A 57,671-nucleotide genomic window follows, 5' to 3' on the forward strand; every position below is an offset into this window, starting at 1 on the left:
GCGGCGAGCCGCCGCCGCGCCTCGGCCAGATGGTCGTAGGCCTCGGCCGAGCCCGCCGCCTCCAGGGCCCTGCCGTACGCGAACCGGGCCCGGGCCGCGTGGTGCGGCTGGCCGGACGCGGACGCGTCCTGCCAGGCACGACGCGCCTCCTGGACCGCCGCCTCGTGCCGTCCGCCGGCCGTCAGTGCCCCGGCGAGGCGGTAGCGGACGGGAATGGAGAGGGACAGCATGCCGCGCTCCCCGGCGCGTTCGAGCACCCCGCCGTAGGCGGCGATCCCCGCCGGGAGGTCGCCGCTCCGGCACAGCAGGTCCGCCTCGGTCATCGCCGCGATGGCCGACAGGCGCGGGTCGGCGGTCCGGAAGACTCCGGCGAAGTGCCGGGCCCGTTCGATCAGCCGCTCGGACGGGACGGACCGCGCGGGGTCCGCCGCGTCCACGACCAGCTCGTGCAGGTGCCCGCCCAGCGCCAGCAGCGAGTCGGGACGGGCCTCGCCGTCCAGTTCGCCGACGAGGGCGACGGCGCGGCGGAACATCGCCCGGGCGCCCGCGTGGTCGCCGGTCTCCCTGCGCGTCAGCGCGCCGTAGTGGAGGCAGAACAGGCTGAGGACGTGCCGATGCCCGCCCGCGTCCCCGTCGAAGTCGGTGGGACGGTCGCCATCGGGGTCCAGGCCGTACAGTGCGAGCGACTCGTCCAGGAGGGCGCGGGCGCGGCCGAACTCCCCGGAGGACAGGTGCGTCACCCCGGCGATGTAGGCGGCCTGCGCGGCGCACCCGGCCATGCCGACGCCGTCCACGCCGACGCCGTCCACGACCGTGTCGCCGTGCCGGTGGAACAGGTCCACGGACGTCCGGTGGAGCGCGTCGGTGGCCTCGGCGAACGGCCTGAGGCTCAGATGGTCGTCCAGGGTCGGCAGGAGCACCAGGAAGTCCAGCGCGAGGCGGATCACGCGGAGGTCGCCGGTCGCCGCGGCCCGCCGCGCCAACGAGATCACCACCCCCTGATGCCGCTGGACCCAGGCCGCCGCGGCCTCGTCGTCCGAACCCAGCGTCACGCCCGGACGTGCGGCGCAGCGCAGGACGGGCGCGACCACCCGCACGATGTCCGGCCGCACCGACACCAGGGCCCCGAGCATCATCGCGCCCAGCAGGTCCAGGGCATTGGTGACCGCCGCGGTCAGCTCGGCCTCGCTCAGCAGCTCCCGCGCCTTGTCCCGCGCGTGGACGGCGACTAGCTCGTGAATGCCGTAGCGGCCCGACTCGCGGGGCTGCATCAGGGCGGCGTCCACCAGCTCCCCGAGCAGCCGTCCGGCGTCGGCCTCCGGCAGGCCGAGGACGGCCGCCGCCGACGGGACGCGCCAGCCGGTGGGGTCGACCGCCGCCAGCGTCACCAGCGCCTTGGCCTGGTGGACGGTCAGCTGCGCGAACGACGCCTCCAGCGCGCCGGTGACGGCGAGGTCGCCCGCCTTCAGCTCGCCCATGAGCCGGGTGGTGTCGGCGAGCCGGTCCACCATCGAGGAGACCGGCCAGGCGGGCCTGCCGGCGAGCCGGGCGGCCGCGATCCGCAGCGCGAGGGGCAGGTGGCCGCACAGCGAGGCCAGCGCCGCCACCTGGTCGGGCTGCTCCTCGGCGCGGCCCCGTCCGATGATCGTCGTCACCAGCTCCGCGGACTCGTCCGCGGAGAGCTCCCCGAGCCGGATCCGGACGGCCGCCGGGGCGGACGGCAGGGGCCCGCGCGAGGTGGCGATCCAGGCGGACCCGGGCGTGGCGGGCAGCAGCGGCGCGACCTGCTCGTCGCCCGCCGCGTCGTCCAGGACGACCAGGACCGCCCGGTCGGCGAGCACGGACCGCAGCAGCGTCAGCCGTTCCGGGACGCCGGTGGGCAGGCGGTCGGCGGGGACGCCAAGCGCCGACAGCCACCCGTCCAGCACCGTTCCCGGGTCCACCGGGCCGTCGACCTCGCGCAAGGAGGCGTAGAGCATCCCGCCCGGGAAACGCGGCGGCGCATCCGGCCCGGACTGCACTGCGGCATGGGCGGCGTGCAGGGCCAGGGACGTCTTGCCGATGCCGCCCATGCCGCTGATGACGACCCCACCGCCCGCCGTGAGCGCGTCCGACGCCTCCGCGACCTCGCCGGACCGGCCGGTGAAGTCGGCGGGCGCGGCCGGCACCTGCATGGGAACCCGGCTGACCTGGGGTTCCGCGACCGTCCGGCGCGGCTCGTCCGCCGAGGGCCGGACGAGGGTCTTCGCGGACGCCTCCCCGGAAACACCCTCGTGAGGCGCGAGAACGGCGGCGTCGCCCGACAGGATCGCGGCGTGCAGGTCCCGCAACCGCCGTCCGGGTTCGACACCCAGCTCATCGGCCAGGAGACGACGCGCGTGCGCATAGGCGGCCAAGGCATCCGCGGTCCGGCCCGAACGGTACAAGGCCAGCATCAACACCGCGTGCAGGCGTTCCCTGAACGGATGAGCGGCCACCTCGGCCGACACGACGGGGATCAGTTCCGTGTGCCGGTCGACGGCGAGCATCAGCTCCCCGTGGAGTTCGCGCAGACCGGTGCGCGCCTCGGCCAGGGCGTCCCGGTGGGCCGTGGCGAGCGGCGCGTCCAGGCCGCTCAGCGCGGTCGGTCCGCGCCACAGGCCGAGCGCCCGCTCGACGACGGCCAGCGCCTCGGCGGGAGCGCGTCCCGGAGTGTGGGCCTCGGCGGCCAGAGCGGTGAACTCGAGCGCGTCCACCTCGGCCGGGGACAGCGCGAGGCGGTACCCCCCGGAGCCGCCGGTGACGATCAGCGAGGGCGCTCCCAGGCCGCCGCCCCGCCCCCTCCGCCGGTCGGGTTCGAGGACGGCGCGCAGCCGGTACACGCAGTTGGCGATCACCTCGCGCGCCGACGGCGGCGGATCCCCGGGATAGAGCCCCGCGACCAGCTCGTCCAGCGACACCGTCGCCCCGGCGCGCATCGCCAGCGCGCCCAGAACCGTCTGGACGCCGGGACCACCGGGCGGGACGGTCTCCACGACACCACCGCGAACCCGGGTCACGGTGACGGGCCCGAGCAGACCGATCCGCACATCCGTCCGTGCGCGCGCTGCGCCGCCCGCCATGCCGCGCCTCCGCCCCCGACAGGCGTCATCGCCTGTTGCCCCCGTCGGGCGGATTCTAGACAGGCGATGACATTTGCGAAACCGCACAGGCCCCGGCCGACCGGCGGCGCCTCGCCCCGCACGTCATCGCGGCCCCCGGCGACACCCCGACTCGGGAAGCGAACCGGCGGCTACCGCCGGCGTCCCCTCCAGATCACCGGTGATCCACCGGACGAGACCGAGCAGACCGACGATCCCGCCGGACGCCCCCGAACGGGCGGGTCCCCGCCAAGGCGAGGCCGGGTGCGGCCGGACCGGTCGGCCTCCGGAGCGTCGGCTCACCGCCCCGCACCCCCTCCAGGACGTCCCGCCGGGACGGCGCCTCGCCGAGCCCCACCGGCGCCAGGACGTCCTCCCGCGCCTCAGGCGGGACGTCGAGGGCCCTCACCAGCGCGGCACGCACCTCGGCCCCGCCGTCGATCCGCTCGGCAAGCCCGCGCGCGAACAACCGGAGCAGGTCGTGGTACCGGTAGCGGCCGGGCGCGGGGGTGTCCAGCATGCCGAGATCGACGAGCCCCTCGGCCAGGTCCTCGGCCTGATCGGCGTCCGTCCCGAGGAGCGCCGCGGCGACCTCCCGCGAGACCGGGCCGGCCCCGGGCAGGGCGAGCAGGCGGAACGCCCGCGCCTGGTCGCCGTCCAGCAGGTCGTAGCCGCGCCGGAACGCCTCCTCCACGGCCTGCCCGCCCAGGGAGAGCCCGGCGAGCCGCCCCCGATCGTCCGACAGCGCAGCGGCCACCTCACCGATGCTCACGTCCGGCCGTCCGGCCAGCCGGGCCCCGACGATCCGCACCGCGAGCGGAAGCCCCCCGCAGAACCGGACGGCGTCCAGCGCCGCGCCGGGCTCCGCGGCCACCCGTTCCGCACCCGCGACCCGGGCGAGGAGTTCGAGGGCCTCGCCGCTCTCGAACCCCTCCATGTCGACCCGCTCGTCCATGGGCAGCTCGCTCAACTTCGCCCGAGCGGTGACCAGGACGGCGCAGCCCGCACCGGCGGGCAGCAGCGGACGAACCTGGGTGAGGTCGCGAGCGTCATCGAGGACGACCAGGACACGCCGGTCCGCCAGCCGCGACCGGTACAACGCCGCCCTCTCGACGGCCCCCTCCGGAATCGCCGCGCCGGGCACACCGAGCGCCTCGAGGAAGCCGCCCAGCACCACCCCCGGGTCGGCAGGACGGCCGCCCGTCCCGCGCAGATCGGCGTACAGCCGCCCGTCGGGAAAACGCTCACCGACACCGTGCGCCACATGGACGGCCAGGGTCGTCTTCCCCACACCGCCCGGCCCGGTCACCGCCACGACCACCGGCGCCCGGCCCCCGCCGGCAGCCCCCCGCTCCGCCGAGGTCAGCAAAGCACGCAACCGGCCGACCAGCCCACGCCGCCCGGTGAAGTCCGCAGCCTCGTCCGGCAGGTCTTGGACGGCCTGAACCAGCGGCTCAGCGGTAGGGATCGCCGCATCGACGGCATGCGGCGACGGGTCGGCGGCGAGGATCCGGCGGTGCAGGTCGCACAGCTCCGGACCCGGCGTCGCGCCCAGGTCGTCCGCCAGAACACGCCGCGCCCTGGCGAACACGTCCAGGGCCTCCGCCCGCCGCCCGTTGCGCTGGAGCGCCAGCATCAGCAGGCCGTGCACCGCCTCGTCCCACGGGTGCTCGTGCGCCAGGAGGGTCAGCTCGCCGACCGCCTGCGCATGGCGTCCGAGATCGAGATCGAGATCGAGCTCCAGCCGCCTCCGCACCGCACGGAACCGCAGGTCGGCGAGCCGGGACCGCTGCTGCTCGGCATAGGGACCGGGCAACCCCGCCAGCGGCGCCCCGCCCCAGAGCCCGTCGGCCTCGAGCAGCAGCCGCCGGGCCGCGACCGGATCCCCCGACGCCCGCGCCTTCTCCGCGGCGGCGATGCGTTCCTCGAAGACGAAGGCGTCCACCTCCGCGTCCGGCGCCCGCAGCGCGTATCCCGTGCCGACCGACACCAGCACCTCGGGCCGTCCCCGGTCGCGTTCCAGCACCCGGCGCAGCCGGGACGCGTACGTGCGGACGGCCCCGACCGCACGAGCAGGCGGATCGCCTTCCCACAACGCGGCGACCAGGTCCTCGACCGCCATCCCCCGACCACGACGCAGCAGGACCGCCGCCAGCAGCGCGCGCTGCTGCGGCGACCCCGTTTCCAGTTCTCGCTCCCCGCGCCAGACCCGAGGCGGTCCGAGCACGGTGAAGCGCCATCGCTCCCCGTTCACGGGATCGAAGCATGACCCGGACGGATCATCGCCCCGTCAACGCCCGATCAACGCCGCCGCTGGACCGGGGCCCCGCCGGACGCGGCACCACCGGCCGCCCCCCTCCGAGACCGCGGAGGTCAGGAGGTCGGGGCCCACATGACCACGCGCGGGCCGAGGCGGTGCAGTCCCGCGGCGACCTCGGCGTCCCAGTGCCTGCGGAGGCCGGGCGTCCAGCGCTCCTCGGGCAGGACGGAGAACCCGTGCCGCGAGTACCAGGGCCCGTTCCAGGCGATGTCGCGGAAGGTGAGCAGGCTGACGCCGGGCGATCCGGCCGCCGCCGCGTGGTCCAGGACGGCCAGGAGGAGCCGCGTGCCGATGCCCTGCCCGGCGAGGTCGGCGTGCATCGAGATCTGGTCGAGGTGGATCGCGCCGTCCAGCGGGGAGAGCACCGCGTACCCCGCCGGCGGATCCCCCGCCACCAGGATCTCCGCGTCGCGGCCGATCATCTGCTCCACCACGGTCGGCCCGGGCGGGAACTCGATGCCGACCGCGCCGAACATCCGGTCGGCGGAGTTCTCGATCGGGGGCAGCAGGTCCAGGTCGGCCGGCGAGGCCGGACGGATCTCAAAGGGGTCAGTGCTCACCCATCGATCGTAAGCGCCCAAACCCGCCGTTCCACGCCGGACGCACCATCAGCCCGCCCGAACCACCCCTCCCCGCCCACATCCGACCGCCCCCCGCTGCAGCGCCGTCGCGTAGAACAGCAGCGCCGCCCCCCGACCTGCGCCGTCCGCCTGCGGGGGGCCGCCGGGCTCAGCTCGCGAAGTAGCGGGACATCCAGGACATGGGCGGACCGCCCCAGCCGCCGGGATCGGCGGGCGGGTTCGGACCGAACTCCAGGAAGCAGTCGGCGGCGAGGCGGGTGACCGCGTCCGCGACCTCCAGCCGGTCACGCCACGGACGCGGGAACGCCTCGGACCCGTGCGCCGCGCCGAGCAGGTTGCCGCAGATCAGGCCCGTGGAGTCACTGTCACCGGAGTGGTTGACCGCGATCAGCAGGCCGAGCCCGCCGAGCGCCGCGACGCCGCCGGGGCCGTCCGTGCGGGCATGGCGTTCGGCGGCGAGCGCCGCGTACACGCCGATCGCGAGGGCCTCCTCGCCCATCCAGCCCCGGCCGAGCGACTCGGCCCGCTCCGGCGTCGGCTCCCCTTCCCCGACCAGCGCCGTCGCGACGTCGAGGGCCCGCGCGGTCTCCTCGTGCCCGGGATGGTTCGCCAGTTCGCCGCGCGCGACGGCCAGGGCGTCCGGGAGCGACCGCCCGTGGACGAGCCCCCAGACGGTCGCGGCGAGCACACCGCCCGGCAGGTGCCCGCTGGGATGTCCGTGGGTGAGCGCCGCCGCGTCCCGGCCCAGCTTGAACGCGTACCGCGCGCTGACCGGGGAGAAACCGCAGGGCGCGGTACGGGTCACGCCGCCGCAGCCCTTGGAGTCGTTGATCGGCTCGTCCACCGTGCCGAGCGGCCGGCCCGGATCGCGCCGTTCGGCGGCCTTGTGCAGCGCCGACACCAGCGTCCGCCCGGGGCTCCGCCGTGCGGTGACCGCGGGAACCGACAGCAGCCAGCCACCTGCCAGTCCGCCCTGATCCGGGACGGTCTCGCCCTGCCCCTTCAGCCACTCCAGGTACGCCACCTGCAGCAGCCCGAGCGCCGCGCCGCCGATGCCGCGGCTCCTGGCCCGCACCGACGCCTGCACCAGCCCGTACGCGGTCAGCATCATCAGCTGCGCGTCCCCGGAGATCGCCCCGGCGGGCGCCCGCCCGTCCACGAGGTCCGTCAGCCCGGACGGCCCGTACCGCCGCCGGATCCCGTCCAGCGAGACCCCCTCGACGGGCATCCCCAGCGCCGTCCCGACCGCCCCGCCGACCAGGCACCCCGGCACCCGCTCCTCCAGCGGATACGGCGACGGTGACGCCCCGGAGGACGAAGACGACATCCCGGAGGGCGGCGACACGAACGACATCCCGCCACGCTACCGCCGAACAACGGACGACTCCCGAACGCCGACACCGCCGCCCCGCCTGCTCCGCCGCCCAGCGCCGCTTCGGGCGGCGGCGAGCGGGCGCACTGCCGTGTGCCTCCCGCCCACGGCCGCGGGTTACTTGACGCCGGCCTCCTTCATCTCGCGGAGTTCGCGCTTGAGCTCCTTGATCTCGTCGCGGAGGCGGGCGGCGAGCTCGAACTGGAGGTCGGTCGCGGCCTGGTGCATCTGCTCGGTCATCTGCTCGATGAGCGACTCCAGCTCCTCGCGCGGACGCTCGCCGACCAGGTCGGCGGCGTGGCGGCCGGCCTCGCGGCGGGACGCCAGGCCGGGGACGGGGGCCTTGCCGCGGGACTGCTGGCGGCCCGCGCCGCCGATCAGGGTCTCGGTGTCGGCGTCCTCGCGGGCGAGCGAGTCGAGGATGTCGGCGATCTTCTTGCGGAGCGCCGTCGGCTCGATGCCGTGCTCGGTGTTGTACGCCTCCTGCTTGGCGCGGCGCCGGTTGGTCTCCTCGATGGCCCGCTCCATGGACGGCGTCACCCGGTCGGCGTACATGTGCACCTGGCCGGACACGTTGCGGGCGGCGCGTCCGATGGTCTGGATCAGTGACGTCTCGGAGCGCAGGAAGCCCTCCTTGTCGGCGTCCAGGATGGCCACCAGCGACACCTCGGGCAGGTCGAGGCCCTCGCGCAGCAGGTTGATGCCGACCAGGACGTCGAACTCGCCCGCGCGCAGCTCGCGCAGCAGCTCGATGCGGCGCAGGGTGTCGACCTCGCTGTGCAGGTAGCGGACCTGGACGCCGAGTTCGAGCAGGTAGTCGGTGAGATCCTCGGCCATCTTCTTGGTGAGGGTGGTGACCAGGACGCGCTCGTCCTTCTCGGTGCGCACCCGGATCTCGTGCACCAGGTCGTCGATCTGGCCCTGGGTGGGCTTGACGATCACCTCGGGGTCGACCAGCCCGGTCGGCCGGATGACCTGCTCGACGACGTCGCCCTTGGAGCGGCCCAGCTCGTAGGGGCCGGGGGTCGCCGACAGGTAGACGGTCTGGTCGATGCGCTCGAGGAACTCCTCCCACTTCAGCGGCCGGTTGTCCATCGCCGACGGCAGCCGGAAGCCGTGCTCGACCAGCATTCGCTTGCGGGACGCGTCGCCCTCGTACATCGCGCCGATCTGCGGGACGGTCTGGTGCGACTCGTCGATGACCAGGAGGAAGTCCTCCGGGAAGAAGTCGATCAGGGTGTTGGGGGCCGTGCCCTGCTCACGGCCGTCGATGTGCCGCGAGTAGTTCTCGATGCCCGAGCAGGTGCCGACCTGCCGCATCATCTCGATGTCGTAGGTGGTGCGCATGCGCAGCCGCTGCGCCTCGAGCATCTTGCCGCGCCGCTCCATGTCGGCGAGCGTCGTCTCGAGTTCGGCCTCGATGGCGCCGATCGCCCGCTCCATGCGCTCGGGCCCGGCGACGTAGTGCGAGGCGGGGAAGACGTAGATCTCCTCGTCCTCGGTGAGGACCTCGCCGGTCAGGGGGTGCAGGGTGGCGAGCTTCTCGATCTCGTCGCCGAACATCTCGATCCGGACGGCGAGCTCCTCGTACTGCGGGATGATCTCGACCGTGTCGCCGCGGACCCGGAAGGTGCCGCGGGTGAACGACAGGTCGTTGCGGCTGTACTGCATCTCGACCAGGCGGCGGAGCAGGTCGTCCCGCTCGATCTGCTGGCCGACGCGGAGCCGGACCATGCGGTCGACGTACTCCTGGGGCGTGCCGAGGCCGTAGATGCAGGACACCGACGCGACCACGACGGTGTCGCGGCGGGTCAGCAGCGAGTTGGTGGCCGAGTGCCGCAGCCGGTCCACCTCGTCGTTGATCGAGGAGTCCTTCTCGATGTAGGTGTCGGTCTGCGGGATGTACGCCTCGGGCTGGTAGTAGTCGTAGTACGAGACGAAGTACTCGACCGCGTTGTGCGGCATCATCTCGCGCAGCTCGTTGGCGAACTGGGCGGCGAGCGTCTTGTTCGGCTGCATGACCAGGATGGGCCGCTGGAGCTTCTCCACCAGCCAGGCGACCGTGGCGGTCTTGCCGGTGCCGGTCGCGCCGAGCAGCACCGTGTCCTTGTCGCCGCGCCCGACCCGCGTCTCGAGCTGGGCGATGGCCTGCGGCTGGTCGCCGGACGGCGTCATGTCGCTGACGACCTCGAACGGCGCTACCTTGCGCTGCAGGTCGGTGACCGGTCGCATCTGGCCTTACCCCCGAAGATCTACCTTGGGCCGGGTCATGAGCGAACCCGGCCAACCCACTCTACGTAGGGGGTACGACAATCTGCGGCCCCGAACTATTTCCGCAGGTCAGGAGGTCGGAACGGGAAGCCTGGCCCGGACGGCGAAACCGCCGTCCCGGCTGGGCCCCGCCTCGAAGTGGCCGCCGAGCGCCACGACCCGTTCCCGCAGGCCGATCAGGCCGTTCCCGCCGCTGGGCAGGCCGTGCCCGGCGGCCCCCTCGGGGGCGGCCCGGTTGACGACCGAGACCTCCACGGCGTCCGGCGGGAGCCGCACGTCCACCCGCGTGGACGCCCCGCCCGCGTGCTTGTGGACGTTGGTCAGGGCCTCCTGGACGATCCGGTACACCGTCCGGGAGATCGCCGCCGGCACCGGCCGCTCCTCCCCGTAGACCACCAGGTCCACCAGGAGCCCGGCCGCGCCCGACTGCCCGACCAGGTCGCGGACGTCGCCCAGGTCGGGATCGGCGGAGGCGAGCTCGCCCTCGCCCTGCCGCAGGACGCCGATCACCTGCCGCAGCTCCTCCAGCGCCTGCCGGCCCATGTCGCCGATCACGGTCGCGGTCTGGGCGGCCCGCTCCGGGTCCCGGGCGGCCACGGCCCGCAGCGCCCCCGCGTGGACGACCATGACGCTGACCCGGTTGGCGACCACGTCGTGCATCTCACGCGCGATCCGGGTGCGCTCCTCCGCGCGGGCGCGCTCGAGGAGCAGGTGCTGCTCCCGCTCCAGCCGGGACGCCCGTTCCTGCAGGGACACCAGCAGCTGCTTGCGCGCCCCCATGTACATGCCGAGGATCACCGGGAACGAGGTGAACAGCAGCCCGAACGTGGCGTTCGCCGCGGACGAGTCGTTCCCGCCGCCCGGCGACGGGACGATCAGGAACACCGCGTAGCTGGTCGCGGCGATCGCGATGGCCGTCCAGCGGGACGCGGCGTACGCCCCCAGCGAGTACAGGCCGATCAGCCCCGTGATCGGGCCGCCGCCCGCCGCCGTCCCCACGACCAGGGAGACCAGGGCGATCTGCACGGGGTAGTGCCGGCGCGCGACCAGCCCGAACGCCAGGAGCGCGGAGACCAGGGCGACGCCGTAGCCGGGCAGCCAGTACGACTTCGAGGTCTCCGCCCACATGATCGCGCCGTCCAGGACGGACGCGCCGGCCGCCAGCGAGACGTCCAGGACCCGGGACCGGCGCGACGGCCACGACGTCGTCCACCACCCCCGCAAGTCCATGCGCCGAGCTTATAGCGACATGAGGGGAGGATCTGATGCTCCAGGTGATATCCCCCAGAGATTCACATAACGCCCGAGAAGCCCACCAACGCGACCGTGGCGTCGTCAAACGGCTTGCTCCGCGGCCACCGGACGACCTGCGGGTCGGTCGCCTCGACCTCGCGCGTGCGCGCGATGAGCGCCTCCGGGCCCTCCTCCCGGACGATCCGCGCCAGCCCCGCCCAGTCGGACTCGCCGAACATGTCGGCGAGCCGGGTCGCGCCGTCCGTCAGCAGCAGGACGCTCCACAGCTCCGCCAGCGGGACGGTCCCGGTGATCGCCTCCTCGACGATGCCCGGGTCGGTGGAGGCCCAGACCGGCCCACCGGTGATCTCCTGGACGCCCCGCATGCCGTCCAGCAGCAGCGTCGAGTCGGCCAGCACCAGGTAGTCGAGCAGGTCCCCGCGCACCCGGACGGCCAGGACGGTCGCGGCGGGCGAGTTCGGGTGGGCCAGGTCGCAGGTCGCCCGGTGGGACTCCGCGACGTCGGAGATCGCCCCGGCGAGCCGGGCGACGAGCGGCCGGTGCCCGGGCGCGTGCGCGCCCTCGGGCGGCCCGACCGGCGGTCCCGCCTGCGGCGCGTCGCCGAGGCCGTCGGTCAGCCTGGCGAGCAGCCGGGTGCCGAGCGAGCGCGCGTACCAGGCGGTGCCGTGCACGCAGCCCAGGTCCGCGCCGAGCGGCAGGCCGCAGCCGTCCAGCACGACGGCGGCCCCCGGCGCGGCCACCACGAAGTCCTCGTTCCGGCGCTGCGGACTGCCCTGATCGGTGGCCCAGGTGACCTGCATCGACACATCCTCGAAAGGGTCGGCCCGCGCCGCACGGCGGGCTCGGGCGGCGGCGGGTCAGACGGCGGTGGCGGCGCGGCGGGTCAGGTCGGCCCAGATCTCGGTGATCCGGGCGTCCAGCTCGTCCATCGAGCCGGAGTTGTCGATCACGTGGTCGGCGACCGCCCGGCGCTGCTCGCGGGTGGCCTGCGCGGCGATCCGGGCGCGCGCGGCGTCCTCGGTCATGCCCCGGTTCGTGAGGAGCCGCTCGACCTGGAGCTCCACGGGCGCGTCCACGACGATCACCACGTCGTACATCGCGGCGAGGTTGTTCTCGGCCAGCAGCGGGACGTCGTAGACGACGATCGCGTCGTCCGGGGCGACGTCCATGAGCTCCTGCATCCGCTCCCCGACCAGCGGGTGGACGATCCCGTTCAGCGCGGCGAGCCGGTCGGGGTCGGCGAACACGATCCCGCCGACCTTCTCCCGGTCCATCCGGCCGTCCGCGGTCAGCACCTCGGGGCCGAACTCGTCGACCACGGCGGCCAGGCCGGGCGTGCCGGGTTCGACGACCTCCCGGGCGATCCGGTCCGCGTCGATCACCACGGCGCCGCGTTCGGCGAGCCGCCGCGACACCTCGCTCTTACCCGCACCGATTCCGCCGGTGAGTCCCACTTTCAGCACGCGCCAGAGCCTACCGGCCCGCCCCGCCCGACCGTCAGGCCCGTTCTCCCCGACCGTCAGGCCCGTCCTGCCGGGCGGACGTCAGGCGCGGTCGGCGGCGGGCGCCGGTTCCAGGTGTTTGCGCATGTGGACGAACGTCAGGTGCGCCGCCACCCGCTCCCGGTGCGTCTCGCTGTAGCCCAGGCTGCGGTAGAGCCGCAGGTTGGCCTCGCTGAGGTGGCCGGTGAACAGGACGCACGAGGTGGCGCGTCCGGTGACCTCCGCCTCCAGCGCGTCCATCAGGCGCCGCCCCACACCACGGCCCTGCTGATCGGGGACCACGGCGAGCCGTCCGACCAGGCAGGTGTGGTCGCTGAACTGGGCGCGGACGACCCCGATGATCCGGTCGTCCAGCACCGCCTTGAGCACCGTCACGCCGCCGGTCAGGGCCTTGTGCACCTGCTCCACCGACTCGACCAGCGGCGGGATGAACGGATCCCCGTACAGCTGCGCCTCACCGACATAGGCGGCGCGCTGGACGGTCAGGATCTCTCCCGCGTCCTCGGGCAGGGCCCGGTCGACCCGGACCTCCAGGGTGCTCATACGGGAACCCTAACGGCGCGGGGCAGTCCCGGCCCACCCTCCGCGGCGGCCGGACCGCCCCGTACGGCCTTGCCCGCGTGCTTGTGGACGTTGGTCAGGGCCTCCTGGACGATCCGGTACACCGTCCGGGAGATCGCCGCCGGGATCGACCGCTCCTCCCCGTGGACCACCAGGTCCACCAGCAGGCCCGCCGCGCCGGACCGCGCGCGGAGGATCACATACCGCCCAGTACCTCCAGCAGAGCGACCGTGGCGTCATCGGACGGCTTGGTCCGCGGCCATCGGACGCCTTCCGGGTCGGTGGCCTCGACCTTGCGCGTGCGCGCGATGAGCGCCTCCGGGCCCTCCTCCCGGACGAACCGCGTCAGCCCCGCCCAGTCGGTGTGGTGGAACATGTCGGCCAGGCGGCTCGCGCCGTCGGTCAGCAGCATGACGCCGCGCAGATCCGCCAGCGGGACGGTCCCGGTGATCGCCTGCTCGGCGACCGACGGGTCCCCGGCGGCGAAGCCCCGGCCGCCGATGACCGCCTCGACGCCGCGCGGCCCGTCCAGCAGCAGGGTCGAATCGGCCAGCACCAGGTAGTCGAGCACGTCCCCGCGCACCCGGACGGCCATCACGGTCGCGGAGGGCGTGTACGGGTGCGCCAGGTCGCAGGTCGCCCGGTGGGCCGCCGCGACGTCGGCGATCGCGCCCGCGAGCCGGGCCACCAGCGGGCGGTTCCCGGACCGGTGCGCGCCCTCGGGCGGCCCGACCGGCGCTCCGGCCTGCGGCGCGTCGCCGAGACCGTCCAGGATCCGGGCGAGCAGCCGGGTGCCCAGCGAGCGGGAGTACCAGGCGATGCCGTGCTCGCAGCCCAGGTCGGTGCCGAGCGGGAAACCGCGGCCGTCCAGCACGACGGCGGCCCCCGGCGCGGCCGCCACGAAGTCCTCGTTCCGGCGCTGCGGACTACCTTGACCGGTGGCCCAGACGACCTGCATCGGCGTGCCCTCCAAAGTGCTCAGCCCGCGGCGGCGCGGCGGGTCAGATCGGCCCAGGTCTCGGCGACCCGGGCGTCCAGCGAGTCCATCGACCCGGAATTGTCGATCACGTGGTCGGCGACCGCCCGGCGCTGCTCGCGGGCGGCCTGCGCGGCGATCCGGGCCGGCGCCGCGTCCCCCGCTCCGGGACGCCCCCGCGCCGGGACGGGACGGGACGGCGCGGGAACGGGGCCGGTCACCGCCGTCAGCCGCCGACGCGGACGGTGACCGCGACCGGGTAGTGGCCGTACCCGGCCGGGGCGACCTGGTAGCCGGAGAAGGTGAGGTCGTCGGTGCCGAAGATCCAGTCGGTCCGCTCGCCGTCGGACGTCGTCGGCGAGGCGTCCCCGCCGGTCGCCGCGCTGCGCAGCCCGGTGCCGTCGCTCATCCGGTCGATCTCGTCCGCGCCCGGCCCGGCGTTGAAGTCGCCGCCGATCACCGTGCGCGGGCCGCCGCCCCAGGCGCGCAGCAGCGCCGACACCTCGCGGAGCCGCTCGCCGCCCTGGTCGTCGCCGTCCTCCAGGTGCGTGGACCACACGTCCAGGGTGGACGACCCGACCTTCAGCTTCGCCCACACGTACCCGCGGATCTGCGACCAGTCGCCGCGCGGCATCCGGCCGATGCCGGACCGCTCGACCGGCAGCGAGGTCAGGATCGCGTTGCCGAACTGGCCGTCGGCGGCCGGACCCCACAGCAGCTTCATGCCGAGCCGCCGGGACAGCCACACGCCCACGTCGGTCGTGCCGGACAGCAGCGAGCCGCGGCCCGCCTCCTGGAGCAGGATCACGTCGGCGTGCCGGGTCTCCAGCGTCCGCGCGACGGCCTCGGGGTCGAGCCGTCCGTGCCGGTCGACCGCGTCGTGGATGTTGTAGCTGACCAGCTTGACCTGGCCCCCGGCGGGCGCGGCCTTGGCGTCCCGGGACGGCGCGGCCATGCTGAACACCAGCGTGCCGAGCAGCAGGGCGAGCGCGGCGCCGCCCGCGGTCAGGGCCCGCTGCGGGGCGCGCGCGGGCAGCGGCCCGCCGCGCGCGGCGGTGATCGCGGCCAGCGCCCCGAGCAGGATCCCGGCCAGGCCGGGCAGCGCGTTGTTCGGGAACGGCAGCGGCCGCAGCGCGCTCACCTGGTAGGAGATCAGGATGACGCCGACCAGCAGCCCGCCGAGGGCCGCGCCGACGTCGATCCGCCAGACCGACCCGCCGTGCCCGGCGCGGCGCAGCGGCGCCCGGGACGCCACGGCCAGCAGCCACGCCGCGAGCACCTGCCCGATGATCACGACGGGGACGACCTCGATGCCGTTCACCGCGTACGTCCCGGCGATCGCGGCCGCGCCGACGCCCAGCAGCGTCCCGCCGAGCACCGCGACGCCGCCCGGCACCGCGCGCACGGCCAGCCCGGACGCCAGGAACGCCAGCGCCAGCCCCTGCCCGACCACGACGATCACGTGCGCGATGGTCAGCGACTTCCAGCCGGACGAGGCGACGAACGCGGGGCTGGACAGCACCAGCACCTGCAGCGCCATGAACGGCCCGAACGCGGCCGCGCCCAGGGCGTCCCGCCAGGACACGCCGGGCGCCTCGACGGCGCCCGACGACAGCTCCCGGTACAGGGCGAGCGCGCCGAGCGCGACGAACACCAGGCAGACCAGCCACGGCCCGATCCCGGACCGCCACACAGGGTCCCACGTGGCGAACGCGACCCGGACGGCCGTGTCGACCGACAGGCCCGCGACGGCCGCGGTGGCGAACCCGACGCCGGACAGCCCGCGCGCGCCCTCGTAGAGGGCGGTGACCGCGAGCGCCCCGACCGCGACGCCGACCAGCGCCAGCCAGGTCTGCGGGGTGAGCGCCTGGGCGAGCAGCCGCACCAGCAGCAGCGCCCCGACGCCGGTCGCCAGCAGCCCGCTCGGCCCGGCCACGCGCCGCACCAGCGGCGCGAGGAACCCGGCGAGGAAGACCGCCACCACGACGGGCGCGGCCACGGCCGCCCCGGCGTCGTCGGCGAAGTGGTTGAGCTGGGGCAGCGCGAACCGGAAGGTCTGCGCGAGGACGGCGGTGGTGACGCCGATCAGGGCGAGCCGTGCCGGGCCCTGCGGAACCAGGGACGGCCCGCTCGCGCCGCCTCCGGCGCTGTTTCCGGTGGTGCTGCCTGCGGTGGTCGAGGCGTCTGTACTGGCCAATGGAACAGATGCTCCCGGGGGACGAACCGGATACGGGTGGGCGGGGAGGGGAGGGACGCGCTCGGCGCGGCCGGCGGCGCGGGAGTCCCACGCGGGGTGGCGCACGCCGTTCCCTCCCGGAGACCACCAGTGTCCCAGACACCCGCGTCCCCTCGCGACGTGACGCCCCGACCGTCGCAGCACAGCACCATAACCGACATTCCGTCCGCCCGCTGGACGAGGCGTGAAGCCGGCGGGCGGGCCGGAGGGCGTCCGGAGGCGGGCATGGAAAAGCCGCGGCCGGAGGGATCCCTGGGGATCTCTCCGGCCGCGGTCAGGCGGTCACCGGGGGCCTTGCGGGCCCCTGGCGGTCAGTGGGTCACTGGCCGCCGGACAGCTTCTCGCGCAGAGCGGCGAGGGCCTCGTCGGTCGCGAGCGCGCCACCGGTGGTCTCGGTCTCGGCGCCACCGCTGTAGGAGGTCTCCGCCCCCTCGGACGACGCCGGGGCGCCCTCCGCCTCGGCCTCGGCCTTGCGGGCCTCTTCGATCTGCTTGCGGTGCGCGTCGAACCGGGAGCGGGCCTCGGCGTACTGACGCTCCCAGGTCTCACGCTGGGTGTCGTAGCCCTCGAGCCACTCGCCGGTGTCGGCGTCGAAGCCCTCGGGGTACTTGTAGTTGCCCTGGTCGTCGTACTCGGCGGGCATGCCGTAGAGGGTCGGGTCGAAGTCCTCTTCCTCCATGGCCGCGGCGCCCTCGTTGGCCTGCTTGAGGGACAGGCTGATGCGGCGACGCTCGAGGTCGATGTCGATGATCTTCACGAAGATCTCGTCGCCGACCTGGACGACCTGCTCCGGGATCTCCACGTGGCGCTCGGCCAGCTCGGAGATGTGGACCAGGCCCTCGATGCCCTCCTCGACCCGGACGAACGCGCCGAACGGCACCAGCTTGGTGACGCGGCCCGGAACGACCTGGCCGATCTGGTGGGTGCGGGCGAACTGCTGCCACGGGTCTTCCTGGGTCGCCTTGAGCGACAGGGAGACGCGCTCGCGCTCCATGTCGACGTCCAGGACCTCGACCGTGACCTCCTGGCCGACCTCGACGACCTCGGAGGGGTGGTCGATGTGCTTCCAGGACAGCTCGGAGACGTGCACCAGACCGTCGACGCCGCCGAGGTCGACGAACGCGCCGAAGTTGACGATCGACGAGACCACGCCCTTGCGGACCTGGCCCTTCTGGAGCGTGTTGAGGAAGGTCTGGCGGACCTCGGACTGGGTCTGCTCGAGCCAGGCGCGGCGGGACAGGACCACGTTGTTGCGGTTCTTGTCCAGCTCGATGATCTTGGCCTCGAGCTCGCGGCCCACGTAGGGCTGGAGGTCGCGGACACGGCGCATCTCGACCAGCGACGCGGGGAGGAAGCCCCGGAGGCCGATGTCGAGGATGAGGCCGCCCTTGACGACCTCGATGACCGTTCCGGTGACGATGCCGTCCTCGTCCTTGATCTTCTCGATCGTGCCCCAGGCGCGCTCGTACTGGGCGCGCTTCTTGGACAGGATCAGGCGACCCTCCTTGTCCTCCTTCTGGAGGACGAGGGCCTCGACGTGGTCTCCGACGGCGACGACCTCGTTGGGGTCGACGTCGTGCTTGATGGAGAGCTCACGGGACGGGATGACACCTTCGGTCTTGTAGCCGATGTCGAGGAGGACTTCATCCCGATCGACCTTGACAACGGTGCCTTCGACGATGTCGCCGTCGTTGAAGTACTTGATGGTCTCGTCGATCGCGGCGAGGAACGCTTCCTCAGACCCGATGTCGTTGACCGCTACCTGCGGGGTGGTCGAGGTGGCCTCGGTGCTGCTCGTCATGTGTCGGCTGACTCCGGATACGGACATTGAGAGGTGTCAATACACGCGCGGAGGGCTCTTTTCCGCCCTGCCGAGGACCGGAGGAGACACGGATTCCGGAGAACCCGCGTCGAGAACGAACCGAAGTCGACGACCTGACCGAGCGCGAGCCTGCTCCGTCCGAAGCCGCACAAGCCCACAGCGCAGCGATCAGAATATGGGACCAGGGCGCTCAGGTCAATCCGCGGGGGCGGCCCCCACCTGCTGAACGAGCCCGGGACCCGTCCCGCCGCGAGCGGCCGGAGGGGCCGGACCCCCTCCCCCGCAGGCGTTTCGGGCGATGCCCCGGGCGCGTTCCAGACGATCAGTATTCGCGCGCGTAGGGACGGTACTGCTTGGCCAGTCTCTTCTCGAACGTCTTGGGGAAGGTCACGGTTCCCGGGTCGCCGTCGGAGGTGTAGCGCTCCTGCGGGTGCGCGTCCAGCCAGTCCAGCCAGGCGGTCGAGCAGAACGTCCGGCAGTCGTTCTCCTTGATCTTCCCCTCGGACCGGATGCGGGTGGCCGCCCACCGGTCGAACACCTTGTCGAACGGCGACTCGGACGGCTTCCATCCGGCGAGGAACACGATCTGGAAGGAATATTTACCGTCCTCGCGCTGCGCCCAGGTCCGGTTGTGCGGGATCGACCCGAACGGGTACGCGAAGGTCGTGGTGTGCTGGCCGGTCAGGGAGAACAGCTTGTCCTCCATGCCCGCGATCTCCTTCTGGACGCCGGCCTTGCCCAGCGTCCGCAGGTCGGGGTGGGTGACCGTGTGGTTGGCGACCTCGAACCCGTTGCGGATCAGCCAGCGCAGGCCCTCGGCGGCGCGCGGGCCGAGCGCGAACAGGTCGGCGTTGCAGTAGAACGTCGCGACCGGCCGGAACCCGGGCTGCTCGCGCGCGACCTGCTGGATGATCGCGACGGCGGTGTCGGGGGCCGGGTTCCCCTGCGCGTCCAGCGAGAACTGGCCGGGGGTGCTGTCGTCGAAGGTCAGCACGACCGGGTGCTTCCCGAGCGGGACGTCGAGCCGTCCGGACGCGAACTCGGCGGCGGTGATCGGGTAGTAGCCCGTCTTCGCCAGCCGGGTCAGCTCGGTGTACAGCTCCTTGGTCGAGCGGTCGAGCGACGCCAGCGGGTGCTTCATGATCCGGTGGTACATGAACACCGGGACCTGCCCCAGCTCGTTGGCCTTCGCCTGGACGGCCGCGGGCGCGGCGGCGGGGATCGCGTCCCCGGTCGGCGTCGCGGAGGGGGATCCCGGCGCGGGCGGGGACGAGGGCGCCCCGCTGGGCGTCGGGGTCGGGGGACGCGCGGACGACGCGTCGGCGGGGGCCTTCTTCTGGGACCCCGTGGTGGCGGCGTGGTGGGCGTGGCGCGGCCGGTATTCCTGGAACGCCAGCCCGAGCACCAGGGCGCAGACGACCACGATTCCGGCGATCTTGTGGAGGAGCGGCACGAGCCTCCCGTCGGTCGAAACCTACGCGGGCACGGACAAGGAGTACCTATCCGAGTGATCTACCTTAAGCCCGCGCCCCTCCCCCGGTCCGGCCACGAAACACCAAAGGAACACAAAAGAAACCACCCCGTCCCCCCGGTGGACGGTGGTCCCGTGCTCCACAGACGACAGAGCCCGCCGCTCGCTCCTGAGACGGGCGGAGCGGCGGCGGGCGGCGGGTGGACGGGGCGCCTAGTGGGCGGCGTCCTGCCAGGTGCGGCCGGTGCCCATGGAGACCGACAGCGGGGCGCGCAGGTCGTAGGCGCCCGCCATCTGCTCGGCGACGAGGGACTTCAGGTCGTCGAGCTCGCCCGGGGCGACCTCGATGACCAGTTCGTCGTGGACCTGCAGGAGCATGCGCGAGCGCAGGCCCCGGTCGCGGAGCGCCCGGTCGACGTCGAGGCTTGCGACCTTGACGATGTCGGCGGCCGACCCCTGGATCGGCGCGTTCAGGGCCATCCGCTCGGCCATCTCGCGGCGCTGCCGGTTGTCGGAGTTCAGGTCGGGCAGGTAGCGGCGGCGGCCGAGGATGGTCTCGGTGTAGCCGTCGCGGCGGGCCTGGTCGACGACGTTGGCGAGGTAGTCGCGGATCCCGCCGAACTGCTCGAAGTACTCGTCCATCAGCTGGCGGGCCTCGTCCACGGCGATGCGCAGCTGCTGCGACAGGCCGTAGGCGGACAGCCCGTAGGCCAGGCCGTAGTTCATCGCCTTGATGCGGGCGCGCAGCTCGGAGGTGATCTGCTCGGGCGGCAGGCCGAACACGCGGGACGCGGTGATGGTGTGGAAGTCGGCGCCGGAGTTGAACGCCTCGAGCAGCGCCTCGTCCCCGGACAGGTGCGCCATGATCCGCAGTTCGATCTGGCTGTAGTCGGCGGTGAGCAGCGACTCGTAGCCGCCGCCGACGACGAACGCCTCGCGGATCTGCCGGCCCTCGGCCGTGCGGATCGGGATGTTCTGCAGGTTCGGGTCGGTGGACGAGAGCCGTCCGGTGGCCGCGACCATCTGGTTGAACGTGGTGTGGATGCGGCCCGCGTCGTCCAGCATCGGGATGAGCGAGTCGACGATCGACTTCAGCTTCGCGACCTCGCGCCACCGCAGGATGCGCTCCAGGACGGGGTGCCCCTCCTTGGCCAGCAGGTTCGTCAGGGCCTCGGAGTCGGTGGTGTAGCCGGTCTTGGTGCGCTTGGTCTTGGGGAGCCCGAGCTCCTCGAACAGCACCTGCTGCACCTGCTTGGGCGAGCCGAGGTTGAACTCGTGCCCGACCGCCTCGTGCGCGGCCTGCTCCTGCTCCTTGACCTGCCCGCCGAGGGACGCCGACAGCGACGCCAGGTGGTCGGCGTCGACGGCGATGCCCGCCCGCTCCATGTCGGCCAGGACACGGGTGAGCGGCAGCTCGACGTCGTGCAGCAGCCGGGTCGCGCCGCGCCGCTCGAGGTCGTCGTCCAGCACGTCGGCGAGCTCGGCGACGGCGCGGGCGCGGACGGCGAGCTCCTGCGCGGCCTCCTCCTCGCCGGACCCGTCGAGGGTGAGCTGTCCGGTGTCCTCGGTCTCGTTGGTCAGCTCGCGGTGCAGGTAGCGCAGCACGAGGTCGGCGAGGTCGAAGGTGCGCTGGCCGGGCAGCGCCAGGTAGGCGGCCAGGGCGGTGTCGGTGGTGACGCCGTCGAGGGCCAGGCCGCGCGCGGCGAGCGCCAGCGTCGGCCCCTTGACGTCGTGCACGGCCTTCGGACGGGACGGGTCGGCGAGCCAGGCGGCCAGGGCGCGCTCGTCGTCCTCGACCAGCTCGGCCGGGTCGAGGTGGACGGCCGGGCCCTCGCGGGACGCGACGGCGAGCGCGGTGATCTCGCCCGTGCCGCGACCCCAGGAGCCGGTGACGGCGAGGCCGGTGCGCTCACCGGCGGGGGCGTTGGCCTCGAGCCAGGCGCCGAGCGCGCCGGGCTCCAGGACGTCCAGCTCGATGTCGAAGCCCTCGTCGGCCTCGGGCTCGGCGGTGGTGAGCGAGGCGTAGAGCCGCTCGCGCAGCACCCGGAACTGGAGCGAGTCGAACAGGGTGTGGATCTCCTCGCGGTCCCACTGGCCCATCTGGAGCAGGTCGGGCGTCCGCTCGAGGGCGACCTCGCGGTCGAGCTCGTTGATCTGCTGGTTGCGCAGGACGCCGGCCAGGTGCTCGCGCAGGTTGTCGCCCGCCTTGCCCTTGATCTCGTCCACCCTCGCGACCAGCGCGTCGAGGTCGCCGTACTTGGCGAGCCACTTGGCGGCGGTCTTCGGGCCGACGCCGGGGACGCCCGGCAGGTTGTCGCTGGACTCGCCGACGAGCGCGGCGAGCTCGCGGTACCGCTCGGGCGGGACGCCGTACTTGCCCTCGACGGCGGCCGGGTCCATGCGGGCGAGCTCGGACACGCCGCGGATCGGGTACAGCACGGTGACGTGCTCGTCGACCAGCTGGAAGGCGTCCCGGTCACCGGTGACGACGAGGGTCTCCATGCCGCGCGCGGACGCCTGGGTCGCGAGGGTGGCGATGATGTCGTCGGCCTCGAAGCCCGCCACGGACATGCGCGGGATGCGCAGCGCGTCCAGCACCTCGAAGATCAGCGAGACCTGGGAGCGGAACTCGTCCGGCGTCTTGGCCCGGCCCGCCTTGTACTCGTCGTACTGCTCGTGCCGGAACGTCGGCTCGGACCGGTCGAAGGCCACCGCGATGTGCGTCGGCTGCTCGTCGCGCATGACGTTGATGAGCATCGAGGTGAAGCCGTACACCGCGTTGGTGGGCTGCCCGTCGGTGGTGTTGAAGTTCTCCACCGGCAGCGCGAAGAACGCCCGGTAGGCCAGGGAGTGCCCGTCGAGCAGCAGGAGCCGGTCGTGCTTGTCAGGGGTCGGTGCTTGGGTCGCCACACCAGGACTCTAGTCTGCGCCTACGACAGTTCGAGGGAGGCTCTGTGACGGAGGAGCATCGGGTCGTCGCCGGCGAGCACGGCGTGGACCTGGGCGGCCTGGACATGACCGGCGATCTGGCCACGTCCATGGGGATCGAGTACCTGGAGGCCTCTCCGGAGCGCGTGGTGGGCCGGATGCCGGTGAAGGGCAACACCCAGCCGTACGGGCTGCTGCACGGCGGCGCGTCCTGCGTGCTGGCCGAGACGCTCGGGTCGGTCGGCTCGGCGCTGCACGCCGGAGAGGGCCGGATCGCGGTCGGAATTGAGATCAACGCCACCCACCACCGGGCGGCGACCTCGGGTTTCGTCACCGGCGTGGCGACCCTGGTGCACGGCGGGAGGACCCTGGCGACCTACGAGATCGTGATCAGCGACGACAAGGACCGCCGCGTCTGCACGGCCCGGCTGACCTGCATGCTCCGCGACGCCCCCCAGAGCTGACCCCTCCCGCCTCCCGTCCGGCGATCCCGGTGGCCGGGCGGCTCCCGGATGAGAAAGATCGCTCAGTACCGGCGCTTCCTTTGCGGCGGGTATGGCCGGGTCGGTAACGTGGATTGGAAGGCCCGAGGCCACCGAGTAGACAACGCACGCGTCCGCGAGGACGCGTTGCGGCCCCAAAGGTGGCCTCGGGCCAACGACGTTCCGCCCGGAGACACGCCGGCATCCCGCCCCGGGAGGCGGTGACGGCACACTCCGAAGTGCGATGACACCCCCGTCCGCCGTTCACCGGTTGCGATTCGGTTGCGAATCCCGGCGGGCCTTCACGGCCGCGAAGCGCCCGCTTACCGTCAGGGCATGCGCCCGGTGCGACCGCTCACGACCGTCATGCCCCCGAGGTCCGGGAGGTCCGGTACGGCCGGCAGAGCCGACGGGGCGCACGCGTCTGACAGGACGCGCGGGTCCGGGAGGGCGCGCAAGGCGGGTGTCGCCGGTCTGATCGCGGCGGCGCTGCTCGGCTCCTCGCTCCAGGGCTGCTCACAGCACAAGGACAGCGGCTACACGCTGCCCTCCGAGAAGCTCCGCGACGGCGAGAAGGTCCAGAAGAACCGCACCGGGCAGAGCAGCGACATGCGGTTCACGGTCGTCACCTACACCGACGGGATCAGCACGATCCTCGGCACGCACGCGGAGATGAAGCCGAAGGGGCAGTTCGTCCGGATCCGGCTGCTGTGCGTGAACACCGGTCGCGACCTCCAGGTCTTCGACACCTGGGCCCAGCGGCTCGTCCTCAGCGACGGACGCCAGATCGGCGCGGACGTCAACAGCACCATGGTCAAGCGGCAGCCCGACCGGCTCTCGGTCGGCGCCGGCGTGCGCGCCGAGTTCGACCTGTGGTTCGACGTGCCCAAGGGCGTGAAGGTGAAGTCCGTCCGGCTGTTCGGCTCCCCCTCCGTCGGCATGGTCACCGACCCGGCGCCCGCCGACATCCCCCTCCCGTCCTGACCCGGCCCGCGGCCGCAGACGCGGAACGGCCGCCGCCGCCCCGGGCAGGGGCGACGACGGCCGTCCGACGACCGTGGCTCAGGAGGAGGACGAAGTGTCGTCCTCCTCCTCCACCAGCGTCGGCTTGGCGACCGGCGGAGTGTCCTCCGCCGGAGCGTCCTCGGCCGGCGCGACGACCTGCGCGTCCGCGCCGCCGCCCAGGTAGGCGGCCCGCACCTGCGGGTCGTCCAGCAGGTCCGCGGCCGGGGCCGACTTCACGACGTGCCCGGTCTCCAGCACGTACGCCCGGTGCGCGATCTGCAGCGCCTGGCTGGCGTTCTGCTCGACCAGCAGCACCGTCGTGCCGCGCCGGTTGATCTCCTCGATGATCGAGAAGATCTGCTGCACCAGCTTCGGCGCCAGGCCCATGGACGGCTCGTCCAGCAGCAGCACCTTCGGCTTGGCCATCAGCGCGCGGCCGATCGCCAGCATCTGCTGCTCGCCGCCGGACATCGTCCCGCCCGCCTGCGACTTGCGCTCGGCGAGCCGCGGGAACAGCTCGTAGGCCTCGGCCAGCTCCTTGGAGAAGTCCCCGCGCCGGGCGTACGCGCCCATCAGCAGGTTCTCCTCCACCGTCATGCCCGGGAACACGCCCCGGCCCTCCGGCGACTGCCCGATGCCCGCCAGCACCCGCTTGTGCCCCGGCATCTTGCTGATGTCGGCCCCGGCGAACCGGATCGACCCGGACGTCAGCGGACGCAACCCCGAGATCGTCTTCAGCGTCGTCGTCTTCCCGGCGCCGTTCGCGCCGATCAGCGTGACGATCTCGCCCTCGTCGACCTCGACGGAGATCCCCTTCAGCGCGGCGATCTTGCCGTAGTGGACGTGGATGTCGTTGATCTCAAGAAGCATCGGCCGGAGCCCCCAGGTACGCCTCGATGACCCGCTGGTCGTTCTGGATCTCGGCGGGAAGCCCCTCGGCGATCTTCTGCCCGAAGTCCACCACCGCGATCCGGTCGCTGATCCCCATCACCAGGCTCATGTCGTGCTCGATCAGCAGCACGGTCACGCCCGAGTCGCGGATCTTGCGGATCAGCCCCTGCAGCTCGACCTTCTCCGCCGGGTTCATGCCCGCGGCCGGCTCGTCCAGCAGCAGCAGCTGCGGATCGGTCGCCAGCGCACGCGCGATCTCCAGGCGCCGCTGGTCGCCGTACGGCAGGTTCTTGGCGGCCTCACCGCCGCGATGCCCCACACCGACGAACTCCAGCAGCTCGGCGGCCTTCTCCCGGCCCCGGCGCTCCTCGCGCCGGTGCCACGGCAGCCCGAGGGCCGCGCCCGCCACGCCCGTCCGGTGGTGCGCGTCCGCGCCCACCATGACGTTCTCCAGCGCCGTCATGTTGTGGAACAGCCGGACGTTCTGGAACGTCCGCGCCACACCGAGCTTCGTCACGGCGTACCGCTTCTTGCCGTCGATGCGCCGCCCGCCGAAGACCACCTCGCCCTCGGTCGGCCGGTACACCCCGGTCGTCACGTTGAACACCGTGGTCTTGCCCGCGCCGTTCGGCCCGATGAGCGCGAAGATCTCGCCCTCACGGATCGTCAGGTCCAGCTCGTTGATCGCCACGACGCCGCCGAAGCGCATCACGACCTTGCGCAGCTCCAGCACCGGCCGGGCCTGCGCGCCGTCCTGCGTGGCGTTCTTGGTCCTGGACTCACTCACTTGGTCACCTCCGCGGCCGTCTCCGGCCCCGCGACCTCGGCGCCCATCGACCCCATGCCGCCGCTGCCCTCGGCGAGCTCGGCCCTCCGCTGCCGGGACGGCCACACGCCCTCCGGACGGAAGATCATCATCGCCACGAGCGCCACACCGAAGATCAGCATCCGGTAGTCCGACAGCTCACGGAACCGCTCCGGCAGCCACGCCAGCAGGAACGAGCCCACGATCACGCCCGGGATGTTGCCCGAACCACCGAGGACCACGCCCGCCAGCACCAGCGCCGACACCATGAACGTGAAGCTGCCCGGGTTGATCGACGTCTGCTTCGCCGCGAACACCACGCCGCCGCTGCCGCCGATCGCCGCGCCGATCGCGAACGCCGCCAGCTTGAACTTGAACGTCGGCACGCCCATCAGCTCCGCCGCGTCCTCGTCCTCGCGGATCGACGCCCACGCCCGTCCCACCCGGGACCTCTCCAGCCGCTTCACGAAGATGATCGCGACCACGATGAAGAAGACCAGCAGGTAGTAGTACGGACGCGAGTCCAGCAGCCCGTACTTGAACGGCTGGACCTCCAGGCCCGGGATCGTCCACTCCGTCAACGTCGGCGGGTGCGGAATCCCCTGGATGCCGCGCGGCCCGTTCACGTAGTTCAGGTTGTTCGCCGTCAACCGGACGATCTCACCGAACCCCAGCGTCACGATCGCCAGGTAGTCGCCCCGCAGCCGCAGCGTCGGAGCGCCCAGCAGCACGCCTGCCAGGGCCGCCGTCAGGATCGCCAGGACCAGCGTCGCCCAGAAGCTCCAGTGGTACTTCGTCGCGAAGACCGCGATCGTGTACCCACCGACCGCGTAGAACGCCACGTAGCCCAGGTCCAGCAGACCCGCCATGCCGACCACGACGTTCAGGCCGAGCCCCAGCAGCACGAAGATGCCGATCTGGTCGCTCAGCATCGTCGGCCAGTCCGACTCTCCCGGCGCCATGAACGAACCGATCACCTGCGACGGCAACAGCAGCGCGCCGACGATCAGCAGCAGGTACACACTCCACCGCTGCCAGCCGGGAGCCGTGGCCCACCAGGCACGCACCGGAGCGAACACATCGAAGAACTCAACCTGCCGGCGCCACTTGATGCCGCTCATGCGCGCGCCTGCTGGAGAGACTCACCGAGGATTCCGGTGGGACGGAACATCAGGACCAGGATCAGCACCGAGAACGCCACCACGTCCTTCCACTGCGACCCGAACAGGCTCGAGCCGTACGACTCGAACAGCCCGAGGACCACACCGCCGACGAGCGCGCCGCGGATGTTGCCGATACCGCCCAGCACCGCCGCCGTGAACGCCTTGATGCCGAGCAGGAAGCCCGAGAAGTACCACGCCTCCTCGAACCGGGCGTAGTACAGCGCCGCCGCCGCACCGGCCATCACGCCGCCGACCAGGAACGTCGCGGTCACCACCCGGTCGATGTTCACACCCATGAGCACGGCGCTCTCCGGGTCCTGGGCCGTGGCCCGGATCCCGCGGCCGAGCTTCGTGCGATTCACGAACTGGTCCAGCGCGATCATGATGAGGATCGCGCCGAGGAAGATGATCATGCGGTCGTTCGCGATCTTGATCGGACCGATGTCGACCAGGTCCGTCCGGTGCACGAAGTGGTACGCCTGCGCGATCTTGCCCTTCTCCTTCGGCAGACCGAACACCTGCGGGATCACGATCGTCGCGAACAGCTGCTCGATCACGATCGACGCGCCGATCGCCGAGATCAGCGCCGCCAGCCGGGACGCCCCGCGTTTGCGCAACGGCCGGTACGCGACCAGCTCCAGCACCACCGCGCCACCACCCGACACGGCGCCCGCCACGACCGCCGACAGGAGGATCGCGCCCACCAGGGCGAACCCGCCCAGGTCCGACACGCCCATGGTCTTGACCGTCCACATCGCCGCGAACGTCCCCACCATGAAGATGTCCGCGTGCGCGAAGTTGATCAGCCGCAGGACGCCGTACACCATCGTGTACCCGAGCGCCACCAGCGCGTACACCGCGCCGAGGGAGAGGCCGTCGATCGTCGACGGCCAGAATTGATGAATGAAGTCTGAGAACACCTGAGTCGCCCTTGTCAAAAGGGGCGGGAGCGCTTGTGGCGCTCCCGCCCCCGCACGGTCAAGGCGCCCCTCCTACGAGGGGCCGTAGAGGCGCGAGCCTCAGCTCGTGGGCTTGGCCACGTCGGCCTTGCCCAGCAGACCGATCTTGTTGCCCGACACCTGGTAGATGAAGATGTCGTGCGCGGCGAGCTCGCCCTTGTCGTCGTACTTGATCTCCTTGCCGACGCCCTGGAAGCTCTCGGTCTTCAGGAAGGAGTTGATGTCCTCGGCCGACGTCTTGCCGGCCTTCAGGGCCTCGATGAACGACGTCGCGGCGTCATAGCCCTCGGTCGAGTAGATCGCCACGTCCGCGCCGAACTTCGCCTTGTAGTCCGCCGCGAAGGTCTTCGCCTTGTCGTTCGACTTGCCCTCGGGGTCGATCAGGCAGCCGCAGGACAGGAACGTGTTCTTGGTGTTCTGCTGCCCCTGGGCCTCGATCAGACCCGCGGCGACCGAACCGTCACCCGACATCAGGGCGCCCTTGAACCCGGACTCGCGCAGCTGCTTGAACAGCCGCCCCGCCACCGAGTAGTAGCCGCCGAAGTACACCGCGTCCGGCTTGAACTGGTTGATCTTGTTGACCGTGGACGAGTAGTCGGTGGCCTTGTCGTCCACCGAGTCACTCTGGACCTGCGCGCCCTTGCCCGTCACGGCCGTCTTGATGCCGGTCGCCAGGCCCTTGCCGTAGTCCTGGTTGTCGTCCACCGTGAAGACCTTCTTGGCCTTCAGCGCGTCCGAGATGAACTGGGCCGCGCCGGCGCTCTGCACGGTGTCGTTCGCGACGACCCGGTGCCAGAAGCTCCAGCCCTTGTCCGCCAGCGTCACGTTCGTCGCCGAGGGCGTGATCGACGGGATCTTCGCCTCGTTCAGGATCGGGTTCACCGCCTGCGACTCACCCGAGAACGCCGGGCCGATCAGGCCCGCGATCTTGTCGTTCTTGATCGCGCCCTGCACCAGGGTCGTCGCCTGCTCCGGCTTGCCCTGCGAGTCGTAGGTCTTGAACTTGATCTTGACCTTGGGGTTCGTCGCGTTGTACTGGTCGATCGCGAGCTGCGCGCCCTGCTTGGGCGGAATCACCAGGCCCGAGTTCTCACCGGTCAGGTCACCCATGAACCCGATCGTGACCTCGTCGCCACCGCCCGACTTCTTGCTGCTGCTGCACGCGCCGGCACCGAGCGCCAGCACCGCGCTCACCGCCACAGCACCGGTGATTCTCATCATGTTGCGCCGCAAGGTGCCCAACCTTTCCATCCGGATCCGGGGAGGGATCGGGTACGAGTCATGCCCCGACGTGTCCGAGATCCTGGGAGGAGATATCGGTCACTCAGGGACCAGGTATGTCGTACACCGAGCAGAGGCGACGAAACAGGCCCCCCGGACAGAAGGGTTACTCGTTCGTTACTCCCCCGTGCCCTCCCGCACGACCCGATATACAGCGCGAATCACATTCAGTGACCACCCCGAACACCGACCGCCGCCGCCATGCGACACCCATCACAGGGCACGCGAAACCCACACCCACCGGCCGCGCCGCACCCCTACCACACGGCCCGCCGACGCCCCCTGAACACGCCACACCCCGTCCACTCCACACTCCCCCGGCAGGCCACCCGCCTGCCACACACCATCACCCCGGACGCAACGCCCTTGTCATCGCGTGCGTCGTCGGCCCCACCGGCGACACCCCGGCCACCCACACGAGACACGTCGGACACGAAAAGGGCCACCCGTGGCGGACGAGTCCGCCACGGGTGGCCCGGGATTCAGGAACGGCGTCAGCCCGCCGCGGGCTCACCCTCCTCGTCGCCCGCACCACCGGCGCCCGCGATGACCGCCTCGGCCACCGCGCGCATCGTCAGGCGACGGTCCATCGAGGTCTTCTGGATCCACCGGAACGCGTCCGGCTCCGTCCAGCCGTTCGCCGCCTGCAGCAGCCCCTTCGCCCGGTCGACCACCTTGCGGGTCTCCAGCCGCTCGGCCAGCCCCGCGACCTCGGCCTCCAGCGCCCGCAACTCGGTGTACCGACTCACCGCGACCTCGATCGCGGGCCGCAGGTCAGCCTTGGTGAACGGCTTGACCAGGTACGCCATCGCCCCGGCCTCGGTCGCCCGCTGGACGAGCTCGGCCTGCGAGAACGCCGTCAGCATCACCACCGGCGCGACCCGCGCCGCCGAGATCTGCTCCGCCGCGCTGATCCCGTCCAGTACCGGCATCTTGACGTCGAGGATGACAAGGTCGGGCTTCAGGTCGACGGCCAGCCGCACCGCGGCCTCCCCGTCCCCCGCCTCGCCCACGACCTCGTAGCCGTCCTCCTGAAGCATCTCCTTGAGGTCCAGCCGGATCAGGGCCTCATCTTCTGCGATCACAACTCGCCGAGCGCTCTCCGTCACGCGCACGAGCCTACCGGCGTCCGCTACCCTGGTCCCCGTGACCCCTCTCCTTAGGACACTGAACCGGACATAACACCAGATGTCCACTAAATGCCCCGATATCCCAATGGCAGAGGAAATGTGCTCAAACCACATCAAGTGTGGGTTCGAATCCCACTCGGGGCACAAATAATCAAATAGCACTAAATGGAAACGCCGCCCATCACGGGCGGCGTTTTTGTCGTACCCCTGTGTGATGCTCGCCGCATGTACGACACCAGGACACGAGAGCTCGCGCTCGCCTTGCTTGATCAGGGCCTCACCTTCAGTGAGGCCAGCCGACAGACGGGCGCTTCTCGCGCCGCCATCCGCGAGTGGCGCCATCGGCGCGACACGGGCGTGGAAATTGCGGCACCGAAGGCCGAATGCCCTCGCTGCGCTTCTCCCCCTACCGCCCCGGAGAATCCAGCGGCCTACGTGTACCTCTTGGGGCTCTACCTCGGCGACGGCTACATCAGCTGGGTCGGTCGCCGCGACAAGCGCATCTGGGCACTGCGGATCATCTGCGCCAACACGTGGCCTGGCCTGACGCAGGAGTGCGTCGAGGCCCTGCAGGCGGTCAGGCCGGCCAACAAGGTGCGCCTCATCCCCAAGCAGGGCTGCGTCGAGGTCAACAGCCACTCCAAACACTGGACCTGCCTGTTTCCGCAGCACGGCGCGGGCAAGAAGCACGAACGCCACATCGAACTCGCACCCTGGCAGGAAGCACTGGTGCGCGACCACACCGAAGTCTTCGTCCGAGGGCTTCTCCACTCGGACGGGACGCGATTCGTCAATCGCGTCCGACGTCCACTGCCGTCCGGTGACCGCTGGTACGAGTACCCCCGCTACAACTTCACGAACGTCTCTGGCGACATCCGGGCCCTGTTCACTGACGCGCTCGACCGGCTCGGGGTCCAGTGGCGGCAGATGAACAAGCTCACCATCTCGGTGGCGCGGGCTGAGGCGGTGGCTCGGCTGGACGAGTTCGTCGGGCCCAAGTACTGAGGGCGCGGGTGGGGCCGGGCGGACGAGGGACGTCGTCCGGGGTCAGTCGACGAGGTTCTGGAGGAGGGCGCGGAGGGCGTCCTGCTGGGTGTCGGTGAGTGCGGTCAGGGGGGTGTGGGCGGCGAGGCAGTCGAGGACCTCGGCGCGGCGTTGTTCGCCGGTCTCGGTGAGGACGACCTGTTTGGCGCGGCGGTCGGTGGGGTGGGGGCGGCGTTCGATGAGGCCCTGCTTTTCGAGGCGGTCGATGACGAAGGTCGCGTTGGGGGGTTCGCAGACCATGCGGTGGGCGAGTTCGCGGGCGGTGATGGGCTCGGTGAGTTCGCGGAGGGCGATGACCTGGGTGGGGGTGAGGTCGAGTTCGTCGGCGGCTTGGCGGACGTGGGCGTCGAGGCGCTGGATGAAGCGGTGGGCGAGTTTGCAGATGTCGCGGTCGAGTTCGGTGTCGGCGGCGGGCTTGCGCATGGGGGAAGTCTAGCGAGGTGCTTCGATCCATGATTATTATGACTCGAATCATTCGAGTCGTAACTAGTTGGGTGGTGGCACTTCGTGCTGCTCTGGTCGCTGATGCTCGTGGTGTTCGGGCTGACGACGGGCGAGTTCGTGGTAGCGGGGATCCTGCCGGACGTGGCGGGCGGTCTCCATGTGTCGGTTCCGGCGGCGGGACTGCTGGTGACGGCGTACGCGGCGGGGATGATCGTCGGAGGGCCGGTGGTGACCGTCCTGACGGCGAGGATGTCGCGGCGGGCGCTGGTGGCGGGTCTGATCGCGGTGGCGATCGCGGCGAACGCGTGGTCGGCGGCGGCGCCGAACTACGCGTCGCTCCTGGTGGGGCGGTTCGCGGCGGGGCTGGTGGTCGCGACGTTCTTCGCGGTGGCGGTCACGACGGCGGTCGGCGCGGCGCCGGAGGGGGGTCAGGCGCGGGCGGTCGCGCGGCTGACGGTCGGGATGAACCTCGGCATGGTGCTGGGGACGCCGCTCGGGACGCTGGTGGGTCACGCGGTGGGGTGGCGCGCGTCGTTCGGGGCGGTCGCGGTTCTGGTGCTGGTGGCGTTGCCGCTGGTGGTGCGGTCGGTGCCGGCGGGTGGTTCGGCGCTGGACGGGGTGTCGGCGGCGGACGGGCTGCGGGCGGTCGCGGATCGGGGCGTCCTGGCGGCGATCGCGTTGACGGTGCTGGGCAATGTCGGGGTCGTGATGGTGTTCAGCTTCGTGGCTCCGCTGATGACGGACGTGGCGGGGTTCGCGTCGGGTGCGGTGCCGGTGCTGCTGCTGGTGTACGGCGCGGGCGCGGTGCTGGGGAACTTCGGCGGGGCCTGGCTGGCGGACCGGGCGCTGATGCCGTCGGTGGTGGGCCTGCTCGCGGTGCTGGCGGGGGTGCTGGGCGCGGGGTGGTTCGCGGGTGGGCACCGGGGGTCGGCGGCGGTGCTGGTGTTCGTGCTGGGGGCGTTGGCGTTCGCGGTGGTCCCGGGGATGCAGACGCGGGTGGTGACGTCGGCGCGAACGGCTCCGATGCTGGCGGTGGCGGTGAACGCGTCGGGGTACCAGGTGGCGGCGGCGTTCGCGGGCTGGCTGGGCGGCCGGGTGATCGACGCGGGCGATGGTGCGCGCGGGCTGTATCCGGTGGCTGCGGCGTTGACGGCGGCTGGTGTGGTGCTGGCCGTGGTGGTGCTGCTGAACGACCGCCGTGCGTCGGTGCGGGCGCGGGTCGCTGAGCCCGAGGTGATGGAGCAGGTGTGACGCGGTCCGGGTGCCGTCGGGCGTCGTCGATGCGCGCCGGCTCCTGGTGAGCGTCGCGCTGACGGGGGACGGCATCTGTGCCGGACGCGGTGGTGACGGCGGGCGGGGTCCGTGCCGGAGGTGGTTTTCAGCCTCCGGTACGGACCCCGTCCGGTGTCGTTATTGCGGACTGTGGGTGTCCGGGTTGGAACGTGCGCGGCGTCCGCCATGCGCCGCGTCCGTGGGTGGGCGCGGATCAGTCGTTGAGGTGGGCTATCGCGTCGCCGATGCGGTGGACGCGGAGGGAGTTGGTGGAGCCGGGGGTGCCGGGCGGGTTGCCGGCGACGATGACGACGCGGTCGCCCTTCTGGCAGCGGCCGGATTCCAGGAGGCCCTGTTCGACCTGGCGGACCATCTCGTCGGATTCGTCGGCGAAGGGGACGATGTAGGTCTCGACGCCCCAGACGTGGGCGAGGCGGCCGCGGATGGCGGGGACGGAGGTGAAGGCGAGCAGGGGGATGGGCGAGCGGTAGCGGGAGAGGCGGCGGGCGGTCTCGCCGGACATGGTGAAGGCGACCAGGGCCTTCGCGCCGACGATGGCGCCGACCTCGGCGGCGGCGCGGGCGATGGCGCCGCCGACGGTCTCGGGCATGCGCTCGAGGGTGTGGGTGGCGTGGAGGCTGGATCCCTCGGCGGTCTGCACGATGCGGCTCATGGTGCGGACGGACTCGATGGGGTACTGGCCGACGCTGGTCTCGCCGGAGAGCATGACGGCATCGGCGCCCTCGAAGACGGCGTTGGCGACGTCGCTGGTCTCGGCGCGGGTGGGGCGGGGCGCGCTGATCATGGATTCGAGCATCTGGGTGGCGACGATGACCGGGCGGGCCTTGTCGCGGCAGAGTTCGATGGCGCGCTTCTGGACGATGGGGACCTCTTCGAGGGGGAGCTCGACGCCGAGGTCGCCGCGGGCGACCATGATGCCGTCGAAGGCGGCGACGATCTCCTTGAGGTTCCGGACGGCCTGGGGCTTCTCGATCTTGCCGATGAGGGGGACGCGGATGCCCTCCTCGTCCATGATCCGATAGCAGATCTCCGCGTCCTCGGGGCTGCGGACGAAGGAGAGCGCGACCATGTCGACGCCGAGGCGCAGGGCCCAGCGGAGGTCGGTCTCGTCCTTCTCGGTGAGGGCGGGGACGCTGACGGGGACGCCGGGGAGGTTGAGGCCCTTGTTGTCGGAGACCATGCCGCCGACGGTGACCTGGGTGGTGACGCGGGGGCCTTCGACGGCGGTGACGCGGAGGGCGACGCGGCCGTCGTCGATGAGGACGGTGTCGCCGGGCGAGACGTCGCCGGGGAGGCCCTGGTAGGTGGTGGAGACCTCGCGGCGGGTGCCGGGGACGGGCTCGGTGGTGATGACGAAGGTGTCGCCGAGCGTGAGCCGGACCGGGCCGTCGGGGAAACGGCCGATGCGGATCTTGGGGCCCTGCAGGTCGGCCAGGATGCCGACGGCGCGGCCGTGGCGTTCGGCGGCGGCGCGGATGCGGTGGTAGACCTCTTCGTGGACGGCGTGTTCGCCATGGCTCATGTTGAGCCTGGCGACGTCGACGCCGGCCTCGACGAGGTCGTCGATCCGCTCCGGACTGGAGACGGCGGGGCCGATGGTGCTGATGATCTTCGCTCGACGGGTCACGTAGCACAACGGTATCGAGTTACCTGCCGGTATCGGTATTTGGGCAGGTCATTGACCTCGAACGTTCATCCAGTGGTCCAGCCCATTGGTCTGGACCATCCCGGTTTCGGCGGTCGGCGGGGCGGGTGGGGCGTCAGCCCGCGAGGGCTTCGACGGCGGCCCGGGATGCGGCCGGCGGCGGTGGAGACGAGGCGCGGGGTGCCGCCCGCCTGCTCGACGGCCGTCCAGGGCTCGGTGAGTTCGATTTGCTCGGTGCCTTCGGGGCGGCGAGAAAGGCGATCGTCCTACCTCTGAGGTCGGTCATGATGTCCTCCCCTTTCGCATCTTGGCTACCTTGAGGGCCCTGCCCAGGTCAGGGCGGGTTGTTCAGGGGGTCGGATGGGTTACCGGGAGGAGGCCGCGCCCGCCGGTTCGGGGTTGGCCCGCCTCTGGCGTCAGGTGGTGCCGGTGGACGCGGGGCGGGTCGTCCAGCGGGTGGTCCCGGACGGCTGCGTAGATCTGATCTGGTGGTCGCGGGACGCGGAGTTCACGGTGGCGGGGCCGGACACGGGTCCGATGCCCACGCCGCTGGAGCCGGGCGAGGAGCTGGTGGGCGTCCGGTTCGCGCCGGGTCGGGCCGCGCCGTTGCTCGGCGTCCCGGCGGACGCCCTGCGCGACGCCCGCGTCCCGCTTTCCGAACTGTGGGGCGACGATGCCGTCCGCCTGGGTGAACTGGTCGCGCACGCCGTCCCGCACTCGCCCGGCGCGCCCACGCGCCCGCACGCACCCGCTCCCCCGCACTGGCCCGGCGCGCCCACGCTCCCGCACGCGCCTGCTCCCTCGCTGTCGTCCGCTCGGCCGCTTTCGTCCGAGTGGCTTGTCGTTCCGGACGGTGATCAGCGGTGGGACGTGCTGGTGTCGGCGGTGGTGGAGCGGGGGCGGACGGCGGGGCCGGTGGATCCGATGGTGGCGCCGGTGGTGCGGGGGTTGGCTTCGGGGGCGTCCGTGCGGGACGTGGCGGACGCGGTGGGCCTGAGTGAGCGGCAGTTGCGGCGGCGGGCGCTGGTGGCGTTCGGGTACGGCCCGAAGGTCCTGCAGCGCGTCCTGAGGTTCCAGCGGGTGCTGCGGGCGGCGCGGGCGGGGGTTCCGGCGGCGGACGCGGCGGTGGGCGCCGGGTACGCGGATCAGGCGCACATGGCGCATGAGGTGCGGGAACTCGCGGGTGTCCCCCTCGGCGTCCTGCTGGGCAAAGACGGCTGAAAGCCCGGGTGCGGTCCTCGCGTTCGATCACCCGAGCCTTCAGGATGGTGGGGCGTCGGGCGGGGGCGACCGGGGTTGCGTTCGGTATCGGCCGTTCTTCCGATTACTTCCTTCGACGGTCCTGAGCTGCGTCTCCGGGAGTACCGGTGAGTGTCGCGGCCGGGTAAGGAACATGTTCACCCGGCGCGGCTACCCAGCGTCACCGTTGGTGCGGCAGGTTCGTTCCGGCATTTCCATGAACGGAGAGAGACGGGAGCCGGAATGCCGGATCTGGAGCCGGATGGGGCCCGTGTGCCGATGCCGACGCCGGACGCGTCGGCCCCGTCGGCGCCGAGTGGAGCGCTGACCCGCCGCCGCCTCCTGGGGACGGCGGGGGCGGCCGTGGCCGCGGCGTTCGCCGCCGAGGTGCTGCCGCCGAACGTCCGCCGGGTGATGGCCGAGACCGCGCGCCCGCCGCGCAACGGGCGGCTGCGCGACATCAAGCACGTGGTGGTCCTGATGCAGGAGAACCGGAGCTTCGACCACTACTTCGGCGTGATGCCGGGCGTGCGCGGGTTCTCCGATCCGGACGCGCCGAGGCTGCCCGACGGCAGGCCGGTGTTCTACCAGCCCGACCCGCGGAATCCGGACGACCACCTGCTGCCGTTCCACCTGGACTCGCGGACGACGAGCGCGCAGTCGATCCCGTCCACCAACCACACGTGGAACGTGCAACACGCCTCGTGGAACGGCGGGCGGATGGACCGCTGGCTCTACGCGCACTCGGCCTCCAACGCCGACGGCGCGAACTACCCGTACGTGATGGGCTACTACACGCGCGAGGACATCCCGTTCCACTGGGCGCTCGCCGAGCAGTTCACCGTGTGCGACCGGTACCACTGCTCGGTGCTGGGCCCGACGTGGCCGAACCGGCTGTACCTGATGAGCGGGACCATCGACGCGGACGGCGGGTACGGCGGCCCGGTGACCTCGAACGCCGACCCGATCCCGTACGAGTGGCGGACGTACCCGGAGGCGCTGACGAACGCCGGGGTGTCGTGGCGGGTGTACCAGCAGACCGACAACTACGGCTGCAACGTCCTGGAGTACTTCAAGGCGTTCCAGGACGCGACGGAGAGCTCCCCCCTCTACAGGAACGGCCTGCGGGCCTACGACGCCGGGCAGTTCGCCCACGACGCGAGGAACGACCGGTTGCCGACCGTGTCGTGGATCATCCCGACGAGCTTCCAGTCGGAGCATCCGGACTACACCCCCGCGGCGGGCGCGGACTTCATCGCGCGTCAGATCGACGCGATCGCCTCGTGCCCGGAGGTGTGGCGGAAGACGCTGTTCATCCTGAACTACGACGAGAACGACGGGTTGTTCGACCACGTGCCGCCGCCCACCCCCCCGCCCGGGACCGAGGGCGAGTTCGTCGGCGGGCTGCCGATCGGCGGCGGGTTCCGGGTGCCGTGCCTGCTGGTGTCGCCGTGGACGCAGGGCGGCTGGGTGGCGTCCGAGCCGTTCGACCACACCTCGACGCTGCGGCTCCTGGAGCGGATCACGGGCGTCCGGATCCCGAACCTGACGCCCTGGCGGCGGTCGGCGTTCGGTGACCTCACCAGCGCGCTGGGAGTGCCGCCTGCGGCGCGTCCGCCGCGGCTGCCGGACACCAAGAGGGAGCTGGCGAGGGCCGTGGACGAGGTCACCCACCTGCCCCCGCCGCGCTTCCCGGTCGACGAGCAGGACCGGCCGCGCCAGCGGACCGGATCGCGGCCCAGGCCGAGGCGCTGAGGCCGCCGGACGACGCAGAAGGAGGCAGGGGATGCCGGGCAGACTCATCCGGTGGGGCGGGATCGCGGCGGGCGCGCTGGCGCTCGGGGCGGCGGCGTGGCCGGCGGCGAACGCGCTGGGCCTGGCGGGCGGGACGGCCGCCGCGCCGCCGCGTCCGGCGAACGCCGCCGCGAACCCGGACGCGTGGACGCCGCCGCCGGACGCGCGGCGCAGGATCCGGGCGGCGCCCGGCAGGCTCCAGGGGTACGTGGCGCTGGCCTCGGCGAGCCGGATCGCGCAGGTGGACGCGGCGGCGCACCTGATCACCGCCACGAAGATCAGGACGGACGCGGCGCGCGGCGTGGCGGTGACGGCGGACGGCCGGAAGCTGTACGTCGCCGACACCGCCCAGTTCGACGTGGCCGTCGTGGACGTGCCGTCCGGCACGGTGTCGAAGAGGATCACCGTGGGTCCGTTCCCGCAGGCGGTGGCCATCGCGCCGGACGGACGCGCGGTGTACGCGGCGGTGACCGGCGGCGACACCGGCGCGGGCGGCGCGGACGCGGTGAAGGTCATCGACACCGGCGCCGACCGCGTCACCAGGACGATCAGGGTGGGCACCGCGCCGCACCAGATCGCGTTCGCCCCCGACGGCCGGCGCGCCTACGTCACGTACGCGGGCGGGCTCGCCGTCATCGACACCGCGGCGGGCAGGGTCGTCGGGAGGATCACCGACCCGGGCGGCGCGCAGGGCGTCGCGGTCACCCCGGACGGGAGGGAGGTGCTGGTCACCAACCCGCGCGGCGGTAGGACGTGGCTGGTGAACGCCGCGTCCGAGAAGGTCGTCGCGAGGATCGCGACACCGGACCAGCCGTGGGGCGTCGCCGTCGCGCCGGACGGCCGCCGCGCGTACGTGGCGCGGATGAACGCGGGCTCGGTCGCCGTCGTGGACCTGGCGTCCCGGAGGGTCGTCGGGAAGGTCCGGGTCGGCAGGCTGCCCGCGCCGGTCGCCTTCACGCCGGACGGCCGGGAGGCGTGGGTCGGGAACCTGCTCTCCGGCAGCGTGTCGGTCATCGACACCGCGTCCCGCAAGGTGACGGCGACGATCGTGGGCGGCGTCGGCACCAAGCCGATCAACGCGGGCCCGCAGGCCATCGTCTTCGCCCCGACCCCGGAGACCTCCGCCCCCGCAAGCCCGGCCCCATGACCCCGTCCCATGAGCCCGTCCCATGAGCCCGTCCCGCGACCCCGTCCCATGAGCCCGGTCCCATGACCGGTCCCGTGACCCCGTCCCGCGAGCCCGGTCCCGTGAGCCCGTCCCGCGAGCCCGGTCCCGTGACCCCGTCCCGCGAGCCCGGTCCCGTAACCCCGGTTCACGTGAACTGCGTGTCGTGGCTCGTGTCGTGGTGGCCCGCGTCGTCGGCGCAACGGCCGGACGGTCCGTGCCCACTCGCCCCTGGGGCACGGACCGTCCGCACCCCGCTCCTGGAGGTCGCGGTCAGTTTCGGGGTGCGGGGCGGAGGCGGCGCGGGAGGCTGGCCGCGACCACGTCGTAGGACTGTTCGAGCATCTCGCGGACCATCTCGGCGTCGAGGACGCCGTCGAGCAGCACGGTGACCCAGTAGCGCTTGTTGAGGTGGTAGCCGGGCAGGACGGTGTCCGGGAACTCGGCGCGCAGCGCGACGACCTCGTCCGGCGGCAGCTTCAGGCTGACGCGGGGCGGGTCGTCGTGCTCGGCGAGCAGCGCGAAGATCTTCCCGCCGACGCGGTAGACGGCGGGCTGCTCGCCGAACGGGAAGTCCTCGGTCGCGTCCGGCAGACCGAGGCAGTGCCCGGTCACGTCGTCGGACTTCATCCGGCCCTCCCTCGGGCGCGTCCGTTCGGTGCGTGCCCGCCGCGTCCGGCGGGACCCCGGGCGGAAGGACGTCGCGGCGTCGGTGCTCACGCGGGCTTGAAGTGCGGGTTGCGGATCACGCCGACCAGGTCGCCGACCGGGTTGCGGACGACCGCGACCTCGATGCCGCCGCCGACCTCGCGGCACGGGGTGTGGGGCTCGGCGCCCGCCGCGATGAGCCGCGCCTCGGCGTCGGCGGCGTCCTCGACGCCCCAGTAGACGATCGGGCCGTCCTTCGGGTCGCCGTCGGGGTCGAGGGCGAGCTCGTACCCGGCGACCTCGTAGCCCACGTAGAACGGCTCGTCGAAGTAGGGCTCGAAGCCGAGGACGTTCGTCCACCAGAGCTTGGCGGCGGCCAGGTCCGGAGCGGGGTGGATCACGGTGCGAAGGCCGAGGAATTCGACGCTCACGGGTGCTCCTCCATGGTGTGGTTGAGAAGGCCTGTCCGGCTGAGGCGGCAGGGGCAACTCAGCGGCGCTGCAGGAGGCCGCGGACGTACGACGCCTGCCCGGCGTGCTCGAGGCAGTCGTCGGCGACGCTGACGAGCCGGACGCCGAGGGTGACCGGCGGGCTCCAGCGCTCGTCGACGATCTCGTCGAGCGCGGCCGGGGTGAGGCCGCCGATGAACTCCTCGGTGCGGGCGTGGACGGCGTCGTAGTACTCGACCAGCAGCTCCGCCGTCGGTTGTACCTCCGCGACATCGTCCGGGGTGTGCCCGTAGCCGGTGTTCCCCGGATCGGCGGGAAGATCGAAGCGGGCGGCGATGTCGCCGGTCTCCCAGACCTGGTCCTTACCGAGGAGCTCGGCGATGTGGGAGTCCTGGACGCGCGTCAGGTGCCACACCAGCCAGCCGACCGTGTTCGCGCCGGGCTCGGGCGGGGTCGCCAGCTGCTTGGCGTCCAGCCCCGCCACCGCGTCGCGGACGAGCGGCGGAACGCGTCCGTAGAGATCTCCGAAAACCTCGTTGACGTTCATCCTTCGGACTCTAGCCCGCGCCTCCGACATTCCCTTCCCGCCGCCCCGGCCGAAGCCGTCCGCGCAGGTCAGGTGGCCTTCCGGGCAGGGCGGGCCGCTTGGGGGCGCGGGTGGGCCCGGCCACCCCAGCGGTGGGTGGCCGGGCCCGTGGTCCCGGCGTGCGGGACGGTGCCGTGGCCGCGTCGGCGTCGGCGCGACGGCGGGGCGTGCTGAAGCGGAGCGTCGCCGGGTCCCGGCGGGGACGCCGGTCCGGCGCCCGGAAATTATCCGATGCCGGGCGCGCGCACAAGGGCCGGTGTCAGGAGACCTGCTTGGTGAGCCAGCCGAAGATGAAGGGGAGCATGTTGCGCCAGACCACGGTGCCGTGCTCGCCGATCTTGGTCGTGTACTTGGTGACCGCGGTCGGCGGCCGGACGTGCCCCATGAACTTGTCGATCTCGGCCGGCGGGGCCTCGGGGTCGCGGCCGCCGGTGGCGAGCAGCAGCTTGGCGGCCGGGGCGCGGGTGAGCAGCTCGTAGGGCGCGTTCTCCCTGAGCAGCTTCGGGTTGTGCCTGATCCGGGGGTCGGTGGACTCGTAGGTCCCGGCGATGCCGACGCCCGTCCGGTACAGGTTCGGGTGCTGGAGCGGGAACTTGACCGCGCAGTACGCGCCCTCGGAGTAGCCCATGGTCGCCCAGGCCGCCGCGTCGGTCCTCACGCGGAAGTTCTGGTACATGAAGTCGCGGACGTCCTTGGTGAGCCAGGTCGCGACGGGCGTCTGCCCGGGGATGTCGGTGCACTCGTTCGGCTTGCCGCCCGCGACGTTGATGGACGCCGAGACCAGGATGAACGGCTTCACCTTGCGGGCCCTGATCAGCTGGTCGACCTGGTTGCCCACGTTGAGGTCGCCGTACCAGGTGGTGGGTTCGCCGGGGGTGCCGCCGAACAGCTGGACGACCGGGTAGGCGGCGCGGGCGTCCTGCCTGTAGTTCGGCGGCAGGTAGATCACGACGCGTCCGGTGACGTGCGAGGCCGGGCCGGTGAACTTGGCCTCCAGGCTCTTGCGCCCCGAGTCGGTCTTGAAGTGCTTCTGGGTGAGCGGGCCCGGGCCGATCAGGCCGGACCGGTGGTGCTCTCCCCCGCCGCCGACGCTGCTCTCGGTGCCGCCGCCGTCGTCGAAGCTCGTGCCGAGGAAGTCCGCCGACACCTCCGACCAGCTGCCGTAGAAGCCGCGCGCGTTGTTGATCAGCAGGCCGACGAGGGCGAGCGCGGTGACCTGGCAGAGCAGGATCATCAGGGCCCGTCCGGCGTGCTTGACGACGCCGGGCCCCGGGACCCGGTTCCACACGGCCATGCAGCCCACGAAGGCCAGGACGGCCAGGAACACCGCCAGCAGCAGCGTCACCGTGCTATGAGGACCCATCGTTCGCGCAAACCCCCGTGTCGCGGGTCCGAGCGGGGACCCGCGGTTCGCTCAAGCCGACGCCTCGGGACAACCGGACGGCCAAACAGTGGCATCTGTCCGTTAATACCCGGGGCGGCTGATCAACTATAGGACAGGGGAAGAGCAAAGAAGTCCGGTCACGGTGCGCGATATCCGCCTTTTCACCTGCCGCTTACCTTGGACAACGCGGTTCCGGGGCGCCCGGACGCGACCGCCTCGCCCAGGCCCGCGGCCCCGGAACACGGCGTTCTCCGGGATCCGCCGACGTTCCGCCGACGTCCGGGCGGCGTTCAGAGATCGTCCAGACACCGTTCGGCCGGCTCAGAATTTTTACGCTCGGGAGCAGAGTCCGCCCGGACGGCGGGCATGAGAAAGCGGCCGATCGTGAACAGGCGATCGGCCGCTCCCCAGAGGTTCCGGACGGTCGGGTCAGGTCAGGGACCGGGCCGTCGGCGGGATCGGGTACGGCAGGCCGGTCTGGCCGGTGAGGAACTTGTCGACGCCGTGCGCGGCGGCGCGTCCCTCGGCGATGGCCCAGACGATGAGCGACTGGCCGCGGCCCATGTCGCCCGCGGCGAACACCTTGTCCACGCTGGTGGCGTAGTCGGCGTCCCGCCGGACGTTGCCGCGCTGGTCGAGGTCGACGCCGAGCTGGGCGAGCAGGCCCTCCCGCTCCGGGCCGAGGAAGCCCATCGCGAGGGTGACCAGCTGCGCCGGGAGTTCCCGCTCGGTGCCGGGGATCGGCTTGAAGCCGCTCTCCGGGCCCTCGACGCCGACGACCTTCAGCGCGCGCAGGTTCCCGTCCTCGTCGCCGAGGAACGCGACCGTGCTGATCGCGTAGAGGCGTTCGCCGCCGAGGTCGCGGAGCTCCTCGTGGGCGCTCTCCATCTTGAACAGCGTCGGGTAGGTCGGCCACGGCTGGTGCGCGGGACGATCCTGCGGCGGCGTCGGCATGATCTCGAGCTGGGTGACCGAGGCCGCGCCCTGCCGGAGGGCGGTGCCGACGCAGTCCGCGCCGGTGTCGCCGCCGCCGATGACGACGACGTGCTTGCCGGTGGCGGGGATCGTCGACTCGGTGAGGTCGCCCTCCTGCACCCTGTTGGCCGGGGGCAGGTACTCCATCGCCTGGTGGACGCCGCGCAGGTCGCGGCCGGGGACCGGCAGGTCCCGCCACGCGGTCGCGCCGCCGGTGAGCAGCACGGCGTCGTGGTGTTCGCGCAGCTCGTCGGCCGTGACGTCCACGCCGACGTTCACCAAGGTCTTGAAGGTGGTGCCCTCGGCGAGCATCTGCCCGATCCGCCGGTCGAGGTGGCGCTTCTCCATCTTGAACTCGGGGATGCCGTAGCGGAGCAGGCCGCCGACGCGGTCGGCGCGCTCGTAGACGGTGACGTCGTGCCCGGCGCGGGTGAGCTGCTGCGCGGCGGCGAGCCCGGCGGGGCCGGAGCCGACGACCGCGACCTTCCTCCCGGTCCGGACGGCCGGGGGCCGCGGCCGGACCCAGCCCTCGTCCCACGCCCGGTCGATGATCTCGACCTCGACCCGCTTGATGGCCACCGGGTCCTGGTTGATGCCGAGGACGCAGGCGCTCTCACACGGGGCCGGGCAGAGCCGGCCGGTGAACTCGGGGAAGTTGTTGGTCGCGTGCAGCCGCTCGATCGCGTCGTGCCAGTCGCCGCGGTACACCAGGTCGTTCCACTCGGGGATCAGGTTGCCGAGCGGGCAGCCCTGGTGGCAGAACGGGATGCCGCAGTCCATGCAGCGGCTCGCCTGCCGTTCGACCTTGGGACGGGCGAACTCCTCGTACACCTCGGTCCAGGACTTGATGCGGACGTCGACCGGGCGGCGCTGCGGGAGCTCCCGCCCGGCGGTCAGGAAACCCTTCGGGTCAGCCATTTCGGAAGTCCCCCTCTCAGCTCTGCGCGGCGGCCATGATGGCCTCGTCGACGTCCCGGCCCTCGGCGCGGGCGGCCTCGGCCGCGTCCAGCACCCGGCGGTAGTCCCGCGGCATGATCTTGGTGAAGCGGGTCGCGGCCGCGTCCCAGTCGGTGAGCAGCGACGCCGCCGTGCCGGACCCGGTCTCGGCGTGGTGCCGCTCGACCAGGCCTCGGACGAACTCGGCGTCCTGGTCGGTGAGCGTCTCCAGGTCGACCATCTCGGGGTTGACCCGCTCGGGCACCAGGTCGAGCACGTAGGCGATGCCGCCGGACATGCCCGCCGCGAGGTTGCGGCCGGTGCGGCCGAGGATGACGGCGCGTCCCCCGGTCATGTACTCCAGCGCGTGGTCGCCGACGCCCTCGACGACGGCCGTGGCGCCGGAGTTGCGGACGCAGAACCGCTCGCCGACGACGCCGCGGGCGAACAGCTCGCCCGAGGTCGCGCCGTACAGGAGGACGTTGCCGCCGATGATCTGCCCGGACGGCTCGAACGGCGCGTCCGCCGGGGGACGCAGGGTGATGCGCCCGCCGGACAGGCCCTTGCCGACGTAGTCGTTGGCGTCGCCGACCAGCCGCAGCGTGATGCCGCGCGGGACGAACGCGCCGAACGAGTTGCCCGCCGAGCCGGTGAAGGTCACGTCGATCGTGTCGTCGGCGAGGCCCGCGCCGCCCCACTTCTTGGTCACCGCGTGGCCGAGCATGGTGCCGACCGTCCGGTTGACGTTGCGGATCGGCAGTTCCAGCGTCACCTTGTCGCCGAACGCCAGGGCGCCCTCGGCGAGCTGGATCAGCGTGTTGTCCAGCGCCTTGTCGAGCCCGTGGTCCTGGGTGGTGGTGCGGCGCAGGGACGCGCCGTCCGGTACCTCGGGGGCGTGCAGGATCGGCGCCAGGTCCAGCCCGGACGCCTTCCAGTGCGCGACGGCGTCCCGGGTGTCGATCATCTCGACGTGCCCGATCGCCTCGTCCAGCGTGCGGAAGCCGAGCTCGGCCAGGTACTCGCGGACCTCCTCGGCGATGAACTCGAAGAAGTTGACGACGAACTCGGGCTTGCCGGTGAACCGCTGCCGCAGCACGGGGTTCTGGGTGGCGACGCCGACCGGGCAGGTGTCGAGGTGGCAGACGCGCATCATCACGCAGCCGGACACGACGAGCGGCGCGGTCGCGAAGCCGAACTCCTCGGCGCCGAGGAGCGCGGCGACGATGACGTCGCGGCCGGTCTTGAGCTGGCCGTCGGCCTGCACGACGATCCGGTCGCGCAGCCCGTTCAGCAGCAGCGTCTGCTGGGTCTCGGCGAGGCCGAGCTCCCAGGGCGCGCCCGCGTGCTTCAGCGAGGTGAGCGGGGACGCGCCGGTGCCGCCGTCGTGGCCGGAGACCAGCACGACGTCCGCGTGCGCCTTGGACACGCCCGCGGCGACCGTCCCGACGCCGACCTCCGCGACCAGCTTCACGTGCACCCGGGCGGCCGGGTTGGCGTTCTTCAGGTCGTGGATGAGCTGGGCGAGGTCCTCGATCGAGTAGATGTCGTGGTGCGGCGGCGGCGAGATGAGGCCGACGCCCGGGGTGGAGTGCCGGGTCTTGGCGATCCACGGGTAGACCTTGTGGCCGGGCAGCTGGCCGCCCTCGCCGGGCTTGGCGCCCTGCGCCATCTTGATCTGGATGTCGTCGGCGTTCGTCAGGTACTCGCTGGTCACGCCGAACCGTCCGGACGCGACCTGCTTGATGGCGCTGCGCCGCAGGTCGCCGTTGACGTCCGGGGCGAACCGCCGGGGGTCCTCGCCGCCCTCGCCGGTGTTGGACTTGGCGCCGAGCCGGTTCATGGCGATCGCGATGGTCTCGTGCGCCTCGGCCGAGATCGACCCGTAGGACATCGCGCCCGTGGAGAACCGCTTCACGATCTCCGACACCGGCTCGACCTCGTCGATCGGCACGGGCGGGCGCTCGCCGTCCTTCAGCTTGAACAGCCCGCGCAGCGTCATGAGCTTGCCGGCCTGCTCGTCGATCTGGGAGGTGTACTCCTTGAAGATCTCGTAGCGGCGGGTGCGGGTGGCGTGCTGGAGCTTGAACACGGTCTCGGGGTTGAACAGGTGCGGCTCGCCCTCGCGTCGCCACTGGTACTCCCCGCCGACCTCCAGGGTGCGGTGCGCGGTCTCGTTGCCGCCCGCCGGGTAGGCGCGGGCGTGCCGCTGCGCGACCTCGTCCGCCAGGACGTCGAAGCCGACGCCGCCGAGCTTGGACGTGGTGCCGGTGAACGCGCGGTCCACGACCTCGGCGCCGAGCCCGATCGCCTCGAAGATCTGCGCGCCGGTGTAGGACGCGACCGTGGACACGCCCATCTTGGACATGACCTTCAGGACGCCCTTGCCGTACGCCTTCACCAGGTTCCGGACGGCCCTGGCCTCGTCCACGCCGTCGAGCGCGCCCGCGCGGACCAGGTCCTCGACGGTCTCCTGCGCCAGGTAGGGGTTCACCGCGGACGCGCCGTACCCGATGAGCAGCGCCATGTGGTGGCACTCGCGGGCCTCGGCGGTCTCGACCACCAGGCCGACCCGGGTGCGGGTCTTCTCGCGGATCAGGTGGTGGTGGACGGCCCCGGTGAGCAGCAGCGACGGGATCGCCGCGCGGCCCGAGTCGCTGCCCCGGTCCGACAGCACGATGATCCGCGCGCCGCCCCGGATCGCCCGGGACACCTCGGAGCAGATCTCCGCGAGCCGCGCCCGCAGCGCCTCGCCGCCGCCGTGCACGTCGTAGAGGCCGTGCACGACGTGGGCCTGCAGGTGCGGCAGCGAACCCTCGTCGTCGATGTGGATGATCTTGGATAGTTCGTCGTTGTCCAGGATCGGGGTCGGCAGCACCAGCCGGCGGCACGAGTCCGGGCCCGGCTCCAGCAGGTTGCCCTCGGGGCCGAGGGTGGACTGCAGGCTGGTCACCAGCTCCTCGCGGATGGCGTCCAGCGGCGGGTTGGTGACCTGCGCGAACAGCTGCTTGAAGTAGTCGAACAGCAGCCGCGGACGCTCCGAAAGCACCGCGATCGGGGTGTCGGTGCCCATCGACCCGAGCGGCTCGGCGCCGGTCCGGGCCATCGGCGACAGGATGACCTTCAGCTCCTCGTTGGAGTAGCCGAACGTCTGCTGGCGCTTGACGAGCGTCTCGTGCGTCGGGATCTCGCGCTCGCGGCGCGGCAGCTCCTCGAACCGGACCAGGCCCTCGTGCAGCCACTCCCCGTAGGGGTGCTGCGCGGCGAGCTCGGCCTTGACCTCGTCGTCCTCGATGATCCGCCCGGCCTCGGTGTCGACCAGGAAGATCTTGCCCGGCTGCAGCCGTCCCTTGCGGACGACCTTGTCGGACGGGATGTCCAGCACGCCCGCCTCGGACGCCAGCACCACGAAGCCCTCGTCGGTCACCCAGTACCGGCCGGGACGCAGCCCGTTGCGGTCCAGGACGGCGCCGACGACCGTGCCGTCGGTGAACGTCACCGACGCCGGGCCGTCCCACGCCTCCATCAGGGTGGAGTGGAACTCGTAGAAGGCGCGGCGCGCCGGGTCCATCTCGGTGTGGTTCTCCCACGCCTCCGGGATCATCATCAGCACCGCGTGCGGCAGGCTCCGCCCGCTGAGGTGCAGGAGCTCCAGGCACTCGTCGAAGGACGCGGTGTCGGACGCCTCGATGTCGATCACCGGGTAGATCCGGGACAGGTCGCCCGGCAGCAGGTCGGACTTCAGCAGCGCCTCACGGGCGCGCATCCAGTTCCGGTTCCCGCGGACGGTGTTGATCTCGCCGTTGTGGGCGATGAACCGGTAGGGGTGCGCCAGCTCCCACGCCGGGAAGGTGTTGGTCGAGAACCGGCTGTGCACCAGCGCGATGCCCGAGGTGAACCGCTCGTCCGACAGGTCGGGGAAGAACGGCTCGAGCTGCGGCGTGGTGAGCATGCCCTTGTAGACGATCGTCCGCGAGGACAGGCTCGGGAAGTAGGCGGTGGTGTCCTGCTCGGCGCGCTCGCGCATGCAGAACACGACCCGGTCCAGCTCCAGACCGGTCCGGCCCGCGTGCGGGCCGTGCGCGGCGGCGGTCAGGAACAGCTGCGCGAAGTGCGGCATGACCTTGCGCGCGGCCGGACCGCAGTGGGACGCGTCGTGCGGCAGCTCGCGCCAGCCGAGGACGGTCAGCCCCTCCTCGACGCACAGCGTCTCGATCCGCTCGACCGCCGCGGCGCGCTCGGCCTCGTCCTTCGGCAGGAACGCGACGCCCGCCGCGTAGGACCCGGCCTCGGGCAGCTCGAAGTCGCAGACCTCGCGGAAGAACGCGTCCGGGATCTGGACGAGGATGCCCACGCCGTCGCCGTCGTCCGGCTCGGCGCCGACGGCGCCGCGGTGGTCGAGATTGCGCAGGACGGTCAGGGCGTTGCTCACGATGTCGTGGCTCTTGCGACCGTTCAGGTCCGCCACCATGCCGACGCCGCAGGCGTCGTGCTCGTTGGCCGGGTCGTAGAGACCCTGGTTCTGTGGCAGGCCCGGTGTGGGGGCGGCAGCGGCCATCAGACCCTCCCGTCGTCGTGTTGTCACTGGCTGATGTCAGTGCAGGCACGGGACGGCGTTGGCCCTGCTGCGGTGCGATGAGACTACATCACTGCCGGGATCATGCCCGAAGCGACCAAGTCGCGAAACGTGTCCGGGTCTGTTGATCTTCGTCGATCTCGTTGATCTCCGCGTGGTTTAGACCACTCTAGTGCCCGATGACCGCGTGAAAACGCCCTGACCTCGGGTGATCATCATCACCGGGTCGGCGCGTTTAAAGGATGTGCGGCCCGCCGCCCCCTCCGGCGGCGTCCGTTCACCGCCCCCGCACGACACGCCCCGGAAGCCCGTCGCCGGGTACGCGAACATGCCCCGGAAGGCAGTCGCCCAGGTGTACGAGCGCGCCCCAGAAGGCAGCCACCAGGTGATGCGAGCGTGGCCCGGACGCTGGCCGCCGGGCACCCGGCCATGGCCCGGAAGACAGCCATCGGGAACGCGCCTGGCGCGAAGGGCGGCTGCCAGGTACGCGGGCATGGCCCGGAAGGCGGCCGCCGGGGACGTGAGCGTTGCTCGGAAGGGGGTGGGTGGTGAGCGGGATGTGCCGCTGAGGGGGGTCAGTGGGTGCGGGCGGCGCGGTCCAGGACGGCCGGGGCCTTCTGGCCCTCGATCAGGATCGACAGCAGCGTCTCGTCCTTGGCGGCGCTCGCCGCGTCCCCGGAACCGGAGAGCCGCTGCGCCCACGCCACCACCGCGTAGTGCCCCATCGCCACGCCGCGCGCGGCGCCGTAGCCGTCCTGGCCGAACGTCCCGAGCGACCCCTTGGAGCCGCTCGACCCCTTCGAGCCGCCGGTGTCCTTCGAACCGCCGGTGTTCGAGCCGGTGGTGTCCTTCGAACCGCCGGTGTTCGAGCCGGTCGGCTCCGAGGACAGCGGCCGGACGAACCCGCCGCCGCTGCCCTGGCCCAGCGCGTCCACCAGGGTGTTCGCCGACGGCGCGTCCACCAGGTTGAACACCGTCACCGACAGCGCGTAGCCGTGCGCCGTGTCCGCGTACAGCGTCCGTGCGACCTGCGTGCAGCCCGCGCGTTGCAGGGCCTTCGCGGTCGCGCTCCCCCACACCGCCGCCGTGCAGCCGGAGCCCAGCTCCTTGGCCTTCAGCGTCAGCCGCACCTTCCGGGACACCTGGATCGTCGACGCGTCCGGCGGGAACGCCTCGCCCTCGGTCAGCGGCGCGGCGTCCACCGACCGCTTCTCGATCCCCGCGTACGCGCGGCTGGACGGCGAACTGGAGTACGTCGAGGGCGCCACGCCCGTCGGCGACGTCGCCCCGGACGACCCGTCGTCTCCGGCGTCGGGCTTCGCGCGGGTGTCGTTCGTCCCGACGATCAGCGCCGCCACGCCGACCACGAGCAGCAGCACGAGGCCCATCGCCCAGCCGAAGTAGGTCCGGGCGCTGGGCCCGCGCTTCGGCTTGGGCCGCCGCCCCTGCGTCCGGTCGCCGGACAGGCCGTCCTCGTAGGGCCCGCCCTGGGGCTGGACCTCGTACCCACCCTGGGCGTGGTCGTCATAGCCGCCCTCGTGCGGCGGGACGCCCTCGTAGGCGGCGTCCGGACGGCCGGAACCGCCGCGCGGACGGTCACCGCGCGGCGGGCGGCCCTGGGACGATCTCCTAGGCCTGGTGGAGGAACGACTCATTTCTTCGGGTTGTCCCCGGCCATCTCCAGGCGTCCCCAGACGAAGTCGGCGGGCTTCTCCACCGCCAGGCTGAGGTCCACCAGCTCGGAGAGGTTCGCGGGCTGCGCGCCCCCGGCCCGCTGGACCCAGGACACGATCACGAAGTGGCCGTAGGTGTGCGCGTACGCCGCGCTGAAGCCGCTGTGGAACGCGGGCGCGCCCTCCGGGTCGAGCGCGCGGACGAAGCCCGCGTTCGTCGCCGGGTCGAGGTCACGGACGATCTGCTGCGCGCCGTCCTGGTTCGCCATGTTCAGCACCGCGAACTGGCCGACGTGCTGCTTGTCCACGCTCACGTACGCGCCGCGCGCGACCTGGGTGCACTGGTGCGTCTTCAGGTCGGCCTGGAGCCGCTGGCCCCAGGTCGCCGCCGCGCACTCGCCGGCCAGGTTCGTCTCGGCGAGGGTGAAGGAGTACTTCTTGTAGGCGACCGTCTTGACGTCCGCGGGGAACACCTCGCCCTCGGTGATCGGCCGCGCGTCGCCCTGCCGGTCGACGATCTTGGCCATCTCCTTCTCGGGCGCCCACGGGGTGAACGCGGTCGGGAGCAGCTGCGCGCCCGACTTCGCCTCGCCGGCGGACTTCTTGCCGCCGCCGGAGGTCACCATCACCCCGACGACCGCGGCCGCGACCACGACGACCAGGGCGACCACCCCGCCCGCGAGCAGCTTGGGGTTCAGCCCCTTCGATCCCTTGCCGTCGCCGCCTGGTTCCGCCGGCCAGAAGTCCCCGCCACCGGTCTTGGTTCCGGACGGGGATCCGGACGGGTTCGATCCCGGGGATGCGCCTGAGTCACGAGCCTCGATCACAGTGCGGGAGCCTATCGTTCCAGCCGCCCACGCGCGCACAAAAGGGCGTTTCCGGTCGCTACACCCCGGTCCGTGCCGCAGTCCCGGCCCCGGCCCGCGCCACGGTCCACACGACGGTCCAGGTCCCGGCCCGCGCCACGGTCCAGGCCCCGGTACGCGCGACGGTTCAGGCCCCGGTCCGCGCCACGGTCCAGGCCCCGGTACGCGCGACGGTCCAGGCTCGGGCCCGCCGCGCTCCCCGTTCGGCCCGTCACGCTCAGACCCCGGTCTGGCCGATCAGCGCGCCGACGCCGAACGTGATCGCCGCCGCCGCGCCGCCGAACACCAGCTGGCGCAGCCCGCTGAACCACCACGACCGCGTCGTCACCCGCGCGACCAGCGCGCCCGCGCCGAACAGCCCCAGCGCCGCCACGATCGCCGACGGCCACAGGTTCTGCGCGCCCAGCAGGTACGGCAGCACCGGCAGGACGGCCCCGACCGCGAAGGCCACGAACGACGACCCGGCCGCCACCACCGGGGACGGCAGCTCTCCCGGCGCGACGCCCAGTTCCTCGCGGGCGTGCACCTCCAAGGCGTCCTCGGGGTTCCGCGACAGCTGCCGCGCGACCTCCGCCGCCGTCGCCGGGTCCACGCCGCGCTTCTCGAACACGGCCGCGAGCTCCCGCTGCTCGGCCGCCGGATGCCGGGCCAGCTCCAGCCGCTCGATCTCGATCTCGGCCAGCGCCAGCTCGGACTGCGAGGCGACCGAGATGTACTCGCCGGCCGCCATCGAGAACGCCCCGGCGGCCAGTCCGGCGAGCCCCGCCAGCAGCACGACGTCCTTGGACGCGCTGCCGCCCGCCACGCCGGCGATCAGCGCGAAGTTCGACACCAGGCCGTCCATCGCGCCGAACACGGCGGGCCTCAGCCAGCCGCCGTTCACGTCACGGTGCTGATGGTGGTGTTCGGCCAGCATCTCGGGCTCTTCCGCGGTCAGTCCCCCCATGCCGGAGACCCTACTTGGCGTCCCGGACAGGCTCGCCCTTGCCCGCCTCGTCGCCAGCCTCGTCCGCGGCCCGGTCCGCCTTCGCCTCGTCCTTCTCGGGCTCGTCCGAAGCCTCGGCCTTCGCCTCGCCCTCCGCCTCAGGCTCGGCCGTCGCCTCGTCCGCGGACTCGGCCTCGTGCTCCGACCCGGCGTCGGCCTTCGGCTCGTCCTTCACGGCGGGCTCGGCGTCGGCCTCCGCCTTGGGCTCGTCCTCGGAGGTCTCCTCAGCGGTGGTCTCCGGAGCGGCATCGGACATGTCGCCCGTGGTCTCGGACTCGTCCTCAGAGGCGCTCTGCTGGACGTCTCCGGCCTGGTCAGGCCGGGTGACGCCGTCACCCTCGGCCGCCTCGGGACGCTCCTCAGCGGCCTTCTCAACGACGTCCTCGGGCTTCGTGTCCTCGACGTCCTCGGGCTTCGCGTCCACGACGGTCGCGGCGCCGGTTCCGGACTCGTCTTCGGTCTCGGCGGCCACGTCCGCGACGGCGGGCTCGACGGCTCCGACCGCTTCGGGGCCGGTCTTGTTCCGGGCCCAGTACAGGTAGCCGACCGCGCCGAGGAAGACGATGAGCGCCGTCCAGTCGTTCAGCCGCAGCGGCCCGATGTGATGAGCGTCATCGATGCGCAGCGCCTCGACCCAGAAGCGGCCCACGGTGTACGCGGCGATGTAGAGCGCGAACGCGCGGCCGTGGGTGAGCTTGTAGCGGCGCTCGGCCCACAGCACCAGGACGGCGACGCCGACGCACCACAGCGACTCGTACAGGAACGTCGGGTGGTAGGTGGCGATGTCGGCGTACTTCGGGTCGAGGGCGCCGTCCGCGGTGCGGGGACGGTGCGCCGTGTCGATCTTCAGCGCCCAGAAGGTGTGCAGCGGACGGCCGTACAGTTCCTGGTTCCACCAGTTGCCCCAGCGGCCGATCGCCTGGGCGAGCGCGATGCCGGGCGCGATGGCGTCGCCGAGCGCGAGCACCGAGATGCCCCGGCGGCGGCAGCCGATGATCGCGCCGACCGCGCCGAGGACGACGGCGCCCCAGATGCCGAGGCCGCCCTCCCAGACCTTCAGCGCGTTCACCGGGTCCTTGCCGTCCCCGAAGTACCGCTGGTAGTCGGTGATCACGTGGTAGAGGCGGCCGCCGACCAGGCCGAACGGGACGGCCCAGACCGCCACGTCGATCACGGTGCCGGGCTGGCCGCCCTTGGCCGCCCAGCGGCGCTCACCGAGCCAGACCGCCACGATGATGCCGAGGATGATCATCAGGGCGTAGGCGCGGATCGGGACCGGCCCGAGGTGCCAGACACCCTGGGAGGGACTTGGAAGGAAGGCCACCGGCTGCATGACCGTTGACGTTACCGCGTTCGGAGGGTACGGGGACGCACGTCCCGCATCGAACACCCGAACGCCGGGCCTTCCGGGCGGAAACGGAAACCCGGAGCACGTGACCGGGAGGCGGCGGGTCCGCGCGACCCGCCGCCTCCCGGCGTCCTCCGCGGGGCCGGTCCGCTACCGGCCCCCGGCCTGCTGGACGGCCTTGGTGAGGACGTCCTTCGAGGTCGCGTTGAGCTGCTTGCCGTCGAGGAACAGCGTCGGCGTGCCCTGGATCTTGCGGGTTTCGAGGGCGTACCTGGTCATCTCGGCGACCTTCGCCTTCTGCTTCAAGTCCCGGACGCACGGCTCGAAGTTCGGGTCCGTGACACCGAGCTGACGCCCCCACTTCACCAGGTCGTCCTCGGCGAAGCCCTCCTTGCCCTCCTCGGGCTGCGCCTTGTAGAGGGTGTCGTGGTAGGCGAGCCACTTGTCGGCCGGGACGCACAGGGCGGCGTTCGCGCCGCGCTGGGAGTTGCCGCTGAGCGGCTCCTGCTGGAACAGGTGGAGCGGCCGGTAGACGAGCTTCAGCCTGCCCGCCGCGGCGAGTTCCCGCATCGTCCCGCCCAGGGACGCCTCCATCGCCTTGCACCCCGGGCACTGGAAGTCCTCGAAGACCTCCAGGACGGGCTTGGACACGCCCGCCTTCGCCATCGTGACCGAGCCGTCCGCGTTCCGGGTGACCGGCGCGGACGGTCCGCTGTACGGCGCGGCGTTCACCTTCCCGCCGTTGTCCCCGCGCTTGGCGACCAGGACCACCACGATGGCGATCACCACCGCCGCGAACACGACCCCCAGCACGATCATCAGCAGCCGGTTGCGGCGGTCCCGGGCGGCCTGCGCCGCCCGCTGCGCCGCCAGCTTCTCGCGCGCGGTGCGCGTCCTGTCGGCCTTGCTCATCGATCCCCCGATCGACTCGACCTTGCGCTGACGCTTGCAGAGCGTAGCGACGAACAGTCACCGAGGGTGACATGCGCAGGTCATCGGGGCAGAAAGACCACCGGCCGGGCGCACCGCGCACGCAGGAGCGTGCGGGTGTGCCCGGCCGGGGCGGGCGCCTGCAGGTGGCGCTGTCGTGCGGGTGGCGCTGCCGTGTCGCCGCGTCCGGACGGGACGAGGCGGCCGCGGGGGGCCGTCGCCGGAAGGGATCAGGCGGCGGAGGTGACGGCCTTCTCCAGGGCGTTCGGGTCGAACATCGCGTTCTGGTCGAGCGGCTTGCCGTTGATCAGGACGGACGGGGTGCCCGCGCGGCCGCCGTACTTGGCCTGCAGGACCTTCAGCCCGTCGTCGTTGTTCTTCTTGACCTGGGCCGTGTACTTCGAGTCGGACACGCAGCTCGCGAACGTGGCGGACGTGCCCGCGGACGTGCCGAACTTCTTCAGCACATCGGTGGTCAGCGCCTTCCGTTCGTCCGGCTGGTTCTGGTAGGCCACGTCGTGGAACTGGAGGAACTTGCCCTCGTCGGCGGCGCACCAGCCCGCGACGGCCGCGCGCGGCGAGCCCTGGGGGTTCACGAACGACAGGATGTGGTACTTGACCGTGACCTTGCCCTCGGCGGCGAGCTGCTTCACGGTGTCACCGCTGGCCTTCTCGAACTCCTTGCAGATGGGGCACTGGAAGTCCTCGTAGAGGTCCATCGTCGGGCCCTTGGCGCCCGGCTTGCCCATCGTGACGGTGCCGTCGGTCTCGACCTTGATCGGCGCGACGGTGCCCTTGTACAGGTTCGCGCTGACCTTCTTGCCGTCCCCGCCGGACTTGTCGGAGTTCATGGCGACGACGGTGACCACGACGGCCACGGCGACCACGACCACTGCGCCCAGCACCGCGGACAGCAGGCGGACCTGCTTGTTCCGCGTCTGCTGCCGCTTGCGCTCCTCGGCCAGGCGCTCCCGGGCCGACCGCTCCCGTGCGGCCTTGCTCATTGGTTCTCCTATGGGTGGAGTGCTGCTCTTCAGGGCTTCAGGGGGCTAGTCGACCTCACCCAGCCGCCGGAACTCGTCGGCCAGGACGAGAACGAAGAGCAGGATAGTGATGATGTGCACCCCGGTGCACCACAGGCAGATCTTGTCCAGCACGGCCAGTTCGACCGTCACCAGGTAGACGACGAACAGCACGCCGACCGCGGCGGAGGCCAGCCGGCTCCAGCGGAACAGCGGCGCGCTGTTGTTCAGCGCCCACGGCGTGATCAGCGCGGCGAAGCCCACGAAGAACAGCAGCCCCAGCAGCGGCAGCGGGATGCCGACCAGCTTGGAGTACTTGCTCGTCGTCACGGCGTGGCAGTCGATCGTGGCGTTGGCCGAGCAGATCAGCGCCTTGGCGTTGTAGTGCGAGTAGGTCAGGTAGATCGAGATGGCCAGCCCCGCCACGGTGAACGGCCAGGCCAGCGCGGGGAACCAGCGCCCGCCCGCCGAACGTGCCGACGGCGCGCCCGCCTGCGCCGCCGCTGTCTCTTGCGTCATCTTGATCCTTCCACGACCGCCCGTTCAAGGCCGCCCGTCGCGCCGGGTCCACGGCGGGCGAACACACACCTTACGGGAGAGCGACCCGACTCATGGGTTTGAACCGACGGGGCGTCGAAGGGAGTTCCCGATCTCGGTGACGACTTTTCCCGATCTTGGCCCCCGCCGGCCCGGAACGCCGTCCGGACCGGTGTTTCGCGGTCCGGACGGCGTGGGCGTCCGACGTGCGGATGTGGCTCCGGGGTCAGATCTCCCGGCGGACGCCCCGGGCCAGTTCGGCGGTGAGGGCCCGGACGCCCGCGAGGCCGCTCGCCTCGTCGGGGGCGTCCAGCAGGCGGCGGATGAACGCCGAGCCGACGATCACCCCGTCCGCGAACCCGGCGACCTCGGCGGCCTGGGCGCCGTCGCTCACGCCGAGGCCGAGGCCGACCGGCAGGTCCAGGCCCTGCTTCTCGATGCTGGCGTGCGTGCGCTCGACCAGCCTGGGCGCGCCGGTGTCCAGGGCGGTGCGGGCGCCGGTGACGCCCATCAGGGACGCGGCGTACACGAACCCGCGGCACTCCGAGGTGATCTTCTCGATCCGCTCGTCGGTGGAGCTGAGCGCGACCAGGAACACCTTGTCCAGGTCGTGGGCGTCGGCGGCCTCCAGCCAGTCGCCGCCCTCCTCGGGCGTGAGGTCCGGGGTGATCAGGCCCGCGCCGCCCGCCGACCTCAGGTCGCGGGCGAAGGCGTCCACGCCGTACCGGTCCACGGGGTTCCAGTAGGTCATGACCAGCGTCGGGACGCCCGTCCCGGCGACGGCCTCGACCGTGCGGAACACGTCCGTGACGTGGACGCCGCCGACCAGGGCCCGGTGGACGGCGTCCTGGATGGTCGGGCCGTCCATCATCGGGTCGGTGTAGGGCAGGCCGATCTCGATGACGTCGCAGCCCGCGTCGACCATGGTCTTGGCGGCCTCGATCGCGCCGTCCACGGACGGGAACCCCGCGGGGAGGTAGCCGACGAGCGCGGCGCGCCCCTCGGCCTTGGCCTTGTCGTAGGCGGTCTTGACGCTGGTCACTTGGCCTCTCCCTCGGGCATCAGGCCGAAGTAGTTGGCCGCCGTGTGCATGTCCTTGTCGCCTCGTCCGGACAGGCAGACCACGATCGTGGCGTCCGGGCCGAGCTCCCGTCCGACCTTGATCGCGCCCGCGAGCGCGTGCGCGGACTCGATCGCCGGGATGATCCCCTCGGTGCGGCAGAGCAGCGAGAACGCGTCCATCGCCTCGGCGTCGGTGATCTCGTGGTACTCGGCGCGCCCCGTGTCGTGCAGCCACGAGTGCTCGGGGCCGACGCCGGGGTAGTCGAGCCCGGCGGAGATCGAGTGCGTCTCCATGGTCTGGCCCTCGGCGTCCTGCAGCAGGTAGGTGCGCATGCCGTGGATCACGCCGAGCGAGCCGCCGACCAGCGTGGCGGCGTGCTTGCCGGACGCGACGCCGTCGCCGCCCGCCTCGTACCCGAGCAGCCGCACGCCCTCGTCCGGGACGAACGCGTGGAACATGCCGATCGCGTTGGATCCGCCGCCGACGCAGGCGACGACCGCGTCCGGGAGCTTCCCGGTGAGGTCCAGGCACTGCTGCCGGGCCTCGACGCCGATGATCCGCTGGAAGTCGCGGACCATCATCGGGAAGGGGTGCGGTCCCATGACCGACCCGATGACGTAGTGGGTGGTGTCGACGGACGCGACCCAGTCGCGGAACGCCTCGTTGCAGGCGTCCTTGAGGGTGCGGCTGCCGGTCTTCACCGGGATGACCTCGGCGCCCAGCATCCGCATCCGCGCGACGTTGAGGGCCTGCCGCTCGGTGTCGACCTCGCCCATGTAGACGGTGCAGTCGAGGCCGAGGAGCGCGGCGGCGGTGGCCGTGGCCACGCCGTGCTGCCCGGCGCCGGTCTCGGCGATGACGCGCTTCTTGCCCATCCGCCGGGTCAGCAGCGCCTGGCCGAGCACGTTGTTGATCTTGTGGGAGCCGGTGTGGTTGAGGTCCT

The 57,671-nt window shown here is 72.1% G+C and carries 46 protein-coding genes and 1 tRNA gene (2 of these 47 only partly in view); 8 read left to right on the top strand and 39 right to left on the bottom strand.

Annotated features, from left to right (window positions below; translation table 11 throughout):
* From AB0L06_RS34070 to polA, 16 genes are all read right to left on the bottom strand, one after another.
* On the bottom strand, nucleotides 1-3,101 hold the 5' portion of the coding sequence (locus AB0L06_RS34070; RefSeq protein WP_500235276.1) for an AfsR/SARP family transcriptional regulator. The gene continues 55 nt to the left of window position 1, outside the view; the window shows 3,101 of its 3,156 coding nt (coding positions 1-3,101); it begins with the start codon at nucleotides 3,099-3,101; its stop codon lies beyond the left edge, outside the window.
* A gap of 193 nt (nucleotides 3,102-3,294) precedes the next feature.
* Nucleotides 3,295-5,373: an AfsR/SARP family transcriptional regulator gene (locus AB0L06_RS34075; protein ID WP_500235277.1), complete on the bottom strand. Its 2,079-nt coding sequence runs from the start codon at nucleotides 5,371-5,373 to the stop codon at nucleotides 3,295-3,297.
* Between the two features lie 119 nt (nucleotides 5,374-5,492).
* A complete protein-coding gene (locus tag AB0L06_RS34080; protein WP_500235278.1) occupies nucleotides 5,493-5,999 on the bottom strand; it encodes a GNAT family N-acetyltransferase in 507 nt (168 codons plus the stop codon).
* A gap of 169 nt (nucleotides 6,000-6,168) precedes the next feature.
* A complete protein-coding gene (locus AB0L06_RS34085) occupies nucleotides 6,169-7,374 on the bottom strand; it encodes an ADP-ribosylglycohydrolase family protein (protein WP_500235279.1) in 1,206 nt (401 codons plus the stop codon).
* A 135-nt stretch (nucleotides 7,375-7,509) separates the two neighbouring features.
* Nucleotides 7,510-9,624 (bottom strand): excinuclease ABC subunit UvrB, encoded by a 2,115-nt coding sequence (uvrB, locus tag AB0L06_RS34090; RefSeq protein WP_500235280.1) that lies wholly within the window; start codon nucleotides 9,622-9,624, stop codon nucleotides 7,510-7,512.
* Nucleotides 9,625-9,732: 108 nt separating this feature from the next.
* Complete coding sequence (locus AB0L06_RS34095) at nucleotides 9,733-10,893, bottom strand: sensor histidine kinase (RefSeq protein WP_500235281.1); 1,161 nt, start codon at nucleotides 10,891-10,893, stop codon at nucleotides 9,733-9,735.
* 62 nt (nucleotides 10,894-10,955) lie between these two features.
* Entirely contained in the window at nucleotides 10,956-11,717 is a 762-nt protein-coding gene (locus tag AB0L06_RS34100; protein ID WP_500235282.1) for a PP2C family serine/threonine-protein phosphatase, read from the bottom strand.
* Nucleotides 11,718-11,774: 57 nt separating this feature from the next.
* On the bottom strand, nucleotides 11,775-12,380 hold the full coding sequence (gene coaE / locus AB0L06_RS34105) for a dephospho-CoA kinase (RefSeq protein ID WP_500235283.1): 606 nt from the start codon (nucleotides 12,378-12,380) through the stop codon (nucleotides 11,775-11,777).
* Nucleotides 12,381-12,461: 81 nt separating this feature from the next.
* Entirely contained in the window at nucleotides 12,462-12,962 is a 501-nt protein-coding gene (locus AB0L06_RS34110) for a GNAT family N-acetyltransferase (RefSeq protein ID WP_500235284.1), read from the bottom strand.
* A complete protein-coding gene (locus AB0L06_RS34115) occupies nucleotides 12,959-13,180 on the bottom strand; it encodes a hypothetical protein (RefSeq protein ID WP_500235285.1) in 222 nt (73 codons plus the stop codon). Before AB0L06_RS34115 ends, AB0L06_RS34110 begins: the two co-directional genes overlap by 4 nt.
* The gene (locus AB0L06_RS34120) at nucleotides 13,177-13,938 is read right to left on the bottom strand and encodes an integrase (RefSeq protein WP_500235286.1); all 762 of its coding nucleotides are present in this window, start codon (nucleotides 13,936-13,938) and stop codon (nucleotides 13,177-13,179) included. Before AB0L06_RS34120 ends, AB0L06_RS34115 begins: the two co-directional genes overlap by 4 nt.
* Before the next feature lie 20 nt (nucleotides 13,939-13,958).
* Nucleotides 13,959-14,177: a hypothetical protein gene (locus AB0L06_RS34125; protein WP_500235287.1), complete on the bottom strand. Its 219-nt coding sequence runs from the start codon at nucleotides 14,175-14,177 to the stop codon at nucleotides 13,959-13,961.
* A 5-nt stretch (nucleotides 14,178-14,182) separates the two neighbouring features.
* Nucleotides 14,183-16,153: an endonuclease/exonuclease/phosphatase family protein gene (locus AB0L06_RS34130; RefSeq protein WP_500235288.1), complete on the bottom strand. Its 1,971-nt coding sequence runs from the start codon at nucleotides 16,151-16,153 to the stop codon at nucleotides 14,183-14,185.
* Between the two features lie 358 nt (nucleotides 16,154-16,511).
* Nucleotides 16,512-17,993 carry a 30S ribosomal protein S1 gene (rpsA, locus tag AB0L06_RS34135; protein ID WP_500235289.1) on the bottom strand — a complete coding sequence of 494 codons (1,482 nt, stop codon included), beginning with the start codon at nucleotides 17,991-17,993 and terminating at the stop codon, nucleotides 16,512-16,514.
* 343 nt (nucleotides 17,994-18,336) lie between these two features.
* Nucleotides 18,337-19,467: a polysaccharide deacetylase family protein gene (locus tag AB0L06_RS34140; RefSeq protein ID WP_500235290.1), complete on the bottom strand. Its 1,131-nt coding sequence runs from the start codon at nucleotides 19,465-19,467 to the stop codon at nucleotides 18,337-18,339.
* A 231-nt stretch (nucleotides 19,468-19,698) separates the two neighbouring features.
* The gene (gene polA, locus AB0L06_RS34145; protein ID WP_500235291.1) at nucleotides 19,699-22,395 is read right to left on the bottom strand and encodes a DNA polymerase I; all 2,697 of its coding nucleotides are present in this window, start codon (nucleotides 22,393-22,395) and stop codon (nucleotides 19,699-19,701) included.
* Between the two features lie 104 nt (nucleotides 22,396-22,499).
* Here polA and AB0L06_RS34150 point away from each other — a divergent pair, with 104 nt between their 5' ends.
* Nucleotides 22,500-22,877, top strand: coding sequence for a PaaI family thioesterase (locus AB0L06_RS34150; protein ID WP_500235399.1), 378 nt, complete (start codon nucleotides 22,500-22,502; stop codon nucleotides 22,875-22,877).
* A 354-nt stretch (nucleotides 22,878-23,231) separates the two neighbouring features.
* A complete protein-coding gene (locus AB0L06_RS34155) occupies nucleotides 23,232-23,879 on the top strand; it encodes a DUF4352 domain-containing protein (RefSeq protein WP_500235292.1) in 648 nt (215 codons plus the stop codon).
* A gap of 78 nt (nucleotides 23,880-23,957) precedes the next feature.
* Here the strand turns inward: AB0L06_RS34155 and AB0L06_RS34160 are convergent, their stop codons facing one another.
* From AB0L06_RS34160 to AB0L06_RS34185, 6 genes are all read right to left on the bottom strand, one after another.
* Nucleotides 23,958-24,770 carry an ABC transporter ATP-binding protein gene (locus AB0L06_RS34160; RefSeq protein WP_500235293.1) on the bottom strand — a complete coding sequence of 271 codons (813 nt, stop codon included), beginning with the start codon at nucleotides 24,768-24,770 and terminating at the stop codon, nucleotides 23,958-23,960.
* Complete coding sequence (locus AB0L06_RS34165; protein ID WP_500235400.1) at nucleotides 24,760-25,500, bottom strand: ABC transporter ATP-binding protein; 741 nt, start codon at nucleotides 25,498-25,500, stop codon at nucleotides 24,760-24,762. Before AB0L06_RS34165 ends, AB0L06_RS34160 begins: the two co-directional genes overlap by 11 nt.
* A 74-nt stretch (nucleotides 25,501-25,574) precedes the next feature.
* On the bottom strand, nucleotides 25,575-26,717 hold the full coding sequence (locus AB0L06_RS34170) for a branched-chain amino acid ABC transporter permease (RefSeq protein WP_500235294.1): 1,143 nt from the start codon (nucleotides 26,715-26,717) through the stop codon (nucleotides 25,575-25,577).
* The gene (locus AB0L06_RS34175) at nucleotides 26,714-27,679 is read right to left on the bottom strand and encodes a branched-chain amino acid ABC transporter permease (RefSeq protein ID WP_500235295.1); all 966 of its coding nucleotides are present in this window, start codon (nucleotides 27,677-27,679) and stop codon (nucleotides 26,714-26,716) included. Before AB0L06_RS34175 ends, AB0L06_RS34170 begins: the two co-directional genes overlap by 4 nt.
* A 99-nt stretch (nucleotides 27,680-27,778) precedes the next feature.
* A complete protein-coding gene (locus tag AB0L06_RS34180) occupies nucleotides 27,779-28,939 on the bottom strand; it encodes a branched-chain amino acid ABC transporter substrate-binding protein (RefSeq protein ID WP_500235296.1) in 1,161 nt (386 codons plus the stop codon).
* A gap of 554 nt (nucleotides 28,940-29,493) precedes the next feature.
* Nucleotides 29,494-30,114 carry an ANTAR domain-containing response regulator gene (locus tag AB0L06_RS34185; protein ID WP_500235297.1) on the bottom strand — a complete coding sequence of 207 codons (621 nt, stop codon included), beginning with the start codon at nucleotides 30,112-30,114 and terminating at the stop codon, nucleotides 29,494-29,496.
* 86 nt (nucleotides 30,115-30,200) lie between these two features.
* On the opposite strand from AB0L06_RS34185, the gene AB0L06_RS34190 reads away from it, so the two are divergent.
* Nucleotides 30,201-30,273 (top strand) — tRNA-Leu (locus AB0L06_RS34190).
* A gap of 81 nt (nucleotides 30,274-30,354) precedes the next feature.
* Nucleotides 30,355-31,134 (top strand): helix-turn-helix domain-containing protein, encoded by a 780-nt coding sequence (locus tag AB0L06_RS34195; RefSeq protein WP_500235299.1) that lies wholly within the window; start codon nucleotides 30,355-30,357, stop codon nucleotides 31,132-31,134.
* A gap of 42 nt (nucleotides 31,135-31,176) precedes the next feature.
* Here AB0L06_RS34195 and AB0L06_RS34200 read toward each other — a convergent pair whose 3' ends face one another.
* Nucleotides 31,177-31,596, bottom strand: coding sequence for a MarR family winged helix-turn-helix transcriptional regulator (locus tag AB0L06_RS34200; RefSeq protein WP_500235300.1), 420 nt, complete (start codon nucleotides 31,594-31,596; stop codon nucleotides 31,177-31,179).
* Nucleotides 31,597-31,680: 84 nt separating this feature from the next.
* Here AB0L06_RS34200 and AB0L06_RS34205 point away from each other — a divergent pair, with 84 nt between their 5' ends.
* Nucleotides 31,681-32,868: an MFS transporter gene (locus tag AB0L06_RS34205; protein ID WP_500235301.1), complete on the top strand. Its 1,188-nt coding sequence runs from the start codon at nucleotides 31,681-31,683 to the stop codon at nucleotides 32,866-32,868.
* A 235-nt stretch (nucleotides 32,869-33,103) separates the two neighbouring features.
* Here the strand turns inward: AB0L06_RS34205 and pyk are convergent, their stop codons facing one another.
* On the bottom strand, nucleotides 33,104-34,537 hold the full coding sequence (gene pyk / locus AB0L06_RS34210; protein WP_500235302.1) for a pyruvate kinase: 1,434 nt from the start codon (nucleotides 34,535-34,537) through the stop codon (nucleotides 33,104-33,106).
* Between the two features lie 378 nt (nucleotides 34,538-34,915).
* On the opposite strand from pyk, the gene AB0L06_RS34215 reads away from it, so the two are divergent.
* The 3 genes from AB0L06_RS34215 to AB0L06_RS34225 all read left to right on the top strand — a co-directional run bounded on the left by AB0L06_RS34215 (nucleotide 34,916) and on the right by AB0L06_RS34225 (nucleotide 38,735).
* Nucleotides 34,916-35,776 carry a DUF6597 domain-containing transcriptional factor gene (locus AB0L06_RS34215; protein ID WP_500235303.1) on the top strand — a complete coding sequence of 287 codons (861 nt, stop codon included), beginning with the start codon at nucleotides 34,916-34,918 and terminating at the stop codon, nucleotides 35,774-35,776.
* A 261-nt stretch (nucleotides 35,777-36,037) separates the two neighbouring features.
* Nucleotides 36,038-37,549 carry an alkaline phosphatase family protein gene (locus AB0L06_RS34220; RefSeq protein ID WP_500235304.1) on the top strand — a complete coding sequence of 504 codons (1,512 nt, stop codon included), beginning with the start codon at nucleotides 36,038-36,040 and terminating at the stop codon, nucleotides 37,547-37,549.
* 31 nt (nucleotides 37,550-37,580) lie between these two features.
* A complete protein-coding gene (locus tag AB0L06_RS34225) occupies nucleotides 37,581-38,735 on the top strand; it encodes a YVTN family beta-propeller repeat protein (protein ID WP_500235305.1) in 1,155 nt (384 codons plus the stop codon).
* A gap of 291 nt (nucleotides 38,736-39,026) precedes the next feature.
* Here AB0L06_RS34225 and AB0L06_RS34230 read toward each other — a convergent pair whose 3' ends face one another.
* The 15 genes from AB0L06_RS34230 to trpB form a co-directional block, all read right to left on the bottom strand.
* Nucleotides 39,027-39,383: an MmcQ/YjbR family DNA-binding protein gene (locus AB0L06_RS34230; RefSeq protein WP_500235306.1), complete on the bottom strand. Its 357-nt coding sequence runs from the start codon at nucleotides 39,381-39,383 to the stop codon at nucleotides 39,027-39,029.
* 86 nt (nucleotides 39,384-39,469) lie between these two features.
* Entirely contained in the window at nucleotides 39,470-39,832 is a 363-nt protein-coding gene (locus AB0L06_RS34235; RefSeq protein WP_500235307.1) for a VOC family protein, read from the bottom strand.
* Between the two features lie 58 nt (nucleotides 39,833-39,890).
* Nucleotides 39,891-40,397, bottom strand: a complete 507-nt coding sequence (locus AB0L06_RS34240) for a mycothiol transferase (protein WP_500235308.1) — start codon at nucleotides 40,395-40,397, stop codon at nucleotides 39,891-39,893.
* A 298-nt stretch (nucleotides 40,398-40,695) separates the two neighbouring features.
* A complete protein-coding gene (locus AB0L06_RS34245; protein WP_500235309.1) occupies nucleotides 40,696-41,781 on the bottom strand; it encodes an alpha/beta hydrolase in 1,086 nt (361 codons plus the stop codon).
* Nucleotides 41,782-42,249: 468 nt separating this feature from the next.
* Nucleotides 42,250-43,713: a glutamate synthase subunit beta gene (locus AB0L06_RS34250; protein WP_500235310.1), complete on the bottom strand. Its 1,464-nt coding sequence runs from the start codon at nucleotides 43,711-43,713 to the stop codon at nucleotides 42,250-42,252.
* Nucleotides 43,714-43,729: 16 nt separating this feature from the next.
* Complete coding sequence (gene gltB / locus AB0L06_RS34255) at nucleotides 43,730-48,286, bottom strand: glutamate synthase large subunit (RefSeq protein WP_500235311.1); 4,557 nt, start codon at nucleotides 48,284-48,286, stop codon at nucleotides 43,730-43,732.
* A gap of 593 nt (nucleotides 48,287-48,879) precedes the next feature.
* On the bottom strand, nucleotides 48,880-49,959 hold the full coding sequence (locus tag AB0L06_RS34260; protein ID WP_500235312.1) for a hypothetical protein: 1,080 nt from the start codon (nucleotides 49,957-49,959) through the stop codon (nucleotides 48,880-48,882).
* On the bottom strand, nucleotides 49,956-50,804 hold the full coding sequence (locus AB0L06_RS34265) for a hypothetical protein (RefSeq protein ID WP_500235313.1): 849 nt from the start codon (nucleotides 50,802-50,804) through the stop codon (nucleotides 49,956-49,958). Before AB0L06_RS34265 ends, AB0L06_RS34260 begins: the two co-directional genes overlap by 4 nt.
* 256 nt (nucleotides 50,805-51,060) lie before the next feature.
* Nucleotides 51,061-51,789: a VIT1/CCC1 transporter family protein gene (locus AB0L06_RS34270; protein WP_500235314.1), complete on the bottom strand. Its 729-nt coding sequence runs from the start codon at nucleotides 51,787-51,789 to the stop codon at nucleotides 51,061-51,063.
* Between the two features lie 10 nt (nucleotides 51,790-51,799).
* The gene (gene lgt / locus AB0L06_RS34275; RefSeq protein ID WP_500235315.1) at nucleotides 51,800-53,161 is read right to left on the bottom strand and encodes a prolipoprotein diacylglyceryl transferase; all 1,362 of its coding nucleotides are present in this window, start codon (nucleotides 53,159-53,161) and stop codon (nucleotides 51,800-51,802) included.
* A gap of 165 nt (nucleotides 53,162-53,326) precedes the next feature.
* Nucleotides 53,327-54,088: a DsbA family protein gene (locus AB0L06_RS34280; RefSeq protein ID WP_500235316.1), complete on the bottom strand. Its 762-nt coding sequence runs from the start codon at nucleotides 54,086-54,088 to the stop codon at nucleotides 53,327-53,329.
* A gap of 248 nt (nucleotides 54,089-54,336) precedes the next feature.
* Nucleotides 54,337-55,110 carry a DsbA family protein gene (locus AB0L06_RS34285; RefSeq protein ID WP_500235317.1) on the bottom strand — a complete coding sequence of 258 codons (774 nt, stop codon included), beginning with the start codon at nucleotides 55,108-55,110 and terminating at the stop codon, nucleotides 54,337-54,339.
* 45 nt (nucleotides 55,111-55,155) lie between these two features.
* Nucleotides 55,156-55,647: a vitamin K epoxide reductase family protein gene (locus tag AB0L06_RS34290; protein WP_500235318.1), complete on the bottom strand. Its 492-nt coding sequence runs from the start codon at nucleotides 55,645-55,647 to the stop codon at nucleotides 55,156-55,158.
* A gap of 244 nt (nucleotides 55,648-55,891) precedes the next feature.
* Nucleotides 55,892-56,707 (bottom strand): tryptophan synthase subunit alpha, encoded by an 816-nt coding sequence (gene trpA, locus AB0L06_RS34295; RefSeq protein ID WP_500235319.1) that lies wholly within the window; start codon nucleotides 56,705-56,707, stop codon nucleotides 55,892-55,894.
* Nucleotides 56,704-57,671, bottom strand: the 3' portion of a protein-coding gene (gene trpB, locus AB0L06_RS34300) for a tryptophan synthase subunit beta (protein WP_500235320.1). Its footprint extends 310 nt past the window's final position; only the last 968 of its 1,278 coding nucleotides appear in the window; the start codon falls outside the window, past its right edge — the gene reads right to left on this strand; the stop codon is at nucleotides 56,704-56,706. Before trpB ends, trpA begins: the two co-directional genes overlap by 4 nt.

The organism is Spirillospora sp. NPDC052269 (genome assembly GCF_040679435.1).
In the GTDB taxonomy this organism is placed as follows: domain Bacteria; phylum Actinomycetota; class Actinomycetes; order Streptosporangiales; family Streptosporangiaceae; genus Spirillospora.

Coding starts and splice junctions, on each gene's coding strand:
- AB0L06_RS34085 (WP_500235279.1), bottom strand. CDS start 7,374: ATGTCGTTCGTGTCGCCGCCCTCCGGGATGTCGTCTTCGTCCTCCGGG.
- uvrB (WP_500235280.1), bottom strand. CDS start 9,624: ATGCGACCGGTCACCGACCTGCAGCGCAAGGTAGCGCCGTTCGAGGTC.
- AB0L06_RS34095 (WP_500235281.1), bottom strand. CDS start 10,893: ATGGACTTGCGGGGGTGGTGGACGACGTCGTGGCCGTCGCGCCGGTCC.
- AB0L06_RS34100 (WP_500235282.1), bottom strand. CDS start 11,717: ATGCAGGTCACCTGGGCCACCGATCAGGGCAGTCCGCAGCGCCGGAAC.
- AB0L06_RS34110 (WP_500235284.1), bottom strand. CDS start 12,962: ATGAGCACCCTGGAGGTCCGGGTCGACCGGGCCCTGCCCGAGGACGCG.
- AB0L06_RS34120 (WP_500235286.1), bottom strand. CDS start 13,938: ATGCAGGTCGTCTGGGCCACCGGTCAAGGTAGTCCGCAGCGCCGGAAC.
- rpsA (WP_500235289.1), bottom strand. CDS start 17,993: ATGACGAGCAGCACCGAGGCCACCTCGACCACCCCGCAGGTAGCGGTC.
- AB0L06_RS34150 (WP_500235399.1), top strand. CDS start 22,500: ATGACCGGCGATCTGGCCACGTCCATGGGGATCGAGTACCTGGAGGCC.
- AB0L06_RS34155 (WP_500235292.1), top strand. CDS start 23,232: ATGCGCCCGGTGCGACCGCTCACGACCGTCATGCCCCCGAGGTCCGGG.
- AB0L06_RS34160 (WP_500235293.1), bottom strand. CDS start 24,770: ATGCTTCTTGAGATCAACGACATCCACGTCCACTACGGCAAGATCGCC.
- AB0L06_RS34165 (WP_500235400.1), bottom strand. CDS start 25,500: ATGCGCTTCGGCGGCGTCGTGGCGATCAACGAGCTGGACCTGACGATC.
- AB0L06_RS34170 (WP_500235294.1), bottom strand. CDS start 26,717: ATGAGCGGCATCAAGTGGCGCCGGCAGGTTGAGTTCTTCGATGTGTTC.
- AB0L06_RS34180 (WP_500235296.1), bottom strand. CDS start 28,939: ATGATGAGAATCACCGGTGCTGTGGCGGTGAGCGCGGTGCTGGCGCTC.
- AB0L06_RS34195 (WP_500235299.1), top strand. CDS start 30,355: ATGTACGACACCAGGACACGAGAGCTCGCGCTCGCCTTGCTTGATCAG.
- AB0L06_RS34200 (WP_500235300.1), bottom strand. CDS start 31,596: ATGCGCAAGCCCGCCGCCGACACCGAACTCGACCGCGACATCTGCAAA.
- AB0L06_RS34215 (WP_500235303.1), top strand. CDS start 34,916: ATGGGTTACCGGGAGGAGGCCGCGCCCGCCGGTTCGGGGTTGGCCCGC.
- AB0L06_RS34220 (WP_500235304.1), top strand. CDS start 36,038: ATGCCGGATCTGGAGCCGGATGGGGCCCGTGTGCCGATGCCGACGCCG.
- AB0L06_RS34225 (WP_500235305.1), top strand. CDS start 37,581: ATGCCGGGCAGACTCATCCGGTGGGGCGGGATCGCGGCGGGCGCGCTG.
- AB0L06_RS34230 (WP_500235306.1), bottom strand. CDS start 39,383: ATGAAGTCCGACGACGTGACCGGGCACTGCCTCGGTCTGCCGGACGCG.
- AB0L06_RS34240 (WP_500235308.1), bottom strand. CDS start 40,397: ATGAACGTCAACGAGGTTTTCGGAGATCTCTACGGACGCGTTCCGCCG.
- AB0L06_RS34250 (WP_500235310.1), bottom strand. CDS start 43,713: ATGGCTGACCCGAAGGGTTTCCTGACCGCCGGGCGGGAGCTCCCGCAG.
- gltB (WP_500235311.1), bottom strand. CDS start 48,286: ATGGCCGCTGCCGCCCCCACACCGGGCCTGCCACAGAACCAGGGTCTC.
- AB0L06_RS34260 (WP_500235312.1), bottom strand. CDS start 49,959: ATGAGTCGTTCCTCCACCAGGCCTAGGAGATCGTCCCAGGGCCGCCCG.
- AB0L06_RS34270 (WP_500235314.1), bottom strand. CDS start 51,789: ATGGGGGGACTGACCGCGGAAGAGCCCGAGATGCTGGCCGAACACCAC.
- lgt (WP_500235315.1), bottom strand. CDS start 53,161: ATGCAGCCGGTGGCCTTCCTTCCAAGTCCCTCCCAGGGTGTCTGGCAC.
- AB0L06_RS34280 (WP_500235316.1), bottom strand. CDS start 54,088: ATGAGCAAGGCCGACAGGACGCGCACCGCGCGCGAGAAGCTGGCGGCG.
- AB0L06_RS34285 (WP_500235317.1), bottom strand. CDS start 55,110: ATGAGCAAGGCCGCACGGGAGCGGTCGGCCCGGGAGCGCCTGGCCGAG.
- AB0L06_RS34290 (WP_500235318.1), bottom strand. CDS start 55,647: ATGACGCAAGAGACAGCGGCGGCGCAGGCGGGCGCGCCGTCGGCACGT.